Origin of the sequence: Hyphomonas oceanitis SCH89, from assembly GCF_000685295.1 — a bacterium.
GTDB lineage: Bacteria > Pseudomonadota > Alphaproteobacteria > Caulobacterales > Hyphomonadaceae > Hyphomonas > Hyphomonas oceanitis.
In genome coordinates this window covers 1-57,514 of record NZ_ARYL01000021.1, presented here as the reverse complement: position 1 = coordinate 57,514, position 57,514 = coordinate 1, and the positions used below count along the sequence as shown (strand labels likewise).

Here is a 57,514-nt window from a genome sequence, read left to right as displayed (position 1 = left end):
GATGCGCATGTTATCATCGACCTCGCCGACCGCAGCCTCAAACGCAGCTGACTCGTACTGCGTCGCCATGGCCGAAACCGCCGCTGGCGTCAGGGTGATCTTACCATCCACGGGCTTCATCGCATTTGCGAAGGCGGTGTACTTCGGATTATTCAGCCTGGTAAGGAATGTACTGTCAGGATCAGATACTTCGCTCAGCACCTTATCGATGAAACCGCGCTTCCATTCTTCGCCGCCAAGATCAAAGGCTGTGAGCGAGACACGCAGGAGCCGCGTGTCCTTGAGAAAATCCTCAACAGCGACGGGCTCTGAGAACTTTTCGATCAGATAGTCACGATCCATCTTCACTTGAGGCGAGTCGGTATAGGACTTCAGCTGGCGGTCATAGGTCGCTTCCAGAAACTTCCATCCGCTGTTTCCACTGAGGGGAATGACGGGCTGGAACATAGGTTAAGCGACCTTCGTGTCCGAGGAGGCGGATGAACCGGCGCGCGCCAGCAATTGGCCTTCCAGAATCAGCATCTGGCGCATGTGGCAGAGCGCAGAATAGTAATTTCCACGACTGATCATTGAGCGGAGCATCGGCACCATCTCAGGATCGATCACGCGGAAGACATCGAGCAGTTTTGAGCAGGCATCATCAATTGCGGGCAGCGTATCTGCCTCTTTCAGGTCACCGGTGATCAGCAGCTGTACGGCATAGTAGACCTGCTTGACCGGCGTGTTGACGTCTTCCGGCAACAGGGCGTCGCGGCAGCGCAAAACACGCGCATCGCCATCGGCAATGCGGATGCGCGCCGGCTTGTCGCCATTCTCGAGCACAGCACCGTTAACGATGAAGCGCTCTCCCGGGGCAATTTTCAGGACAAGACCGGACATCAGGCAGCCTCCTCTGTCACTGTCGAGACAGGAATGCCCGAAAGGCCGGCGATGATGCTTTTGTTGATATCGATAAGATCAGCAATTCCGTCGTTTCCGGCCAGCACGCGATTGCTGCATTGGCGAACGAACTGGGAAAGCGAGACAAGGTTGCGCTTGGTTTCTTCGGGAAGTGTGTTGTCCGGATTGACCAGATCTGTTGCGACAATGGTCCAGAGCTGCTGATTGCGATAGAGCGCGTCGGCCCATGCTTCCAGCGGGGGCGTCTCGACTGCCGCAACAGCCTCGAGCGCTTCGGTAATCTGGCGGAAGAGAGATAACTCGATCTCTTTGGGACCGGCGGTACGCTGTTGGACTTCGCCGTAAGCCCTGAATGCCAAATGTTGCAAAGCGCCCTCCTGAACACCTTAGTAATGGGGTGACCCGGGCGCGTCCCACGCCCGGGTCGGATAGTCGTATTAGCGGAACAGCGACAGAAGCTGCTGCGGTGCCGAGTTGGCGATCGAAAGCGCCTGAACACCGAGTTGCTGCTGAACCTGAAGCGCCTGGAGGCGAGCCGAAGCTGCTTCCATGTCGGCATCGGTCAAACCACCGATACCTGTCGTCATTGCGTCGACCAGGTTGTTCACGAACTCGCCCTGGTTCTCGATGCGTTTCTGCGACGAACCGAGAGCCGATGCAGCGTCGATCGACGTTTGCAGAAGGCCTTCGATGGCTGTCAGAGCGGCCGTTGCGCCTGCATCCGTCGTGACATCGATCGTGGCCAGGTTGCCAAGGCCACCCGTCGACGTACCGGCGGTACCGCCCGTTGTCGCTGTCGCTGTGACGGCAAGTGCCGCACCAGAAGCGTTGGCGATCGTGATCGTGCCGTCCGTACGCGAGACAGAGTAGTTCGTCTCACCTGTTGCCGAGAGGTATGTGGAAATCTGGTTGGCCAGATTTGCAGCAACCGAGTCAGCACTGTCCGAAGAACCCGCAACGTATTCAAACGTACGCTGACCAAGTGAGTTATTGGTAGCGGAGTCGTTCAGAAGGATGCGATAGCTGTAGCCATCAGCAACCGACGCGATGTCGATGTCGAGCGTGCCACCAGCAGCAGCCGTTGTTGCCGTGCCAGAGTTGACACCGGAAGCAATGATCGTCTGATCAGCGTTTGCCGTCGTACCGAAAGTAGCGGCAGTGGCAGAGTTGCTCAGCGACAGGTCCTGACGACCGACGCTGATATAGGATGCCGAAACCGTACCGCTCGAAGAGCGATCAAGCGAAGCAAGGAAGTCAACATCAGCCGATGAGCTGCCATCAAGCAGGTTCAGGCCGTTAAACTGGGCACCGGAAACGCTGGTCTGGATGCCTTTGGTCAGTTCATCGATATCAGCCTGGATCTTGTCGCGGTCAACGTTGCTCTGTTGAGCCGAAACGATCAGGTTCTTGATGGACTGAAGGTTTTCGGTGACAGCTTCGGCGGCCGAACGGGCAACGCCAACCGTCGATGAACCGAGGTTCAGCGAGTCGGAAATTGTCTTGAAGCTTTCGACATCGGTCGACATCACGGTCGAGATGGCCCAGATGGCCGCGTTATCCTTGGCGGACGACACTTTCTTGCCGGTCGAGATTTCGTTTTGTACGGACGCAAGATTTTTGTTGATGTTGCGCAGCGTATCGAGCGCAACCATGGCGCTATTATTTGTCAGAATACTGGACACAGTATGTTACCTCAGTTTTTTTCCACGAGCATCTCGTGAATTGATCAAACACGCGTCGTCCTGACAGTGAAAATCACCTAACCATTCTTTGGTCAGTCCAACCACTGATAGGGTCCTTGTGTGTAAATTGGGTTAACCAGTCAGGCCTTTCTGTGGAAGCGTCCGGTAACTTCCGCAAAAGGAACTTTTCCACCATCCCGGCCATAAGAACCCACATAGGCACTTGCGTGGAGGGACTGAAGTCGGTCGATCGCATGCCGGAGCCCGTTACGAACCGCAACGAAGTGCGCAGCATTCTCTTTTGCAGAGATTGCAATAGATTGCAGGATGCTCTGGTGATCATCGATCATGGCGCGCATCTCAGGGTTTGCCAGAGCGGTTTCCAGCGACGTGATGGCATCGAGCTTCTCATCCATAAGGGAAATGGCATCACGGGCGCGGCCAGAGAGGAGCATGTCCTTCTCGATTGCGAGTATGTTCTGCAGGCGCGTTGCCCTATCGCGGATGGAATCTGCCGGCACGTCTATTCACTCCGTTTTGTGGTGGTCAGCTCGGTCTCGACCGATGCCGCAAGCCCCATGGGATGGCTTGCCGCGAGGTCCTTGGCCACAGACTCAACCATGTAGCGCGAAAATGCGGAGGCCGCTTCACCTCCCCCCTGGGAGAAAGCTTTTTCCAGGCCCGCATGCGACAGCATCTCCGCCCAGAGCATTTGCTCGAACTTCTGCCCGATACTCTCCGCTTCAGACATACCCTTCTGGACGGGCGTCCGGTTGATCGGCGTTTGAGACGCGATGCCTCCCAGCTGGATACCTATCGGGTCCGTCATTTAAAATTCCGCATTCAGATTACTGATCAAACTGTGAATAAAATCATTTGAATTATTAACCTACTTTTTACGCGGCTTGGTTTTAATTTGGTTAATGCTAGCCAGAGCGGACCCGCGATGACATTCCTTCTCGAAACGGACTTCACCGTACGTCGGCAAACCGGTCCGGGTGAAACCAATTCGCGCAACCGCGATACAGCCAAGGAGGCTGGCTCCGGCGCAGAATTCGCACGGTCGCTCGCAAGCGCCGAGACTGAAGCGCCTGAGAGTGATGCGCCGAAACAGCTTATAATAGTTTCGCCTGACCGGTCTGGAGCCGCCTCCATTCTCATGGATCAACAGGCCCCCGCAGAAGTGCCGGAGCCGGATGAGACTGCAGGTTTGGAAACGCCTCTCGACGTCAAAAGCGACATTCGCGTTGACGGCATTGCCGCAGAGGGAGACGCGGAGCTGATTTTGGCTGATGGCGACGATGCGGATAAAGCATCGATGGCCACTGATCCACAGCAGGCCGCCGCGATGAGCTCGGCGCCAACGCCCAATCTTGCCCCCTCCCCTGCACCGGTCACGGCTTCACCTCAGGCCGACGGTGAGCTCTCCAAGTCATCCGACAAGGTTGCCACAAATGCCAGTATGGCAGCCTCGCCGCAGGCGACACTGCCTGGCAATCAGCCTCAGCAAGCTGAGGCCTCAGGGCAAACCCCGGAGCCCCTTCAGCCAGTCGCAGCAGACACCGTCCCCGATACGCCGCCCGCCGCGAATATGACCACAGTCGGCGTCGCGCAGGTGGCGGCGACCAAGGTGGCAGACACGCCCGTACCCCGATCAGAGAAAGCTGGAGCAGCACCAGCCGCCGCCCACACGCCCCGAACTGCCGAGGCGACGCCTGACACAAAAGTGAGACACGGCGATAAGCAGCGCGCCGAGGCGCCAGAGATGGAGGTTGATGGTCCCGACGCGGCTGCGCTGTCTGCACTTTCCGCCGAACAGAACAGCGCCACCAAAGCTGTCGCAACTCAAGACAAGGCCGCATCCGTTGACACGGCAGCCATGACGATGACGGCGGCCGCACCTCCACCGGTCGCAACGCAATCGGCTGCGCCGACCGCTCCTCCTGTTATGGCACCAACGAACGCTCTCGTGTCCGCGACCCCTGCAGAAGTTGTCGATATTCTCTCAGACTCGCTGGCGTCGCCCGACGAAAAGAAGAACCACGTACATATTCAGCTCGATCCACCCGAACTCGGACGCGTGTCTCTCGACTTCAAGTTCGACGCCCATGGCCTGCAACACGTAACAATTGTTGGCGAGACGCCAGAAGCCATGCGGCAATTGCGGCTGATGCATTTTGAACTCGTGAATGCGCTCGAGCGTCAGGGCCTGTCGAGCGAGAACATGTCATATCAACAACAACAGACCCCGCAGGACCCAGGCCAGCAAGCTGGCCGCGATCCGAGCCGATCCCAACCGAACACATCCGGTTCGACATCGCCTGCGCTTCCGGAACTGGTTGCACAAAACACCATTCAGTCACGGCCGACATCCATCGCCGGGCTCAATATCAAACTCTGAGGAACAGCCCATGACCACAGTGAACGGGACAACGCCCTACGCATCGAATGTGCCAACGGCACCGACAGCGCAGCCCGAAACGGGCGCGGAGTTCAACAGCTTTCTTCAGCTGCTGACAGCGCAGCTACGCAACCAGGATCCGCTCGCGCCCCTCGATTCCACACAGTTTGTGGAACAGCTTGCCACGTTCTCATCACTTGAGCAGGATGTTAAATCCAACACGAGCCTCGAAACGATCGCCGCGCGCATGGATGAGCTCTATGCCATCGCCGCGAGCCAGTGGATCGGCCAAACCGTTTCGGTTGAGTCCACATGGGAGCCGTTCTCGGGCAACCCCCTGCCCTTCGCCGTCGACATACCTGAGAATGCAGACACAGCAATCCTCTCGGTGAAGGATGAGACCGGCAAGACAGTTTGGACCAAGGAACTGGAAGCGGGAACGGAAACGTTTACCTGGAACGGAGAGAACCAGACAAGTGAAGAGCCGTCCGCTGCAGGCAACTATAAATTCGGCGTCGATATCTATATCAGCGATGAATATGCCGGAACTGTCGCGCCGCGCGTAACGGCAGGCTAGAGCTTAAGCCGCGACGGACTTCCTGAGCGGCTAGAGTTCCTGCTTCGCCATATCAACTATGAGGACATTTTCGATGCCTGTCGGGATGATCTTCTGCAGGTTCATCAAAACCGTCGCGCGGATCGACTCATAGTTATCGATATTGGAAATGGCTTCCAGCGTCTCCCCGTCATTGCTGAGCCCGATCAGCGTCGTCATGATGTTATCGCGTATCTTGGGCTCCATCGAAAAGAGCTTTGATGTGATACTGGAATCGACTTCAAGGTTGATGTTCAGGATGACCAGGCTGTCGACGCGCGCGTCGCGCATGACAGGCACAACAAACTCTCGCGTGAATTTGAAATAATCCACGCCCGATGAGGCTCCGCCGCCATGGGAGTCCTTCTCTTGAGAATCCTTGGCATGCGAATCCTTCTTCTTCTCAGGTGCGCCATGCCCACTTTTGGCTTCTTCGCCATGCGAGGATTTCGCTTCCTTGGCGCCATGATTTGGCGCGTCAGCCGAGGCTCCTCCGCCTGACGTCTTCAGGAAATTGCCACCTATGCCGCCTGCGACGATGCATAGGATGACGATAATGGCGGGAATGATATTCTTCATCATGACACCTAGAACGGCAGAACCTTATCAATCATCCTGGGAACGACTCCGCGTCCCCCCATCCCGGTCGTGTCGCCTCCATTGACATATGAAAGCTGGGCATCCGCAATCTTCTCATAGGACACTGTATTCGTGCGCGTTATATCCTGTGCGCGGATAACACCCGCGACGCTCAGATAACGGACCTCGTTACCGACACGAGTCTGCTGGTAGCCCTGGATCACGAGGTTGCCATTAGGCTCAAGCCCGACGACACGCGCAGCAAGCGTGAAGGCAATCTTTTCCGCGCGATTCACCGCGCCCGCACCGTTGAGATTTGAATTCCGCGTATAGTCTACTGCCGGCGACAGACTGGCCGCACCGGGCAAGGCCCGGTTGACGACTTCAGGCAATCCGAACAGAGCGTCGACGCCGAAGTTTTCGCTGGAGTCCCGACTCCGCGTCAGGGAGCTCTTCAGGCTTGCCTGATCATCCATCTCGACGACGACCGTGAGAAGGTCACCTACCTCCTTGGCGCGGCGCATGCTGAGCAGAGCGTTTGGCGATGTGGCCCAAAGCGACGGATTTGTGCCGTCCGCACTTTGGTCGACAGGGATGTTCCATTGGGTGGCGTATGACATGTCTGGAACCGCAGTGGGGGGCGGCGCACTTGCGCATGCCGTTATCGCAGTTGCCAGAACTGTGGAAGAAATAAGCGTTCTCATTGTGCCAGCACCCATCCACTCTCTTGGACCACGCCCTGGACGAGTTGCCGGGATTCCTGATTCAGAACCGTGACTGTTTCGTTTGCGGCCGCATCTCCCATCGCACGACCTGTCGTCGTGATCTCAAGCGCACCGCTGATATATTTGACGGATACGGTCTGGTTACGCTTCACGACCATCGGCGCGCGCGTATTGTTCGCGGTGATCGGTTGGCCCACATAGACTGTCCTCCGGACTTCACGTCCCATAAGTGGATCGGCACTTTCGACGACATCTCCCTCTTCGGTAACGGCGTTCGCCTGGGAGACCCGGTCACCAGCGCGAATGACTTCGGCGGCAACAAGCGATGAAGAATCGAACACAGTGGCGAGCAAGCCCAGTCCGAGTGCAGCGAGCATGGTCATGACGCTACCTCAACCGTGTTGTGGCCGCGAGCATCTCGTCTGATGCCGTGATGACTTTGGAATTCAGTTCGTATCCGCGCTGGGCTTCGATGAGTTCGGAAATCTCTTTCACCACGTCGACACCTGAATCCTCGATAAAGCCCTGACGGATATAACCAGCACCTTCGGTGCCAGCGACGACCTGGGTGGGGGGGCCCGATGCCTCGGTTTCGCGGAACATGTTGTCGCCGACCGCCTCAAGTCCCTTCTCGTTGACAAAGCGCGTCAAAGAGATCGTGCCAATCGCCTGGCCTGCAGCAGCGTTTGCAAAGTAGGCGACGACTTCACCATCACGGCTGATCGAGAGGCGGGTTGCATCATTGGGTATTGTGATGCCATCGGCGAGTGGATAGCCATCCATGGTCACCAGCTCACCCTCGGCACTGCGGTTCAGCTTGCCATCACGCGTATAAGCGGAGTCGCCGGAGGGAAGTGTGACCTCCAGGAATCCTACACCGTCGATCGCAACATCGAGCTCCCCGCCTGTCTCCTTGAGTGTGCCCTGCGTGATCTCCATGGAGACGGTTGAGGGCCGTACGCCGGTACCGATCTGGATGCCGGCCGGAACGACCGTTCCCACCTGCGAGGTAATCGTGCCAGGCGTGAGATATTGCTGGTACATGAGGTCCGAAAATTCAGCGACACGCGGCCGATAGGCCGAGGTACTCATGTTGGCGATGTTGTTTGAGATAACGTCGACACGCATTTGCTGCGCCGCCATTCCCGTTGCTGCAATCTGTAGGGACTTCATGTCCGTCTCCTCTCGTTAGCCATCATGGCCTAGCGTTCGCGCACTGCTGAAATAAGCTGACCTATGCGCTGGTCTTCGGTTTCTAAAAGGGCCTGCCCGGCCTCATAGGCACGCTGCACTTCGATCATGCGCGAGACCTCAAGGACTGGCGAAACGTTGGATTGCTCGAGCGCACCTTGCACGATGCCAAAATCCTTGGCAGCGGCAAAACCGTCCTTGGCCGAGAAATAGGTATTCGAATCCCGCATAAGCTCGCCGTCCGGAACGACTATCCCGACCTGATCAATCTGCAAGCCATTGGCCGAAATTGTACCGTCTACGGAGATAACCAGATTGGTCGCCTCGGGGGGTATCGTGATCGGGCCACCCCCCGCATTGAGGACGTTACTGCCGTTCATGTCGATTAAATTGCCATTGGCCGCCAGCTGGAACTGACCAGCCCGCGTAAGGCGCGTACCCTGCGGCGTGTCGACCGTGAAGTATCCATCACCTTGCACCGCGAGGTCGAACTGACCACCTGTGACCTTGAGCCCGCCCTGCTCCATTTCGAAGGAGTGGCCTGCAAGGCTACCCATGGACAGGGACGATGTGTCCGATCCGGTGCTCACCATGAATTCGGCGAATATGGCGCGGTCTGTCTTGTAGCCCGTTGTACTCGAGTTCGCGAGGTTGTTGGACACGACCTGCATTTCCTGCATCAGGCCATGCTGGCGTGCGAGCGTGGCATAAATCGCATTGGACATCAGTTACCTCCTCCTACCGGCACCGCAGATCCGCTGGCGCGGTTGAATATGGCTGGCGCCTGAGCGACAGAGACTTTGGTCTGTGTTACAGCGCCTTTGCGTGCGGCTCGTCGCAGTTCTGCAACCAGCGCGACACGACGCTTGTGATCGTCACCAGTCAGCATGCGCGCTGCCGTGTAGACCCATTCCGAAACGATCCAGTCGCCCGTGGTCGCATCATCTTCGATAAGCGCCAGAATGACGTCAGGGGCGATCTCGAGGCGATCTTCATAAACCCTCAAACGCTCCGGCGCATGCGCACGAATTGCGCTGCGCGCAGCGAGCAGGTTGAGCGATGGGTCGCCGATATATTTCGTCGCGAGTGCGAAGACCGTTTCATATTCGCGGCGGCGAAACGCCAGCTCCGCGGTCTCGGCCGCAACGCCTTCTGTCATAGACACGCCGTTAGACAGCTTGCTTGCGAGATCGGCAAAGCCCAGCTGGACAGCTCGTCCCGAGGCAAGGCTGTAAAGCGCATTCCGGTCTGGCTCGTTTGCAAGAAAATCAGGCTCTTCGATCATCGCATCGATTGCCGCCAGATTGCGCACGCTTTCGCTGCTTTCGAGGTCCCGATGAAGGCTTGCCACCAATTGCCGTCTGACCTCTGTCTGGGCTTCCGGGTTCTGTAGGGCAGGCTGGGCCGCAAGCTTCATGAGGGGTTTGTAGCTGGATCGGGCGCTCAATTCTCTCAGCGCATATTGCAAACTGGCGACCAGTTCCTTGTCGCTGCTGATATAGCCAAACTTCTGCATAAGGTCGCCAAGCAACACTTCCTCATAGGCGGGCTCCACCGGTATTCCATGACGCTGCATGGCGGCGAGCGCCGCTTCCTGGAACCGTGGTTTGCGCAGGAAGCCGGACACGGTTTTCTGCGCTTCCGTATTCCCACCATCCATCTGGATCAACGCACGCGCAAACTGCAACTGCGGTGAATCCTGAAAGTCGTTTTCATCGAAGTCAGCGATCAGCTTCTGCGCCAGGCCGCTTTTGCCGCGCTCTTCAAGCTTTGGAATGCTCAGCAATGTAACATCCGAGCGAAGACGTAATGGAAGTTTCCGGAATTCGGACAATGCGCCCTGCAATCGTTCAGCACCCGCCTCACGACCCGAGACAAGTTCCGCAGCCGCCAGCCATATGGCAGTATCCGACTTGCAGGAAACCATTTGGGCGAAGAAACCGACATCCGGTGCGCCGCGGTTTTCCATGAGATCCGCCAGCTTACCGAGAGCCGTGGCTTCAGCGCCAGGTGTCAGCTTGAGCACCATCTGCGCTTCGGAATACAGGCCAAGAACCATATATGTTTTCGCCAACTCATAGCCTGACGAAGCGGGCGTGGCGTTTTCCACATGACGGCCGGCTGTTTCGCGTGCGGTGTAGACCTGCTGGTATTCGGTTACGTCCTTGTAGTCCGTGAAATCGAAGGCATCTCCCGCATCACATGCATCATACACGCGGTCTGGCACCGAGGCACCCGGTGGGCGCTTCTTCACAAGCTGGGCGGGTTGATGATCCGAGCCTTCATCTTCGCCATGCGACTCTACGGAAGCAGGCCCCTTTGGCGTCAGTATACCCTCTCGGATCGCACCTTGAACAAATAGTTCCAGATTGGATGAAAGATCAGATTCCCGGGATGTACGGTCCGGCGTCCCTGTATCCGGCTCAAGCGCAAGGCTCTGGGGAACCAGGCAGAGGCTGAGCATCAGGATGCAGGGAAGGCGCGTCATGCAGCGCGCTTCATGTTTCGAATGGCCTGGTCAACCTCGTCATACGTCGGGCGGACGCGGGATGGCGCATGTCTGCGTGCAACTTCTACGCAGATATTGACCGGGTTGAGATGGAGGTTGGAGACAAGGATCTCACCGATCATAGCGTAGAAGGCATGCTCTTCAACACGGATATCCTTCACTTTTTTCGCGAAGGGACCAACCACGCCATAGGCGAGGAACACGCCGAGGAATGTACCGACAAGTGCGCCGCCGATCATGCCGCCAAGAATTTCAGGGGGCTTGTCGATAGAGGCCATTGTCTTGATCACGCCAAGCACAGCCGCAACAATTCCGAGCGCAGGCAAGGCATCGGCCATGTTCTGCAGCGCATGTGATCCGTGAAGCTTGTCCTCAGCCAACTGATCGAGTTGCTTCTGCATGAGCTCTTCGACCTGATGGACATTGTCAAAGTTCATGATCATCGAGCGAATGGTGTCGCAAACGAGTTCGATGGCCGAATGGTCCTTCAGAATTTTCGGGTACTTCGTGAAGATGCTGGATTCGCCCGGCGCCTCGATGTGGGATTCAACCTCAACCGGGTTCTGCTTCATCAGGTTCAGCAATTCGTGCATCAGACAGAGCAAGTCCTGATAGTCTGTCTTCTTCCACTTTGCGCCGGTAAAAACCGCCGTGACATCACCCATGGTATGTTTGACGGTATTCATATCGTTACCGGCAAAGAATGCACCCAGTGCAGCACCGCCGATCATCATGCCTTCGAATGGCAGCGCATGGGTAATGATGCCCATCTTGCCGCCAGCAAGCAGGTAACCACCGAAGACCATAACGACGGTTATGATCAATCCAAATATCGTATTCACCCCAGAACTCCCTATCCCCGCGCGAACGGCGCGGGTCGCTGTCACAAATCCACTAACTCACGAGCGAAGTTTTCTGATATTGGCGTATGAAGCTTCACGGCTCTTTGCCGCTTCCACACACCCAGCTCTCCCAAGCCGATATCGACACTTCCATTTATTGTTTCTGCACAGAGCGACAGACGGTTCGCGTCAGCATTGGCAAGCGGCAGAACATTGCCAACTTCCAGCCGCGAACACTCGGCGATCGTGAGCGTCATGCGCTCCAGAACCACGTCCAGCGATATTCCCGATGCCCGGATAGATGCGCTGAGAGATTTCGGGGTTTGCTGGCATGCCTCCTGCTTCCTGACTTCCTCGTGCCGCAGTTCGGTTTGCGCATGTTGCTGCATGAAATCAAAGGCGTACATAATCTTGAGAACGGAAACGCCGCCCCCAAACTCAAGCTCGAGATCCACCCGCAAATACCGACTGGCATTATCGAACCCGCCGACAGCCGATTCACTATCGCAAAGCGGAGATTGCTTCGCAGAAACTTCATGTCCTTCGAGAGGCGCACCCATCTTCTGCCAGAGGGCGACGGAAGTTTGCTCGCAAAGAAGCTTGAGAAAGAGTGAGGAAGCGTCTGCCAGACTTTCGACATCCTGATGCAGGCGTGCGGCTGCACATTGTATCGCAATGCGATTATCCAGCGTAACCGAGGCAATGCCAGACGACAGGTTGGCGGCCATAAAGAAGGTAAACGGATCCTCAAGGATATCGTCTGCAGCACTGGCACCAATCACGCGGCGACCGATGATCTTGACCATCGTCTCCGCACCCAAATTCGCATGGGCCCACGCCTCTGCGCTGGACTGCACCTGCTCCCAGAACGGACGCAGATTTGCGATGGATGGCGGAACACCAGCTCCCGCTTCAATCTTTTTCCGTAGAATGGCGGACACGAATCACCTGCAACTAGAGGGATAATAACCCTTCCAATTGGTGACTGACCCGTTGAAAAAGAATTAACGGAAGACCTAAAGTTAAGCATTGAACAAGCAATGATCCTTCACTGATCTTTGGTAAACGAGTCCCATCATTCGACTGGCGGGACCTATGGAAATTCAAAACGCAGCTATCGTGCAACCCACGATCATCAAGCGCCGGCGCGTGGTTAAGGCCGCCGAGCACCACGGTGGTGCGTGGAAGGTTGCATACGCCGACTTCGTTACCGCAATGATGGCGTTCTTCCTTCTGATGTGGCTGCTTAACGCCACGACGGAAGAGCAGCGTAAAGGTATCGCCGACTATTTCAGCCCTACCATCCCGATCTCCCGCATATCAGGCGGCGGCTCTGATGGATTGAACGGCTCCTCGATCATGACTGAGGAAACCTATGCCCGTATGGGAACAGGCGCGTCTCGCAAGGAAACGATCGCCAACCATAGCGATGGCAAGCAATCAGAAGCCAACGAGCGTAAGATCGCCGCCGAACTTGAAACACTCAAGCAGTCGATGAGCGCTGAAGGCCACCAGCTTTCCGAGCACATGATGATCAAGATGTCGCCTGAGGGACTTGTCCTCGAGATAACCGATTCCGAGGACGCACCGCTCTTCCCGATCGGCCAGAGCGATCCGTCTCCCCTGCTCACGGGTATGCTGGGCCAGGTAGCGAAGTCCTTCGGGACGTTCCAGAACGATATCAAGATCGTTGGCCATACCGACAGCCTCAGCTACCGCGACGGCGCTGTGTATGATAACTGGAACCTGTCATCGGACCGGGCCAATGCAGCGCGCAAGCTATTGCTTGCCGCGAATATGGACCCCAATCGTATTCTCGAAGTTTCCGGCAAGGCCGACACGGATCCGCTGATCCAGGGTAATCCGTCCGCACCCCAGAACCGCCGGATCTCGATCACCATCCTGACTCGTTAACAGAACGGCCCGATCGGTTAGCCGCTCATTAACTATCAAGGGTTAATTTTGGTTGCTATACCTTGCAGGAGCAACCGTACATGAGCATCTCTTCGTCCCTGAACGCAGGCGTGATGGGGTTGAACGTCAACTCCGCGCGTCTCTCGACAATTTCAGACAACATCGCGAACTCATCCACTGCTGGCTACAAGCGCAGCCAGGTGGATTTTTCAAGCATGGTGATCCAGCAGAGATCATCCGCCTACGCCGCTGGCGGCGTGCGTGTGGATACTTTCAAGGACGTTTCAGCCAGGGGATCGCTCATCTCGACTGGCAGCGCAACGGATATCGCAGTCTCTGGACGCGGACTCCTCCCGGTGACCGACACAAGCGGTTTGACATCAACAGCGTCGAATAGAAACATGATGCTTGTGCCGACCGGCTCCTTCTATGCCGACGAAAACGGCAACCTACGCACACAGAGCGGACTGTTCCTCCTTGGTTGGCCCGCCAATTCGTCTGGCGAAGTCGGCAATGTCAGCCGCAATAGCGGTGTGAACCTGGCACCCGTGAACATTTCGACCTCGCAGTTCACTGCGACACCGACAACCGAAATGGACATCGGCATCAACCTGCCAGCCGACGCGACCAATGCTGGCTCCACGACAGGCGACTTCAACCTGCCGGTCGAGTATTTTGACAATCTCGGCCGCGCCAACACGCTGACGTTCCAGTTCTCCCCGGTGGTTCCGGCAACGGGCGCCAGCAACCAGTGGAAAGTCGATATCTTTGACAGCGCTGGCGACCCAGCCGTCTCGATTGGTACCCTGGACATGGAATTCAGCGACGCACCTGTCTCCGGCGGACGCATCCTGAGCGCAACGGCAAGCGGCGGAGCGACCTATGACGCGGCGTCCGGCGCTATCTCGCTCACGCTTCCTCACGGCCCCGTATCGGTAAACATCGGCCGCCCTGATGATAGCCAGGGCATCACACAGCTGGCAGCCCCTTTCTCGCCAACCAATGTTTCCAAGAATGGCGCACCGATTGGCGATCTTAAGTCAGTCGAGATCGACGAGAAAGGCTACTTGCAGGCCGTATATGACACGGGCCTGCGCCGCACGCTCTACCAGATTCCGGTTGGCGACGTACCGAACATGAACGGTCTTCAGGCTCTTGATGGCCAAGCTTATAAAGTCTCAGGTTCGAGCGGCAGCATGTACCTGTGGGATGCTGGCGCCGGTCCAGTTGGCGCGGTCGCCGGGTATTCCCTAATGGAATCCACGACAGACATCGCCGCTGAGCTTACAGACCTGATTGAAACGCAACGCGCCTATTCGTCGAATGCAAAGATCGTCCAGACAGTCGACGAGATGCTGCAGGAAACGACCAATCTGAAACGCTGATAAGCAGCGCTGAAAGGCGGCCGCACACGTGACTCTGTCCAGTGCTATCAATTCTGCAAAGAGCGGCCTTCAGATCACAAGTCTGAGGGCCGATATTGCTGCAACCAACGTCGCCAATGCCTCAACGCCCGGCTATGTAAGCCGGGCGCTTGTCGTATCGGAAAGACGCGTTGGCGGCACCGCAGGTGGCGTGGAGGCCATCGGCATATCCCGCTCGCAGAATTACGCACTGACAGCAGAGCGGCGCAACCTGACGAGCGATTACGCGCAAGCGGACATGTTGACTTCGACATGGAAAACCCTGTCCGCCCAGATCGGCAATTCTTCGGAAGGCACAGGACTCTTCAAGGCATTCTCCGGCCTTGAATCGACCCTGTCAGATCTCGCCCTGTCGCCGGAATCCAGCTCGAATGCGGCAGCCGTGCTCAGCTCGGCCAAGTCCGTTGTTCAGGAACTCCATAACCTGTCGCAAATGGTCGACAGCCTCAGATCCGAAGCAGACCACGAAATCTCCAACGGGGTTGATATCGTAAATTCGGCTCTGAAGACGATCCAGAACATAAACGGTCGCTTGTCGAGTATGGACCGGACGTCCAGCCAGGCAGCCGGATTGATCGACGAGCGCAATCGCGCGCTCGACACGATTTCGGAATACATGCCGGTTCAAACCGTTGATCGCCAATATGGCGCCATTGATGTCGTGACGCCCGAGGGCGTCTTCTTGCTAGCGGGTACTGCGCGCAAAATCGAATTCAGCCCGACCTCCGCCTTTGGCCAGGGTGATACGCTAGCCAACGGGACCCTGTCCGGAATGAGTGTGGACGGCATCTCGATCACACCCGGCTCCTCCTCCTATGGCGCCGTATCAAGCGGCGTATTCGGCGCGCTCTTCACGCTGAGGGATCAGGACCTGCCGGCGGTCGGCGCCCAACTGGACGCGCTGGCAGGCGACTTGATAACACGCTTCTCCGATGACGCCCTCGACCCGACCAAGACACCGGGCGAGCAAGGCATTTTTGTCGATTCAACGGGTGCAGGCGGCGTCGGCCTTGCCAGCAGGATATCCATCAACGCCGCCATAGACCCGGACAAGGGCGGCGGCACATGGCGGCTGCGTGACGGCATCGGCGCGACCGCGCCAGGTCCGACCGGCAATGCAACAATTCTGAACGGCCTGCTGGGCGCATTCAAATCCGCGAACCCCATCAATGATTCAGGCATCCAGGGGTCGTTCTCTTCCGTCGAGATGGTCGCGCAATTTGCCTCTCTTGCCGGACAAAGCCGCGTTCAGAATGAGACTGTTCTGTCGTCCACGTCTTCTCAGCACGCGATGCTTCTCCAGGCTGAACAGGCGCAGAATGGCGTCGACGTCGACACCCAGATGCAGGACCTTCTGCTGATTGAGCAAGCCTACGCAGCCAATGCGAGGGTAATCGAGATCGCGAGCCAAATGATCCAGCGGCTGATGGATATCTGATATGCTTCGTTTCCTGCCACCCTCCTCTCTCACCTCATCGCAGGGCCTCAGTCCTGAGATAAAGGCCATTCGCGATCGTCTGGAGACGACGTCAAAGGAGACGGTGACCGGTCGCTACGAAGACATGACGCGCCACCTCTCGGGCCGGATCAGCCAGGCCATGCTTGGCCAGAAGGCGATCGACGACATTGAGCAACAGGGTGTGCGTCTTCAGATCCGCGAAGGGCGGCTGGAACTGACCCAGCGCAGTCTGGAAGTTGTTCAGAGCAGCATCAGTGGCCTTCCCGCACGCATGCAGGCCGCCCTGGCGTCTGATGACGTTGCGTCGAAAACGGCGACCGCTCGAGATTCCAGGTCGGCGTTGAGCGAGACCTTTTCGGCACTCAATGTCCGCTATGGCGAGAGATATCTATTTGCAGGCGACGCAGCGACAACGCCGCCCTTTGCCTCGGTCGACGACTTGTTGTCGGATATTCGGCAGATCGCGACCACGGCAACAGATGACGCTGACTTTGCCGCACAATTGGACACCTATTTCAACTCACCGACGGGCGGGTGGCGAGCAAATATCTATGCCGGAACGGAAACGGCGTCTGATCCTGAGTCCGTTCCCGGCACAAATGACAGCCTGTTAAAGATTATCTCCGGATTAGCCGTCATGGCGCTTTCCGGGCCGGACGAGGCCCTTCCCATTCTGAATGGTGCAAGCTCTGCTGTCGCTGTTGCCGCGCAGAGCCTGACTGACGGGCAGACTTCATTGATCAATGTGCGTGCAGTGGTTGGCCTTTCCCAGGCTCGCGTGCAGACAGAAAAAGAATCACTTGGGGTCGAGAAAACCGTTCTGACAGCAGCCTTCAATGAGCTGACAGCCCGCGACCAGTATGAAGCCGCCTCCGAACTCAAAGAGCTCGAAAGCAGCCTTGAGGCCGCCTATACGCTGACGTCGCGCCTCGCCAATCTGACCCTGCTCAATTTCTTGAGGTAATGCCATGACCCGCGCCCCCCGACTCAAGGCCCTGATCGCGGCAATCCTCTTTGCATTGCCCATGTCGGCCGCCGCTGAGCCACGCATTCGCGACATCGTGGATGTTGAAGGCGTGCGCGAGAACGATCTCGTTGGGTATGGCATAGTCGTTGGCCTCAACGGCACAGGCGATTCCGTCAAAAATTCCCCCTTCACCGAGGATTCCCTGTCTTACATGCTGGAGCGCCTTGGCGTGAACGTTCAGGGGGAAGACATCAAACCAAAGAACGTCGCGGCTGTACTTGTTACGGCGACCTTCCCGTCCTTTGCACGTAACGGCTCCACGATAGATGTGACCGTTGCCTCGATCGGCGACGCGAAAAGCCTTGAGGGTGGCACACTTATCCTGACGCCTCTCAAGGGCGCCGACAATGAGGTCTATGCTGTCGCGCAGGGCAGCATCATTGTCAGCGGCATCAATGTGCAAGCTGCCGGCGCCAGCGAGTCGCGCGGCTCGCCGACCACAGGCGGCGTGCCGAATGGCGCCCGTGTTGAGCGTGAAATCAACTATGCCTTCAATGACCGTAACATCGTCACGCTGGCCCTGCGCAATCCCGATTTCACGACCGCAGCCCGGATTGAAGACACGATCAACAAATCCGTTGGTTTCCAGATGGCTTCGATGCGCGACTCCGGCACGATCGACCTGGACCTGCTGCAAGTGACTGACTCCCCTTCCCGCGTGCTCGCCAGCATCGAGAACCTTTCGGTCGCCGTGTCGACACCTGCACGCATCGTGATCGACGAGAAATCGGGCACGATTGTTCTGGGTGAAGATGTGACGATCTCGAAAGTGGCGATCGCCCAAGGCAATATATCGATCAAGATCGTGGAATCGCCGATCGTGTCCCAGCCAAATCCGTTCTCGCAAGGCGAAACCACGACCGTACCACGTTCGCAGATCACGATCGGGAATACCGGCAATGGCAATATCGCGATGCTTGATGAAAACGTTTCCCTGTCCCAGTTGATCACCGGGCTTAATGCGCTGGGCGTGTCACCTCAGGAAATGGCCGATATCATCCGGGCGATGAAGGCCGCCGGCGCGATCCACGCCGAGCTGATCGTACGCTAGAGGGCGTTACTTGAAGCTCAGGCTTCAGCTGACGCTGGGGTCGTCACGAGCGTGATCTGACCACTGCGCTTCATGGTCATGAGCATGCTCAGGAACTCGCGCTGCACCTGTTCGCCTTCGACCGGCGAGGGCGCTTTGGCCTCCCCCAGTTCCTCACGCAGCTTGTCTGCCAGACGCGAGGAAATGTTGCCCAGCAGAAATTCCGCCACGGCAGGGTAAGGCCCTTGCAGACTGCTGAGCAATTTGAGCGAGGTGGCCTCGTCCAGTTCGCGGAAAACGACAGGCACGCCATTCTTCGGCAGCATGTCCGGCAAGCCATCAATCGTGAAGAGTGACTTCTGGATACCCTGCAACTTGTCCTCATGCGAGGTCTCGAGGAACTTGACCAGCGTGTCGCGTTTCTCCGCCGGAATAAGGCTCAGCAATTCACCAATCGCCGACAGGTGATCATCATTCTCTTCAGATCCTTCGTCTTCATTGTTGAGAAATTCCATCTCGATCATGCGGGCCAGAACCTGGTCGATTCCCGGATCCACCCTCTGGGCCTGCACCATGAAGCCCATGGCAGGCGTCAGTTTGGAATCGTCCAAGAGGGCCAGGACTTCCGATGCGACTCCAAGCTCCATCTTGCGGAGGATAAGAGCGATGATGTTGGGAGAGAGCTTGCCTAGATAGGCAGCGATCTGTTTGGGCTCACGGCGGGCAAAGCGCACCCATGGGTCGGCTGATACTTCAGCCGTTCCAGGCACAGCCTGCTTGCTGGCTTTTTCATCGCCCATGATCATCGCAAGCTTTTCGGCGTCGAGCACGCCCGCCAGCACTTCGCGGGCCTTATCCCGTCCGCCGCGCAGGGCACCATCGGAGCCGCGCAAATGGGTCAGGAAGTCGATGACGATCGCGACAATCTCGTCGCGTGCCACGAAAGAGATATTCTGCAATGCTACCGCCACCTTTGCCAGCGCCGCATCATCCAGTTTCTCGACAATCGGCTTGGCAGCCGCCTCGCCCAGCATTGCGATGATAACAGCGGCGCGTTGCGACGGCGAAATCGTCGACACTGGCACAAGCCGTGGCACAACCGGCTCAGGCGTTGTTGAAAGTCTCGTGGCCAGTTCCGTACGGGGCTGGGTGCTCATCCGGTATATCCTCTCAACACCGCTTCGGTGATCTTTAGCCAACCATCAGCCAGAATGAAGAATCCAAGCTTAAACGGAAGGGAAACAACTGTTGGCGGAACCATCATCATGCCTACCGCCATCAGGACAGACGCGACGACCAAGTCGATCACCATGAAGGGCAGGAAGATCACAAAGCCGATCTGGAAGGCATGCTTGATTTCCGACAGCATGAAGGCGGTTGCCAGAAGGGAAAAAGACGGTGCCTCACCTTCCACAACCGGACGGTTCACAGCCTCACCGAGCACCACAATCGTTTCCGGCTCAATACGGCGCGACATGAATTCGCGAAACGGCCCGGTCGTGTCCACCCAGGCCTGCTCCTCTGTCGACACGCCATCCATATAAGGCGAGATGCCTGTCTCCCAGGCATCCTTGAAGACCGGTTCCATGACGAAGAAGGTCAGGAACATGGCAAGCGCCATGATCATCATGTTCGGCGGCGCCTGCGGCACGCCAATGGCCTGGCGCATGAAGGAAAACACGATCACCATGAAGGGAAGGCATGTGACCATCATCGCGATCGCCGGCACGAGGCTCAGCACCGAGATCAGCAGGAATAGCTGGATTGTCGAGCGGCTGAGCCCTCCCCCCGCCCCGTTCAGGACGTCATCGAGGCCTGTCATGGGCGTCGGCGGCGCGGCTTGCGCATGGGCAGCCATTGCGACGCACCCAAGCGCCGCAATCAGGATTGCCAGAAAGCGATAGACGCCGACGCTCCTAAGCGATGGCATCGCCTGCCTGCTCTGATATTTCGGTGATCTTGACGCCCAGCGATCCGTCTTCTGTTTCGACCAGTTCGCCCCGCGCGATCAGTTTGTTTTCGATCGTTATATTGACAGGATCATCAATGCGCGATGTCAAAGGGACAACTGATTCAGGGCGCAGTTCGAGAATTTCCGAGACACTCAATCGCGCCTGCCCGATGGACACCGTAACGGTGACCGGTACGTTGAAAATAGAGCGCCGGTACTTGTTTGCCGTCGTCGTTTCGCGCCGGTCGGTATCAGGTTGTTGAATTTCTTCGGGGTTTGCCATGATTTTACTCTTTGATCGGTGCTTGAGGGGAATCCAGCTGGGCAAGGCAGGCCGTTAGAAGCCCATCGAAATCGAAGGTGACACCGCCGGTTTCCCACGACACCTCTACGCGGGAACTCTCGTCTGATCCGGCTGCGACGACGGCACATCGCTCACTCAGCGCTGGCGAGGCAGCAACCAGCTCACGCAACTTTTCGGCGAGGAGCGATTGCGCGCGAATCTCAACGGCGGGAGCCGTCGTCGGCACCATGGAACTCAGGTGTTGTGCAATCTCTTGTGCCAGAAACGCGCGAGAGAGCTCCGGAAAAAGGCGCGCAGCGAGGGCCTGTGTTGTCTTGAGCGTTTGTTGACGCGACTCTCTTTCCAGCCGTTCTATCGTGTCCGAGAGCGCCGCCACGACAATCTCGACATCAGCAAAATCCGGGTGAACGGGCGCCATTATTTCAGGCTCGGGATCGGGCGCCGCTACTTCCGGAACAGGCTGTTCCGGCTCAGGCTCAGCAACCGTCTGTCTCAGAAGAATGCGGCGCGCATTGGACACAGGCGCCGGAGCGTCCGTATCAAACCGCGGCCGAGTAGCAAGGAAGCCTTCACTCATTGACAGCCGCCTTCCGGTCTTCATTCAACCATTCCTGAAGGATGGCTGCTGCATCATCCTGGCGCGTAGAAGTATAGTCTTTGAGTGACAGGAATGGGTCTGCGGCAGCGCCATCGACGCCAAGAGCAAAAGGATCGCCCGCGCCGCCAGCCATGCCTTCCAGCTGCGGCTTCTGGCTGAGCAGGGGACGGATCACGCCGAACGCCAGCACAATGACCACGAGACCGAGAACCACAATCTTGATGCCAGACCACATATAGCGCTCCATCAGCTGCTGCACGAGGCTGGGTGCCTGAACCATTTCAGGTTCTGGCAGCGCCTGGAAAGGCATGAATTCAACCGTCAGGTCGTCGCCGCGGCTTGTGTCGAGGCCAGCGCCTGAAATGATCAACTGCTTGAAATCGGCAGCCATCTGTTCGGTAAGGGTTGCCGCATCGGGGGCCGCAGGATCGATGCCAAGAACCTGATCGTTGAGGAGTACCGCCATTGAAATACGCTCAATCGCGCCCGGCATGCGCTCCGTTTCGGTGCGCGTCTCGTTGATCTCATAGGAGACCGTCTCATTCGAATTACGGGCTGTGCTATTGGACGAACCGCCAGGCGCATCATTCGCCTGCGGCAGGTTGCTCGCCGCCGTGACGGCGCCGGATGTTCCGCCGCTCGACTCGCTGACATCACCGGTCGACCGGTTTCGTACAACACGGGAGTCCGGATCGAACGTGACGGCGGATGTGCGCAGGCTCTCATGGCTGACGTCCACCGAAACAGAAACGCGCGCATTGTTTGGCCCAACGCGCGCCTCCAGCAGCCGCATGACTTTCTGCTCGAGCATGCCTTCCTGCGTCTCCGCCTGCACGCCCGGCTGCTTGGCAGTGTCGTTGCCCGGTCCGGCGAGGATGCCCTTCTTGGAATCGATGACCGCCACTTCGTCCGGGCTCATGCCGGAAATGGCGAGCGCGACCAGATACTGGATCGCCTGCGCCTGCCCGCTGGAAAGATCATACTTGGTCGCCAGCGTCACGGAGGCGGTCTCTTTCGGGGCAGTGCGCGAAAAGCCGCTTCGCAGGCTCGCGCCAATATGCACGCGCGCCGACTCGATCCCGGGTATCGCAAGGATGGTTCGCGTCAGTTCACCTTCCTTGGCACGCCAGTAAGCCGCATTGTACATCTCGGACGTGACGGAAAAGCCGTTCACGCTGTCGAGCAATTCATAGCCCTGCACGGACTGCTGAGGCAGGCCAGCCTTGGCGAGGGAAAAGCGAACGGCGTCGCGGTCCTTTGCGCCAACGAAAATCGCGTCGCCGCGAATTTCATAGGGCGTGCCACGCTTTTCGAGTTCTTCAATGATCTCGCCTGTCGGCGCTGGCTCAAGGCCGGAGTATAGCAGTGACATAGGCTGTTGCGTCGCGCCCCGCACGAGAAACGCCATTGCCAGTGCAACGCCAAGGACAGCCACCCCAAGCATGATTTGCCGAGACAACGGCAACCCTCTCAAGGTTGAGATAAAACTCATAACCCACCAACTCCGAACTGAACCCTGCTCCCGGTATTGGTTAATTTATTACGAGTAATTGTTAACGGTTCCTTTACCCCAACATTTGTTTAACAGACATCTGGGATGGTAAATTAGGTGACTGCCTATGGCGGGGAAGAAGGCTTCGAAGGCCGCGAGTACAGATGGCGTTGACGCTGCACCGGCTGGTGCGAAATCCGGCGGTGTCGTCGGCTTGGCGCTGCTCGCTGTGGGCGCGCTCGCAACCTCGTTTGCCACAGTCTTTTTTCTTACACCTTCGGCCCCTGCCGATGCGACACCGGTGTGCGCCCCCGGAGAATCACCTACAGTTGCCGAATCATCCATCAAGCCCAACCAGTCTTATGTCGAGCTTCGGGATATTCTCGTCACGATCGGAAGCGAACCAGCGACGCGGTACATCAAGTTGAAGATTGCGATCATATGCGACTCGGGCAGCACGTCCGCCGTCACCGATGCGGAGCCAGTGCTGATCGACGCCTTCACAAATTACCTGCGGTCTGTGGAGCTGACAGATTTCGAGAATCCCGGCTTTTATTCCCATATGCGGGACCAACTCGGGCGGCGCTCACAACTGGTGCTCGGTGGCGGCGTTTCTGATGGCGTCCTGATTACAGAATTCCTGTTGAGGTAAGGCGATGAGTTTCGAACCCACAGACATTGCGATCATCCTGGTGTCGAGTGCGGCCTGCGTCTACTGCTTCGTGCTCAGTCGGCGCCTGAAGGCGCTGCAGAACACAAAGGATGGTCTTGGGGCCACCATTCTGGCCATGTCCAAGTCGATTTCGGCCATGTCGAGTTCAACGCAAGAAACCCGGTCACATGTCGGCGAGATGGCCGGCCGCCTTGCCGGCCTCCTCGAAGAAGCCAATGCCACCTGCGCCCGCCTGGAGACGGTTCAGTCCTCACTGGAAACCACCCAGCAGAGCGCTGTCGATCAGGTGACCAACACGCAAACGGAACTCGGCATCATGATGCGGATCATCCTCGACCAGTCGAAGAGCCGAATCGTTGAGATGACGAACATGATGCAAGAGTTCCGTAAACTGACAGAAAAAGATGCGGAACGCGGGCGCGCCTCTGCGCCTGCGCGCAGGCCCGCCATCCCGTATCCGGCGGAATAACGCGATGAAATCATTGAATAACCGCGGCTCGTATGTCCTCCTGACGCTCGGCTTTCTCTTTGCCGTCGGTGCCGCCGTGCGTTTCCTGCCAAGCAATCTTGCAACTGCCGCAGAAGCACTGGCCGCAGGTACGCATGCCAGCGAGGAAGACGCGCATGAAGTGGTGGAAGCCGCCGCCGCACCCGAAGCAAGACCGATTGACGAAGTCTGCTTCACCGCCGAGACGGCAGCAGCAATCACCGCAGAGCAGGAGTTGATCGCCGCGCAGGAAGACCAGCTGCAGGAAGATACCCTTGCATTGAAGGCTCGCTCACTCGAGCTCGATAGCCGAACGGCTGAGCTGAACGCCCTTCAGGAAACACTCGAAGCGCGCTGGAAGGAAATGCAGACCACCTCGGACGAGGACATCATGCATCTGGCCCGCATGTACGGCTCAATGAAGCCAGACCAGGCGGCGGCCATTTTCAATCAGATGGAGCCTGATTTTGCCGGCAATTTCCTGCGCCTCATGCGCAGCGAACAGGCCGGCCTTATTATGGCCAGCATGGAAACCCGCAAGGCCTACGCTGTCAGCCTGAAACTGGCAGAGCTGAATGCCGATATACGGGATTCAGCCGCCTCCAACTGATGCATTGACCGAACTAGCGGTCCAGGCCCAGATCATCTGAGCGAATATCCGGCGTCTGGCCGGAGATCAGGTCTGCAACCACCCGCGCCGACCCGCACGACATTGTCCAGCCCAACGTGCCATGCCCTGTGTTGAGATAGAGATTGTCAAAGCCAGTTTTACCGATCAGCGGCGTACCATCCGGTGTCATGGGGCGGAAACCGGACCAAAAAGACCGCTCCGTGGACTCAGTCGCTTGCGGGAACAGGCTCAAAAGCGAATGCTCAAGCGTTCTCTGTCGTCGAGGGTTGAGGCTCCGGTCAAAGCCGGCAAGCTCTGCCATTCCCCCCACCCGGATGCGATCACCAAGCCGGGTAATGGCCACTTTATATGTCTCGTCCAGCAAGGTGGATTGCGGCGCGCTTTGGTCGTCGCCGACAGGAACTGTAATGGAATAACCCTTCACCGGGTAAACCGGCAAGCGCAGCCCGATAGGACGCGCCAGAACAGGCGACCAGCTTCCGCAAGCAAGGACAAATGCATCAGCGTTGATGCTATTGCCGGCAACGCGCACCGAGACACGGTTGCCCTGACGCTCCAGTTTTTCGATCGGCGCATTCCACATGAAATGTACGCCGCGTTGTTCCGCAATTGCCGCCAGCGCCTGCGTAAACTTGAAACAATCGCCAGTCTCGTCACCGGGCAGCCGTAGACCACCTACGATCGGCGTCTCTGCCTTGCGCAGGCCGGGCTCGATCTGACGGCACCCTTCCGCATCCAGAAGTTCGAAATTTACACCCTCACCCTTCAGCACGCCCATATCCATTTCAGCTGAATCAAGCTGGGCATGCGTACGGAAAAGCTGAAGCGTGCCCAGTGTGCGGTGATCATATTCAATGGCCTCCGTTTCTCTCAACGCCTGCAGCATCGCACGGCTATAGGTCGAGAGGCGCACCATTCGCGCCTTATTGATGGCATAGCGCTGCGGCGTACAATTGCGCAGCATACGGAGGCCCCAGCTAATCATGGCAGGGTCAGGCCGCGGCTGAACCACTAGCGGCGCATGCTCCATAAGCAGCCATTTGAGCGCCTTGAGTGGTATTCCCGGCGCCGCCCATGGCGCCGCATAGCCTGGTGATATCTCGCCTGCATTGGAGAAACTCGTCTCAAGGGCTGGGCCCGACTGGCGATCAATCACGGTGACATCATGCCCCGCAACAGAAGCATAATAGGCTGTCGTCACGCCGACGACGCCTGCACCCAGAACAACAACTTTCATTTTATACCTCTAAGCCCTATTGAGCCTGACCCGTGAAGCGCCGCTCAAATCGCTTACCTAGGCCGGTGAGAACCGCATGCGGCGCCGTGTCGAGTAGTGTCGCCAGATCGGATACGCTTTGATGCTGGCCGATCAGCTCAACCATGTCGCCAGGCTCTATGCTTTCCGCCGAGATTTCTGTGACGTCCGCCGTGCACGTATCCATCGAGACACGCCCCACGAGCGGGAGCGAAACGCCGTTTAGCCATACCGCGCCTTTGCCACCAAGTGCGCGCGGCCAACCATCCGCATATCCCACCGATAGTGTTGCAAGCCGCCGGGGTGAGGGCGTCACATAGTCATGGTCATAGCCAACCCCCACACCGGCTGGCACAGTCCGGATCTGGATCACCCGTGCAGAAAGTGCGATCGCAGGACGAAGACCTTTCGTCGGGCCGGGCAAGGGATCAATGCCATAGAGCACCAGTCCGGAACGAACCAGATCGCCAGCATGATCAGACATTCCCATGGCGGCTGCAGAATTGGCCAGCGATCTCTGCGCTCCCGGCACGCGTATCGCCATCTCCGCAAAACGCTTGGCCTGGTCTGCATTGGCAGGCGCATCAGGCATATCAGCGCAGGCCAGATGGCTCATCACAACGCGCAGGTCGACCCAGTCAAGGAAACCGGGCTGCCGCAGGAGCGTTTCCAGATCATTCACCCCGAGTCCCAGACGGGACATGCCCGTATCCAGCTGGAGGACAGCCGGCAATTTTTGGCCGATCTCGGCCGCCTGTCTCTGCCAGTGTCGCGCTTGTTCCAGCGTATTGAGTACCGGAAATATACCGGCCTGCGCACACAGACCTTCCATGCCAGGCGCAAGACCGTTGAGCACATAGAGGCGCGCAGATTCGGGAAGGCCTGAAACCAGTTCCAGCGCCTCTGCGAGATGCGCCACAAAGAAGTCCCGGCAGCCTGCACCTGCGAGCGCAGGCGCTATGGTACGCGCGCCCAACCCATAAGCATCCGCCTTGACGACTGCGCCAATGCGCGCCGCAGGCGCTTTCATCTGAACGAAGCGATAGTTTGCAATGACCGCTGAGAGGTCAATCGACAGAACGCCCGCCTCAACCTGAACGGATGATCCGATCCGGTCAGCCATTTCATTCAGCCGCACAGCTGGTTCAGTCAGCATTTGTGAGTTTGCTTAGTACAGCGAGCTTTTCGACTGGCGGTATCGCGCCTGCATCGCGAACAATCTTGAAGGCCTCGTCACTGGCCTGGAGCGTGTCGTCGATGTCTTTTTCTGTCATCGCCGCGCAGATGAACATGTTGTGCCATGGGTGGAAATAAACGCCACGTTTCATCAGTGCATCGTTCCAGAGATATCCCTTCCCGAGCCCCGGATCGTCGTCGAACATGATAAGAGGCATGACAGCCGGGCCAGTTTGCCGAAGTGAAAATCCGTGGCGTATTGCCGCTTCGTCCAATCCGGACCTTAGACGTTCACCCAAAATCTGGGTGCGCTCAAGATAGTCTGTCTCGCGCACCATTTTCAGCGTTGCAAGCGAGGCAGCCATGGGGGCAGCAGAAAACCAGTAAGAGCCGGTGACATAGATTGTGGCCGCTGCGGCGCGCGCCTTCTCGGCGCCGAGAAGCGCGGAGATCGGATGGCCGTTTGCAATCGATTTGCCCCAGCTTGACAGATCCGGCTGGACTCCGACGCGTGACCAGCTGCAGTCACGCGCGAGGCGCAGACCAGCCCGCACATCGTCGACTATCAGCAGCGCGCCGGTTTCGTCACATAGTTCACGTGCGCGGCCTGCATAGGCCGGGTCGAGATCTTGCTGATCCACAAATGTGTCGTGCTTGATCGGCGAGGCAAAGACAGCCGCCAGATCATCACCCGCCTCACGGACGGCAGCCTCCAGGCTTTCAACATCATTGTAGTCGTAGAAAATCTGGTGGGCCCGGTCACTCGGCACAACACCGTTTCGCAATGGTGTGCACCATGGCGCCGCGCCGTGATACGCACCTTTGGCGAGTACGATGGTCTTGCGGCGCGTATGGTTGCGGGCGATCATCATCGCCATCGTTGTTGCATCTGTGCCATTCTTGCAGAACATTGCCCAGTCGGCATGCGTAACCAGCGCCGTAATCTGTTCGGCAAGCTCGACCATGAGCCCGGCAGGACCCGTCATCGTGTCGCCCTGCTTCATACGGTCAATATAGGCGGCATCAATATCCAGTTGCCCATAGCCGAAAAGGTTGGGACCGTAGCCACACATATAGTCGATATAACGATTGCCATCGACATCCCACAAATAGGCGCCCGAGGCCCGATCAAAGAATTGAGGGTAATCATCCGGCAAGAGACGAACGGACTGGTGACCGTACATGCCACCCGGTATAACCGCCTCAGCCCGCTCACGCAGATTCTTGTCAACAGAATTAGAACACATGGCGCCCTCGCAAAGATTATGAATGATAGTTTTGACTATCTTACTATTTATGTCTAGGTTCGCAAGGCGAATTATGGAGGATAGTTCAGTGAAGCGGGATCTTATTTGTGTCGGGCTCATCACGCTGGACGTGGTCGGCCGTCCGATTACCGAAATTCCAGCCAATGAGGGCGGTCGGCTGATCGAACAGATCGCCTGTGCGCCGGCAGGAACGGCTGGCGGCACGGCCTGTATCGCGGCACGCCTTGGGGTGAGCACGGCGCTGGCAGGCGCGGTCGGGGATGACCTGACCGGACGTCTTGTGCGCTTTGCGCTGGAGGAGGGCGGGGTTGATACACAGCTTGTTCAGACACTTGCAGGCACCCCGACCTCGACCACCATCCTGCCCATCGATAATGAGGGACGCAGGCCGACGCTCCACGCCCCCGGCGCCGGATCGATTCCTCCGCTGACCGATGCGCTAAAAGAAGCGGCACAGAATACGAAATGCCTCCACTACGGCGCTATTGGCGCCCCCACATTTGATGGCGGCGCGGGCGCTGAGCTTCTGAAACTCGCGCGTGAGAATGGCGCTTTGGTTGTGTGCGACCTGATCGCGCCTGGCCCGGGTGCGCGGGACGAACTGGCGCTCATACTGCCGCACGTCGACTGGTTTATCCCAAGTGCCGATGAAGCGCGCCGCATAACCGGCGAAGACGATCTTGCCATGGCCGCCAAGGCTTTCCTTGCCATGGGGGCACGCAATTGCGTCATCAAGAACGGACGCGCCGGCGCTGTGATGGCCGCAGGCGAGCTGACGGGCCGACTGCCCGCGTTCTCGGTAAAGGTGGCCGACACGACAACTTGCGGCGACTCATTTTGTGCCGGCTTTATCGCCGCCCACCTGAAGGGCTGGGCAGACCTCGATGCCCTTCGTTTCGCCGCCGCGACAGCAGCGCATGTGGCACAAGGACTTGCAACTTACGGAAAGCTTGAAAGCTTCGCAGCGACAGAAGCGGCGATGCATGTATTACCCATTCTCGAGGACGCATGATGGACAAGGCACTTGAAAGCAAGCTGCGCGAGCAGATTACCGAGGTCATGCAAGCCATGGATGCCCGCGGTTTGAACCGAGGCACATCGGGAAATGTGTCAGCGCGGCTTGGAAGCTCGCTTCTGGTTACACCGACAGGCATTCCGCCGAGCGCGTTGCAACCGGAACACATCGTCCTGGTCGACGCGGAGGGTCACTTTGATCAGGACGGAATGCGTCCATCGAGCGAATGGCGCATGCACCAGCAGCTTTTGGCACTACGGCCTGACGTCAATGCAGTCGTCCATTGCCACTCCAGGCACGCAACCATGCTATCTTGCGCCCATCGCGAAATCCCCCCCATGCATTATATGGTCGCGGTCAGCGGTGGTGCGAGCATTCCCGTGGCCCCATACGCCACATTCGGTTCGGCTGAACTGGCAGAATCCGTGATCGCGACGCTCGACGGGCGCTATGCCGCCCTCATGGCCAATCACGGGCAGGTCGTCGTCGCGCCGAGCCTCAAGCATGCCCTCCTCATTACCGAAGAAGTCGAAGAGCAGGCTGCGATTTATTGGGGCACTTTGGCCATCGGCGGACCTAGCCTGCTTTCGGATGATGAAATGGCGCGCATCCTGGATCGCTTCAAGACCTATGGGCAGAAGAAGCAAGGCTGAATGCCGCAGCGCGCCTCGCTGCCCTTGCACATAAGATATCTATAGCTACCATCACTAAAGCACCCAATTAGGAGCTTCGCATGCTTGCCTGTTATACTGATCGCCTCAGCGTCCGCCCGGGCGAATCCTTTGCTTTGCATGCCACCGTTGCGAATGGGCCATGCCGCCTGGAGATCGCCCGCGTCGGCGCCGCACGTGAAATCGTTCTGACCATGGATGGCGTCGAGGCAGGCGAATATCCCGTCCCGCCGCATGTCGACCGGGATGGCTGCAACTGGCCCGTAGCACTGGAAGTGAAAGTTGGCGAGGACTGGAAGTCCGGATATTATGACATCTGCCTGACGGACATCGCCGGGCAAAAGACTCACCATTTTGTCTGTGTGCGCCCTACCGTCGGAACGACTGGCTCGAAAGCCGTCATGGTACTCTCTACCAACACGTACCATTCCTATAATTGGTGGGGAGGCGCGAATGCCTACTCGAACGTGACAGGCTTAATGAACGGCACCGTCCCGTTTGCGCAGGCCATGGACGAGGCTATCGGTGTTCTCTCCACGCAGCGCCCCTTCGTTCAGATGATCATCGCGCCACCGGAAAATCCGCCGCGCCTCGTCAACATGCGCAAACGTGAGTTCAAGGAAAAGCCGTGGGCCGCGGATCCGAAATTCATGCGTGAGCACAGTGTGTCACCCTATGATGGCTCGGCCGGATTCCTGCACAAATGGGAACATGCGTTTGTGGCTTGGGCAGAGACCGAAGGCTACGCACTGGACTTCGTGACCGACTATGATCTCGACGTCGATCAGTCTATCCTCGAAAGTTATGAATCCGCCTATTTTGTCGGCCACAGTGAATACTGGTCCGGCAACGAGCGCGCGCAGGTCGAGCGCTTTGTCGACGCCGGCGGCAATGTGGCCATTCTCTCGGGCAATACCTGCTTCTGGAAAGTGCGCTGGGAAGATGATGGCCGCACCTATGTCTGCCACAAATGGAAAGGATTCGAGGCTGAAGACGTGCCAGCAGACCAGGCAACGCACCTCTGGTCCCATTCCGCCTTTGGCGCACCGGAAGCAGAACTCACGGGCCTCAGTTTCAATTTCGGCGGCTATCACCGCCTCGGCATGTGCGTGTCGCGCGGCCAGGGCGGCTTTACCGTTTACAATGACCGCCACTGGGCGCTTGAAGGCTCTGACCTCTTCTACGGTGATGTGCTGGGGGGCGACATTCCGCTCATAGGCTACGAAAGCGACGGCTGCCTGTTCGAATTCGGAAAAGACGGCCTACCGCGCGCAATTCCGACGCTGGGCGTGCCAGCGAACCTCGAGATCATTGCGCTGGCCCCGGTTGCCTTTGGTGAAGACGCCGAAACCGGATACGCCGCCATGATCCCACCTGAGAAACTCGATGTCATTGCCGAAGTGACCTATGGCGACAGCTCACCAGCATCGCAGCAACGCGTCCTGCGCGGCCACACGATGATCACGAGCTTCAAGCGGGGCAAAGGCGAGGTCTTCAACTCCGGCACGACGGAATGGGCGCACGGCCTGGCTGCGAAGGACCCCTTCGTCGCCGCGATCACCCGCAATGTCCTGCACAAGTTTGGCGTGACACGCCGGGCGGAGGGCTAAACCCTTCGCCAAGGCACCTTGCGCCGATGCGTCAGGCGGGATCGATTTCCCGCCCGCCGCCTTTCACCAGAAAGAGCAGGAAGAACCCGGCGGCAAACAGCACCGTCACGGGGATGAACCCGGCCTGCTGCGATTTGAACACGCTGGTAAATATGCCGACGAAGAGCGGGCCAAGCCAGCTTGTGCTGTTGCCAGCCAGCGCAGCAAGGCCGAAGAAGGCGCCCATCTGAGACTTCGGGGCGATGCGCGTCAGCAGTGTGCGGCTGGAAGACCAGGCCGCAATCTGGAACACGAAGCCGAAAAAGCCGCAGAGCAGGAATGCCATTTCCGGCGCTGTCGTGAACATGGGTCCGTTCCACAAGGCAACCGGATCGGCGATATGAATGAACAGGATCTGGTCAGGCGCAGCGCCAATAATACCGATCAGGCCCAGAACCGATCCGGCGATCTCGATCTGGAAAGCCACTTTCGGCCCGAACATCTCGTCCAGCAAGCCAGCCGCAAAGCCGCCAATAAAGCCCGCTACACACCCAAGCAGGCCGTAAACCAGCATCTCAGTTGCGCCCCACCCCATCACGCCGGCCGCATAGACGCCACATAGGACAAGAAGAACGCCACCAGCATCTTGCGCCAAGGTCCGGGCCAGCAGGTATATCATTGCGTCAGAATTATCCTTTGCATTCCTGACTAGCCCGATCAGGGATTTAACCCCGCCGAGAATGGATTTCAGCGATGCCTTTTTGGCCACGGATGGCGCGTCACGGCTGAACAGGAACATGGGGATGGCGCACAGGGCGAATGTCGCCGCCACGAGGATTGGTACGATCCTGTCCGGCTCATGCGTTTCCTTTGACAGCCCAAGCAAGGGCGTTTCCGGCAGCATGAAAGCGAAAAGAATGAAGAGCAGGAGCCCAATGGACGTTACGTTCCCAAGCGACAGCGCGAGTCCAGATGCCATCGGCTGCATGCGCGGCTTGGCGGCATAGGTGAGCATAGAGGAGAACAGAACTTCACCGCAGGACAGCAACACTGCGATCGCGGCCAGAATGCCGGCAACGACCCAAGGCGACAGAAGCGTTCCGCCCGGAAGCGCGAACCACAGACTTAGCATCAGCGGGATGACCAGCAGCGTGCAAAGCCCGAGCCATGGCTTGCGCGGCCCAAGCAAGTCGACCGTTGCCCCCAGCACAGGGCCGGCGAAGGCTACGGTCAATCCTGAAATGATGCCGACCTGGGCGATCATCGCCTGGCCCTTCACGGCATCGCCGACAACTTCCGTCGCAAAGTAGGGCGCGAAGAGAAAGCCGCTGACAAGGCCGATATAGGGATCACGGCCGCCCTGGTAGAGCGCCCATGACCACGCACTCCGGTCGAGTTTCCGGCCAGAGACCGGAAACTCGGGTGAGGCTTCCATCTCACCCGAGGGCCCTGCCGACATCAGGGCCATCTTAGTAGTTGTAGCGCAGGAAGATGCCCACGCTGCGAGGGCGCGAATAAGTCAGCAGATCAACACCGAGACTGTCGATCGGGTTAGCCGAAGTTAGGTAGGCCTCATCTGTGAGGTTACGTCCCCAGAAGCCACCTTCGATATGGCCGCTCGCGGAAGTCATAGCAAGCTCGGCTCCGACGAGCCACAGCTCCGGATCGGAAAGGCGCTCACGCTCCGTGCTGTCGAAAAACACTTTGGAGCGATAGGAGATGTCAACGCTTGGCGTGATCGTGGCGCCGCTTGGCATTTCAAATGTGTACTGGGCGCGTGACGTCAGGCTGTACTTGGGCGCCTGCGGCATCTGATTGCCGGAATAGTCATCGCCCAGAGACTTGTAGTCTCCATATTCAGCATGCAGCCAAGCCATCCCAAGAGACAGGTCCAGGTTGCGCACTGGCATGTAGGTCAGTTCCGCTTCGGCACCGTACATGTCTGCGGAGGCCGCATTGTCCAGTACCTGCACAGTGACCCCGTCACGCAGCACAGTCGAGTAAGCCTGTATGTCCTGATAGTCATAGTAGAAGCCGGACAGGTTCAGGCGAAGACGCTGGCCCATCAGATCGCTCTTGGAGCCGACCTCATAGGCATTCACCGTCTCGTTGGCATAGGGCTGAATCTGCGAGGCGTCATCGGCATTGCCGCCGAAGAAACCACCGCTCTTGTAGCCCCGGCTATAGCTTGCGTAGACATTCGACAGGTCGCTGAGATTGTATTTCAGGCCTACCTTGCCGGACCAGTCGCTGAATGTCTTGCTGTCCTTGACCGAGAACTGGACGATCGATTCTTCGATGGTGCGAGCATAATCCATCGTCTTGTCGTCCGAAGACCAGCGCAGACCCGTTGTCAGGATGAGGTCCGGTGTCAGCTCATAGTCGGCCTGGCCGAAAATGGCATACGTGTCAGTTGTCTGCTCGTAGGGATAACCGAAGACGCCGATCGAATTCTCAGGGCTTGCGCCATTTGGATTCTCGGGCGTCACAAAGAATGGACGGTAGGCACGCAGAAGGTCGTAAGCGCTTTTGCTGTCAGTTGTATCGCGCATGTAATACGCACCGACGACCCATTGCAGCGCACCAACATCCGAAGCGAGACGCAGCTCCTGAGAGAACTCTGTCTGCTGGTTGATGTAAGATGATTCAATCATCTGCAGCGGGCTGGAATCAGTATTTTCCTGCGCGTTACGCTTAACGTCCTGCCAAGCCGTGATTGATGTCAGCGTCAGGTCGCCAACGCTACGGTCAACCGACAGCATGAGCGAGGTCAGATCAACCTTATCGAGACCTTCGAGATTTGAGTCGACCTTGTATGGATCGGGATTGGTATCGGCATATCCGAGCAGATCGGTGCAGAGTCCGCTGCGATAGGCATTCGGCGCGCAAACGCCGTCTGGGCCAGCCGCTTCCGGCGCCGATGGAAAGAGCGCGCGTGATTTTGGCTGTACAGCGCCACCACGGTTCATGAAACGATTGACCGTGAACATGACATCCGTGTCGCTGTCAGGTGTGAAGAGAAGCGAGCCGCGCACAGCATACTGTTCCGTGAAGTTCACGTCATGTCCGGTTGCCGCATTGGTGCTGAAGCCATCGTCTTCGGCATATTTGGCCGCAATCCGGAAGGCGAGCTTGTCTTCCACGATCGGCCCGCCGAAGGCTGCCGTGGCATCAACAGCGTTGAAGGTGCCATACTCAAGCGCGGCATAGCCCTCGGGCGAAAAGGTCGGGCGCTTGCTGATGACGTTTATGGCGCCGCCGGTTGTGTTGCGACCATAGAGCGTACCCTGTGGCCCGCGCAGCACCTCGACACGATCGAGATCGAAGAATGTCGCGAACTGCGCGAGCGGTGAGCCGATATAGACGCCGTCTGCATAGAGACCGACACCACTTGAAGACGTGGGGTTGAAGTCATTGAGGCCCGAGCCGCGGATGAAAATCTTCGGGTTTGCAGCCGCATCAGCTGCGGCAATACGCAGGCCGGGAACGAGATTGTCGAGTGAGACGACATTGGTCACGCGCTGCTTTTCCAGTGTCGACGACGACAGGGCCGTAATGGCGATCGGCACTTCCTGAACATTTTCAGAGCGTTTCTGAGCGGTCACAACAATCTGCTCAAGCACAGCAACGGCGTCTTCAGTCTCCGCCTGCGCTGGCGCACCCGCATCAGCTTCCTGTGCCTGCGCATATGCACTCGCGGCCATCAAAAGCGCCGCAGCGCTGGTACCAAGAAGACGCAATCTCATTACACTATCCCTTTCAATCTGCCTCTGAGGCTTTGGGATAGGGTAGCGATCGCTATATCTTTTACAATAGCTTTTATTACCATTTGATGATGTTACGTTTTCATGTGAGATAAATGTGCAACTTCACTCCGGGGACCGCCAAAGAAATGAGCAGCATGCCCAAGGCCGCCAGCGGAAAGCCTCTGAAAAAGTCCGCGTCACAAGTTGACACGACGACGAAGCAATTGCCGCAGCAAGCCCGCGCGCAGGACACGTTTGAACTTATCCTGGAAACGACCGGACACCTTCTGGATGAGGTCGGCCTTGAAAAGCTGTCCACAAATCTGGTCTGCAAAAGGGCCGGCCTGTCACCGCCCGCGCTCTATCGCTACTTTCCGAACAAGTATGCCATCCTGCGAGAGCTGGGCGAGCGTCTTATGGACCTTCAGGATCAGGCGGTTTTGGTCTGGATCGACAATGGCGGCCTGAATACGTCAACATTTGAGGAAGCCGTCGAAAGCCACCAGCTGTTGCAGGAAGGCGTGAACGAAATCACACGCAACTTCCCGGGCAATATTTTTGTGCTTCGAGCCCTTCGCGCCATTCCCCTGCTCAGGGAAGTTCGCATCGCGTCGCGCGACATGGTGGCTGAACGCCTGTCAGATGCGATGTCCAAACGCGACCCCAGCATATCCCGCGAGCGCTATGCCGCAGCTGCCCGACTAACGACAGAACTTGCCTATGCGGCCATGGAAATGGTGCTTGAAGAGCCTGAGCGTGATGCCGAGCATATCAGCACGGAAGTCGCGCGCATGATTGTCCGATACTATGCCGTGCTGAAGGATGACTAGCGAGGCGTGAATGGGCCAAACAAGGCCCCATCGGACCGAGATCAGTCAACAATGCGCGCCGTGGCACTTGCATCCCGCAATGCCTTGAATTCCGAAGTCTCCTTGAGATCCGGCCAAATCTGCGAATTGGCAAGGTCCCGCGTCATGTCGAGAAAGAGCTCTACATCCTGCGCCGCACCGCGCAGGTCCCACTCGGGATCCCATGCATCATACTGGTTGTGATAGCGATTATCCGTATAGCCTTTGACCCACGCATTGCCTGCTTCCCGGCCGCCATCGACCAGGTCAGGCCCACCGGCGATGCCCATGATCAGCAGCACCGGCACACCGCGGCGCGCGAGCGAGAAATGGTCAGCCCGATAGAAAAGCCCGTTCTCCGGCAGCCCCTCTGGCGAAACGGTCCGTCCCTGCCCTGCGGCCGTCTCCGCCATGAGCTCTTCCAGATCACTCTGCCCTTCGCCGACCTGAATCACATCACGCGCAGGTCCCGCTGTCTGGAGGATATCCAGCGTCAGATTGGCAACCGTCGTCTCCAGTGGATAGATCGGATCCTGCGCATAGGCCTCTGATCCCAGAAGGCCGCTTTCCTCGCCCGTCCAGGCGGCGAACACCACGGTTCGGTCAAGGAGCGGTCCGGCTTTCAGGTTACGCGCGATCTCCATGATCCCCGCAAGGCCTAGCGCATCATCATTGGCACCCGGCCGCACGACCCGCCCCTGCGCATCCGGCGCGCCGATGCCGTAAGCATCCCAGTGGCCTGACAGCATGACCGTCTCGTTGGGCCGCGCCTTGCCGGTGATCTTGCCTAACACATTCTGGCTTTCGGCCGTTTCAACCGATAGGGCGAGGTCTGCATTGAAGCGGAGATCACCCAGTTGAATGGCCTTAAAGTCACGCTGGCGCGCGGCCGTGCGCAGGACGTCCAGATCATAGCCGGCCTGGGCCAGCGATTGCTTCGCCATATCCTCGTGCAGCCAGCCCTGCAGGTCGACCGACGCCGCCTTGGCGCCCTTCCCCGCCACAGCATAATTCTCCCCCGGGGAGGATGACGCGACATTCCAGCCATAACCGGCCGCCTTGGTCTCGTGAATGACAAGCGCCGCCACGGCGCCGCGACGGGCCGCCTCTTCGAACTTGTAGGCCCAGCGGCCATAATAGGTCATGCGCCGTCCGCCGAACACACCGCTGACAGGGTCGTCTTCGGCCACACCGAAATCAGGATCATTGACCAGGAAAAGGGCTACCTTCCCCGTCAGGTCCATATCGCCGAAATCATCCCACTCCCTCTCAGGGGCGGTAACGCCAAAGCCGACGAAAACGACCGGTGCGTTCTTCACGGCAATGGTAGGGCGGGGATTGGCAGAGCTGATTTCAATATCGCGGCCTTGTTCAATGGGTATCGTGAGGTCGCCGTACCGCACATTAAGCGTCCGCACATCCGTGACGACGGAATGCTTGAGGGTCACGGGATCCGTCCACTTGCCATCGCGCCCACCAGGCTCCAGGCCAAGCGCGGCAAAGCGCTTGATCAGGTAATCAACCGTTTTCGTTTCGCCTTCGGTGCCGGGCGCGCGCCCCATGAACTCGTCGGATGCCAGGACTTTGACAGTTTCGGACATGTTCGCCGTATTGATCGGGGAAACATCACCCCCGAGAGGCAGTGTGTGTGCACAGGCCGCCAGCACGAGACCAGCACTTACCGAAACCAATAATGTCCTGAGCATCTGCACGTCACCTGTCCTGCCTGCGGCTTTCAAAACTGGTCTCGCTTGTAACTCGATTTGCCACATCGCCAAGGCCCCGGCGCAGGCCACCGACGGGGAAGGCCTCGGGCTATGCGCTGCTACACATTTGATTTTGATGAGTTTTGCAAAACAAAACCGCTTCGGAAAGCGGTTTGGTGCAGAAGAGGACTCGAACCTCCACTCCCTTACGAGAACTACGACCTGAACGTAGCGCGTCTACCAATTCCGCCATCTGGGCACGGGGTAGGAAGGCGGTCAAATACGTGCTGATGTGACGGGCGTCAACGGGGAAACTGTAGGAGTTGCACGCGAAAGGCTTGGTGGCCCCGGCGCGATTCGAACGCGCGACCTACAGATTAGGAATTTATACCAGGGGTTGAATTGCATTGTTGCGATTTGAGAATATCCAATAAAAACAGCTCTTGTTTTGCCTCACTTTGATATACATTGTTGGGTCAAGTTTGAAAAAGTTACCAAAGTTACCACGGAGCCCGAATTTTCCCGAAAATACAGTGCTCATGTCTGTAGGTCGGGTTACCGCGGGTTACCAGATGAGCGCCCTTGGCGTTTAAGCGGCCTTGCGACTTTTCACAATGCTGTTTCTAGTCCCCGCCAAACGCCTCTGAATACACGCTCTCTACCTTCTCGACCTCCGGCGCAGTCAGCAACGCGAACTCTCCTTCACGGGCCCGTTTGGATAGCCGCCCATCGTTCTGACTGAGGAAATGGTAGAGGAGATCAATCGTCTTGTCGGGCATTTCGACAAGCGCTTCCACACCGGCCTTGAAGCGATCATAGCTTCTCAGGAATGCGACCTCCCTTGGGAGGTCCGTTTCGATTGTCTGGCGCACGCATGACATCAGGAATTCCGCGTGGGGCGTCGCATCGAAATATCGATAGAGATCCGACGTGTCGTTCTGCACGTCGACATTGCCAGCGGGCGTCGCACGCCAGTCCACGAAGGGCAGTATCCGGCGAGAGTGGGATTCCAGCACGCGGCGGTATGCCTCGATGCGTTCCAGGATAGCGCTCGAAATCGGGAATACCAATCCCGGCGGGTTGAACCCGGCACGCGCGAGGACGTGGTGGATCAGGTATCTGTGCAACCGGCCGTTTCCATCCTCGAATGGGTGGATGTAGACAAATCCGAATGCCAGGACGGAAGCGGCGACGATGGCGTCCATCGAGGACGCATACTGATCGTCAAAGGCCAGCAGCCCGTCCATCAAGGCGGGCAGATCCTCGGGCCGGGCACTGACATGATCCGGAATTGGCGCACGCGTCACGCGGTCGTGCGTACCCACGAACCCGCCTTCATTGCGATAGCCCTTGTGCACAAATCGCGTGTCACCGAGGACGAGTTCCTGCAAGCGCAGGAGTTCTGCATGGCTGAGCGAGCGCCCGCCCGCTTGCCCGATCGCTGCGCCCCATCGCTGGATCCGGTCCTGCGGCGGGCTTTCGCCCTCGATCGCATAGCTGGCTCTTGAATCATTGAGCAGCAGGAAAGCGGCGGCACGCGTAATCATGTCCCCTGGCACAGATCCGATTGCGGCGGCTGCCTCGGTCTTCAAATCCAGTTTCAGCAAGGCCTCAATGTCCGCCGTCCGGAAAACGAGCGGACAGAATGCCGGTGTGCCGGGGAGATTGTCACGCACACGATGACGACGGGAATTCCTGGAGCGGCCGGCAAGTTGCTGCGTCTCGTCGATAGCATCCACATAGTTGCCCGTCAGGGCATCGGGCAGGTCCACTGCTTCGCCGAGAAGCCATTCATAGAGAAACCAGGCACGGCGTGCATACTGGCTGGTCGGCGCTGCTGTCACGAATTCTTCGATCGCACCGGGGCCAACGGCCCGGAACAGGGATTTCAGGACGAGCAGGTCCACGCCTTCATACTTCAAGGCAAATGTCAGGTGGCCTGCAAGGCTCGGCTCTGGCGCGTGGCGCTTCGTGTAGACAGTCCAGTCTGGCACTTCCACCACTCGGTAGTCCGCGCGAAAAGCTGAAAGCAAATGGGGAGGCGGGATGAAGAGGTCATATGCCGCTATCAGCGCAGCGTAGCCGACGGGCTGCGTGTCCTCCGGGACCATACGATCCCGAATAATTCTTACATCTCGTCCGAAATCGATATTTTTGTCATTCATTTCGAAAAATCATTATATTCGCGGCAATTCACGTTTTTCTATATAGTCGAAAAACGATTACAAATCTCGTACAGTTTTTATTATTTGTGATTTATTCGAAAAATTATTATTCGAAGCTGTGCTGGCACATTTGAAGCAGGGCCTGATAAATCGTTTGAATTCAAGAGAGGGAGCCGCGCGCGATGCGTTACACTACAATAGAAATTCCCGTGGTGTAACTGCCCTGCCCCTCCTTCGCCTTGGCGGATAAATCACACATTTTCTACCTTCAGTAATATATCTTTCTATTTAATGGAGCTTTTGGCACGCCTCCTGCTTGGGCCCAGTCGATAGACAGGAGTCAGGTATGACCCAATTCATTTCGCCGCTGGACGATACGCTCATCCGTTTCGATGCCGCAGCCGCGCTTCTGGCGAACCGAGAGCCCAACGCGACCCCGGATGCCATGCTGGAAATGCTTGTACAGGCAGCCTGGCGCGGCGATTACAATCCGCCCTGCCAGTATGAAGATAATGACTATGATCACTCACAACGCGATGATCCGGACAACTGGCTGCGAATCCCGATCGAAGCACCGTCTGCAAGTCTCACCGAAGGGCAACTCAGTCTCAAACCGCGACCCTTCAAATACTACGAAGGCGGCTGCGAGACCCTGCTGAGCGTCATGTATTGTATGAGGCTCCTGCCAGGTGATCAGTCCGCCTGGGACGATCTGCTCAATAATGGAAATGGCAGAATGTATCTGCATGGCGCGCAAGATGCCCTGACAGCACTGGTCGGCCTGCCCCTCAACACGTATTCAGAAGCAGGTCGCGCCTATTTCGCCGGGCTCTATATTCCGCGCCGCATGCTGCAGGCCTGGCTCGACCAGCGGTCGTCCCGGTTCCTCCGTCTCTTCAACCACGATCAAGCGTCGGACCATCACCCAATCACTGAGCCTGCCAATGATCGACACAGTCACCCGGCCCAGACCAGGCGCGGCCGTCCGGCCCTCGGCGCATGGCCCTCGATCGCCGCCTGGGCATTGGAGCTCAACGAGAGCGATCCGGATATGCCACGCAAGGAACTCGCTGGCCGGCTATACGAACGCGCACTTCAGGAATTCGAGGCTGCCGATGTCCCGAATGAAACCACGATCCTCAGGCGGCTTGCCGGCATGCTCGACGATCGCGAACCGCCTATGCGGGGCGATGCCTGAGTTTGTGCCAACAATGAAAGGATTGCGTTTCATGGCTGTCCCTTGCGGCAGATCCGGCCGCATGGATGCGCAAGCACAAATGAGGATGCAATAAGACGAAATCATTCCTCTTTTTCGCCTGCGCGCCGCGTGCTGGGCTTGAGCTCACTCATCACGAGAGGAGCAGAATCCCATGTCCAGACCCGATCACAATCTTCCGGAAATCGAGGATATCCTTCAGGACAATCCCGGTTGGCTAGATGAAGCCATCGACACCCCTTCCGTTTCCAGACTGACGGGCGTTCCAGCCTGCACCCTGGCCACGTGGCGCTGCCGTGGCGGTGGACCACCGTTCATGAAGCTCGGTTCAGCTGTGCGCTACCGGCGCCGGACTGTTCTCAAATGGCTGGCCGAATGCGAAAAGTCCGACGCCGACACCTCGCCCAAGCGCCATGTCTGAACCGACGCGGCCTCTGTCCATCCGCCTTGCCGCGTCCGACATTGATCAGTTGACGGCACGCGCCCGGCGCATCTCCGGCACGCCGACAGGTGTTGCGCGCGAATTGATCCGGTCCGGCCTGACCCATGGCGATCCGTTCACGCAAGCTGAGCGGCTCCTCAAGATCGAACGACGTCTCGCGGTCCTGTCCCAGGACCTGCAGGCTGTTGCCAATGCAGCCACCCAGAACGGCGGATCACTCGGACGCGTGGAGTCAATGTTCGACGAATTGCTCCATGCCCTCAGCGGTCAGCCGACACGTCAGGAAGCATAGATGGGCTCTCTAAAGAATACCTTTCTCGTCATCGGCTTCGTCTCCGCGCTTGCCGCCTATGGCGCCTACAAGGTCGGCTTCGATTGGATGCGTCCGGGCGCAATCGCCGAAGACGGCCTGTTCGCGCGTCATGATGCGGCCTTCATGGATCTCTGTGGCAAGGCACGGATCACATCCATTATCCATGATCCCGCCGGATCATACCACTGGCCGCGCTGCCGGGCTGTCATGCAGCACTACGGCACGTACGAAGCGTTCAATCTTCGTCACAATGGCGTTGCAGGCCTCGGCGCCCTGTCAGCCCTCAGTCTGCTCGGCTTTGCGCATCTTGCCATGGCGGAAAAGTCTGCCCCCAAAGTCGTACGCGGTCCCGTGCGCCTGACCGGAAGAAAAGCATACGCCGCGATAAGAAAGACAAGCCGAAAGGAGATCCGGCAGACCGGTGAGGGGATCGACTTCCCGCCCGGCCTCCCCATGAGCCGAGACCGGGAATCGCGTCACTGCCTGATATCCGGGTCGGTGGGCTCCGGCAAAACCCAGACCATCCAGCACATGATCCTGGAAGCCATGCGCTGGGGCGACAAGATGCTCATCCTCGACACCAAGGGGGACATGACCGAACGCTTGCCGGGCGAGATCACGCTGATTGCACCGCAGGACAAGCGATCAGCGGTCTGGGATATCTCAGCCGACTGTGTCACCAAGCAGGACGCGCGGGAGCTGGCTGCCCGGTTCATCCCGAAAAGCAGCGACCCGATGTGGGCAGAGGCCGCCCGCGAGCTGCTCGTTGCCTGTATCGTCAGCCTCCAGCATGAAATGCCCGCCACCTGGTCATGGGGCGATCTCCATGCCCGCGCTCTGCTGGGTGCCGACGAATTGAAAGACATGGCGCTCGTCCATCATCCGGCCGCCGCGCAGATGATCGGCGATCCGGCCAGCAAGACGGCCATGTCCATCCTAACCACGTTCAAGGCACATATTCATGTGCTGGAAGCAATGGCAGAAGCCTGGAGCGCAGAGGATCAGGAAAAGTTCAGCGCTGCGAGCTGGCTGACAGACCCCCACGCCACCCAACCTGTCATCCTGCAACGCGACGGGCGCTACCCCCAGCTGACCAATGCCTGGATCGGAGGTCTGGTCAGTCTGTTGTCATCGCATGTCTGCAGTCCGGCGTTCAGCGAAAGCAGCCAGCGCCGCATCTGGCTCTTTCTTGACGAATTTCCGCAACTTGAAGCGATGGATGACCTGGCTTCCCTGCTGGACCTTGGACGATCAAAGGGCGTGTGCGTGGTGCTGGCTGCTCAGGACACATCCCAGATCCGCATCAGGTATGGCCGCGACCGGACCAATGCCTGGCTGTCGATGATCGGCACCCATATTATCGGTCGCATGAACCCCGGTGAAGGGGCCGAGGATATCAGCCGGGCCATCGGCATGCAGGAGATCGAAAGAGAATCACGTAGCAAAAGCCATTCCGGCGGAAACAGTTCGGTCAGCATATCGACCGAACGCTCGCTGCGTGCGGTGATGACGCCGAGCGAGCTTTCGTCGCGCCTTGGACGAAAAGGGCGCAAGGTCCGAATGCTCGTGCTGGGCTTCGGAGAAAACGTTCACGAAATCGACCTGCCGATCACGATCCTTCCGCCTCAGCGTCCCGCGAATGTCCCGGCTGCCTGGACCCGGCCAGAGCAGAAAACGGCAGCCCCCGAACCGTCGCCTGTACGCCCTGCCTCACCGAGCCAGCGGCCGCAAAAGGCAGGCCTGCTTTCAGCCGACGACATTGCACGCATTCGCAAGCCAAAGCCCGGAAGCGTGGACTGATGGTCGCCTCCATCTCCGCCCGCAAATCGGTTGGCGCCGCTGTCAGCTATTTCAAGCACATGGCCCATGACGAATACTATACCGGCAAGGGTGAGGCCGAAGCGGAAGCAGACGGCGAATGGGACGGACGTGGCGCAGAACGCCTCGCCCTGGAAGGACCGGTCTCGAAGGCCGACTTCGAGGCAGCCCTCAACGGCATCGACCCGAAGACCGGCGAGCGCCTCACCCAAATCGGCAAGTCGCACGCACCTGGCTGGGACATGACCTTCTCGGCCCCGAAATCGGTCTCGGTCATGTGGGCGCTTTCGCCACCAGACGACCGCAAGACAATCGAAACCGCGCACCGCCAGGCCGTTCACGCTGCGACCACCCATCTCGAAGACCATCACGCGTTCACCCGGCGCGGCAAGGGCGGCGCTATCCGCGAACCGGTCGCCGGACTGACCATCGCCCGGTTTCATCATCACACCAGCCGCGATCTTGATCCTCAGCTGCACACGCACGCGTTCATTTTCAACACCGCCCCGCGCCGCGACGGCACCTGGGGCAGTCTCGTCAGCCGCGACCTCTACAAGGCCCAGAAGGAAGCCGGCGCAGTCTATCGCCAGCACCTCGCCAACACGCTCGAACGCGAGGGCCATTCCGTCGAACGCTTCGGTACAAGCTTTCGCCTGAAGGTGATCCCCCGCGACGTCGAGCGCGCCTTCTCCAAACGCAGGCAGGCTATCGAACAGGCGGCCGACAGATACGGCTACCATACGCCGAAGGGCATGGAACTCGCAGCGCTGCGCACACGCCAGGCCAAGCGGCCAAGAGAGCGTGCCGCACTGTTCCAGGCATGGCAGGCAGAGGCCAGAACGCTCGGCTTCGATCTCGCTAGGGCGCGCCAGCAGCAGGCTCATACCGGCGCCCAGACCCAGCACGTACCGACGCGAACTCACCAGGCTCCCACAAGATCGCCAGCCCGTATCTTGCCCTCAGCCCAGCAGTTGATCCGCGCCATCGCGTTGGCCTCGCGAGCCTCATCCAGTATGCAAGGCGTGCAGGTAAATTTGCGTCGTAAACACGGCGACCGGGAATTCGACCGGGAAAGCTGATACGCGTAGCCGATCAACTGGATAAAGTGCGACGGGTCTCGAAGAGAATCATTTGCCTTTTACCGGCAATATCGTAACTTGCCGGTAAATGTCCTTTTCTCAACTCCCTCTCGTGATCCAGACCAGCTATGCCGAACTGCTGGACCAGCTGCGCATCGCAGCCATTTCAGAGTTCCCGACAGGTTCAACATTCCGGAAGCGCAAAATTTCCGGGCGCGATTACTGGTATGTTCAAGAGCCAACGGGCCCGACCGGGCGTCCGCCGGAGCGTTACATCGGTGCCGATACGCCCGAACGCCGCAGCCTCATTGAAACGGCCCAGCGGGCGAAAGTGGACGCCGATGCGCGAAGGGCGATTCGACGCTCTCTCACAGGGGCCGGACTACCGGAACCGGATTCACTCACCGGATCGATCATTGAAGCGCTGGAAGAGGCGGGCACTTTCCGTCTACGCGGCGTGATTGTGGGCACGATAGCATTCCAGACCTATTCGGGCCTGCTCGGCGTGCGCCTGCCGGGGGCGGCGATCCGCACGGGCGATCTCGATCTTGCGCAGGACTATGGCGTCTCGGTCAGTCTTGATGACGCATTGGACACCTCGCTTCTCGACATCCTGCAATCGGTTGATCCGGGCTTTCGACCTGTCCCGGGAATCACCAATCCAAATATCGCAGCGACCTATGCCCGGCCCGGCGGCTACCGGGTCGATGTTGTCACGACCAATCGCGGAGCGGACCGTGACGATCCCGTCCGACTGCCGAGTCTCAAATCAGACGCTGTCCCGTTACGCTACCTGGACTTCCTCCTGAAGGACACGGTCGAGGCCGCTGTGCTCACGCGGTTCGGAGCATTGGTCAATGTGCCCTCACCGGAGCGATATGCGGCACACAAACTGATCGTCAGCGTCTTGCGCCGCGCGGCCGGCCCGAGTGCAATCAAGTCAGACAAGGACATCGTCCAGGCGAGTCTCCTTATGGAAGCATTGATCATGCAGCGCCGCGAGGACGAGCTCGCCGCCGCGCTAAGCGAAGCAGCTGATCGCGGAGCAAGCTGGCGTCAGCATCTCATCTCCGCGTCCGCGAACTTGTCCGATCATCTGCGCGAATTTGTACTTTCGATCGTGCACGAAAACGATGGGTCGGCGGCGCACTGAGCGTATACAAAAAAATCGCGATCACCACAGCAGGACACAGCTCAGTTCGTGCGGCGATGTATTCGTCGTGCGCAGCGACCGTGTACGGGTTTATTCTTCCAAATTCCCTTTGACTGTGGGTGTTCCAGACAGGATCGCTCGCGATCTGTCAGCATCGAAGGTGCATGGGGTGTGAAACGAAACATCCCCCTTTGTTCTTCGCAGCAGCGGAGGCATCGGGGCAAGTTGGAACAGGTCGAGCGTTTGATGCGGATTGGTTTTTATATGTCTATTCAGGGGTTTAGCCTCGGGACAAGATAGAAGCCAATCCACCCTGACAAGCTTCAGGGACGGCATCGAACAGGCATGCGGGCTTTCGGATTTTCTCTTCCCCGTGTGTCCTGAAGCTTCCCCAGGATGTGCAAACATTTTGTCCTGATGGGGAAGCATCGGGAGAGACCCTATGCCTACCAAACTCAAACCAGCCGCGAGAAATCCGAAAACCAGTTCAGCCGACCGTTTTGAATGGGACAGTGAAGTTCCGGGCCTTGCCCTTCGCCACCGCCAAGACCGAAGGCCTGCTTGGTATGTTCAGATATGGACCGACGGACGAAACGTGCGCCGCGCTCTGGGATCAGAAACTTCACTAACCTTGGAGCAAGCCAGAGATACGGCCCGCGCGCTGATCGCTGAATTGACCGGTGAAACGAAGCCTCTGCCGCTTGTTCCTGAAACCCCCAAAGCCACTGTTTCAGAGTTTGCAGTCCGTTTCCTTGACCATGGGACGCCAAGTTGGAAGCCTGCCACCCTGAAGGCCCACCGGAGTCTCCTCGCATGCGCCATACTTCCTCAGTTCGGCGTCCGCGATATCGCCTCGATAACAGCTCAGGAGGTCGCATCGTGGTTTGCGCGCGCACGAGGATCGCAGGGGACACGAAACCGCGCGCTGGCGGTCCTTTCGGGCATGATGCGGCACGCCGAGATTCTCGGTCTCCGTCCACCCGGCTCAAATCCATGCCAAGGGCTTCGGCGACGAAAGAACCGGTTTGAAGTCCATCGGCTGAGCGAGCAGGATTATGGACGGCTTGGCAAGGCCCTGAGACGGATTGAGGACACAGAGCCAGCCATCGCCGCTCTGATCCGGTTCCTGGCCCTGACGGGATGCCGAAAATCCGAAGCGCGTCTCCTGCGATGGGACATGTTGGATGCAAACCGCGCAGCCCTGCCCGACAGCAAGACGGGGCCGCGCGCAATCTGGCTGGGCAGAGCAGCGCTCTCTCTCGTCGCTGAACAGCCTCTGACTTGTGCTTTCGTGTTTTCAATCAAGGACAAGCCGGTTTCTCCTGCACGGATCGCCAAGGTTTGGGCCAAGGTTCGCATCGAGATCGGACTTCCGGTGCTCCGCCTGCACGACCTGCGCCACGGCTTCGCGTCGGTGGCGATCTCGTCGGGCGAAGCGTTGCGCACCGTCTCGGGTCTGCTCGGACATTCGGAACTTCAAACGACCGCAGGCTATGCCCAGTTCTCCGAAGCCCCTGTCAGGCAGGCCGCCGAACGCGTGGCCGAACATCTGGAGCGGACCCTTTCGCAGCGCGTCCCTCGCGTAATGCCGGAACCACCCCCAATGGTGGCGGCATTTTTCGCACAGAGCATGTCCGTTCGTGACTTCGCTGCGCAGCAAGGTGTCAGCCTTTCGACCCTTCGCCAGAAGGTCGGGGCGTATAACCGCGCGCGCCGCGAAGCGCTGTCAAAGGTGGAGGCAAGCTGATGCGAAAGGAACCGATTTACCTGAGCGACCTCTCGGCCCGTGCCGCCCGGCCCAACGCCAAGGAATATGCGCTCCCGGACAACCGGCTGAGCGGGTTTGGGCTGAGGGTCCAATCGACTGGCACGAAGTCCTGGGTCCTGCGCCTTAAGGTCGATGGCGCGGCGAAGCGAGTCACGCTCGGCAACACCCAAACGATGAGTGCAGAGGAGGCGCGGGCGCGAGCTCACCAATTGCTCGCAGCGCACGCGCCTCCGGATATCGCGTTACTCGCTGCTGACGACAAACCGGCCATCAAACTGAATGTGCTCGCACAAAGGTTCCTGAAAGCTAGACGGGAAATCTGGAAGCCGACCACGCTCAAGTCTGTCAAAATCTATCTCAACAGCTCGATCCTGCCCGCACTGGGAGAACACGCAATCAATCGCCTCACAACCTCAGACATCGCCGAATGGTTCCACACGTACAGCACAACAAGTCCCGGCGGTGCCAATCAGGCTCTCTCGCATCTGCGGAGCATGCTGAAGTTTGCGCGCGAATCGGGCATCCTGCCACCTGACGTGCATGATCCTTCGAAACCGATCCGGCGCAACACTCGGCGTGCGAGGGGGCGGCTTCTCAATGCAGGACAGTTGGCGCAACTCGGGACTTGGCTGGAAGCGCCGCCAATCCGGTGGCTCCATGTTGCCGATGCGATCCGGCTCATCTTGCTCACTGGCTGCCGGTCGGGCGAAATCGCGCGGCTGACTTGGGCCGAAGTAGGTTCCGACAAGCTGAGCCTCCGCGACACCAAAACCGGCAAGCGCAATGTCATTCTGTCCCGTCCTGCAATTGAAATACTGGACCGGTGCAGGCACGGTGCAAGGTCCGCCTTCGTATTTCCCCACCCGGCAGGCTCAACAAGGCCGATCGCCTCAATTGACACGGCGTGGCGCGCGATCCGAGCGCAGGTCGGGCTACCCGACGAAATTCGCCTGCATGATCTTCGCCACACGTATGCCAGCCACGCGATCATGATCGGCGAATCCTTGAACATGGCGGGAAAGCTCCTTGGTCACAGGAGGCCGAAGACGACGGAGATTTATTCCCACATAGATGCCGATATCTTAGGATCTGCAGCTGATCGCATTGGTACCTCAATCTCCGTTTGGCTTGACTGCCGGTAAGCCCGGAATGTGCCTGTAAGCAGCACCAGAATAGCCAAAAGAAGCACAAGGTGTTTGCCTTAAGGCAAATGACTCTTTAGAGCGGGTATAATACCCACTCTAAAGAGTCTTTCCATGCTGCAGTCTGCTGACGTCGTCCGAATCACTGGCCTATCGCGAAGCCAATTGCGAGAGTGGACGGCCAGGGACAGAAGAGACATACTTCCACCAGACGTCTTGCCAGGTGGAACCGGTAAAAATGCCCTGTTCGAGTGGAGAACCGTTCTGGTTCTCATGATTTTGAAGGAGTTGAGGGACAAGTTTCATATTGAATTAGGGGCTTGGCGACAAAGTGTTCGAGACCTTCGAAATCAACTTATTGGCGTGCCGTTTCACGCACTTTGGGATTGTTACTGTCAATTCGAGTCGGTAAGCTCGCAACCAAGAATGTATCGGTTTTCTGAACGCTTTGACCGTTCTGGGTTAACTATTTCTTTAGAGCATCACTTGATCCTCTTGAGCGAGAGTACGAAGCACGAAGCGCCATCTCAGTTCAGTCTTTTTCCAGCTGTGGCGGTTCCTAAATGACGTCAAATATTATTGCTTCCGACTGGGCATCTGAGTTTGGCTTGGCGTTGACGCCGCTATTTGGGCCAGCCGACACAATGGCCGAAGGCGAGCATTTTGTGCTCCTTGATGGCGGCAACGGAAGTTTCGCGTTGTCGATTACGTCGGATCGGATGTGGAAGCATTCCAAACCAACCAACTGGTCGTGGTCATCGGACCTTTCGCATCATGTAACTCTCACCGAGAATGAGGTCGGTGTTGTCAGGTGGGACAAGCCAAATCCAGAAGTCTTTACAAGGAGCAGCATCGACGGAAAACGAAATGAGTTTTATCAATTTCTAACGGCCGATCGAGTTCAGTCAAATCGCCGAGTGGTTTCTCATTTCCTGGAAGCTTATCGAAGGATGCGTTCACTAACTGCAGATGCGGGAATTCCTGACGCGCACTCAACCGATGCCTTCTTAGAGTTGCTTTCGTTTGCCATCGAACGCTCGCTATCAGCTGACGTAAGTTCGGATGAAAGTCCTTCGATTGCTGCGTCACAACAAACACATCTACTCGAAGCTTTATCAGAAGGTTCCAAATCGGCTCTTCTGGAGTTTCTCCTGGAAACCGACGATCTCAAACAAAACCTTACTCTATTGCCGACCCTCGCAATTAGGCATGCCGGAAGCGAGATATTTCAAGAGGCACACTACGAGCTGCTTAGAGCGTCAGCGCCAGACCTTTTCGGTCACGTGGGACCAGCTGAGGCAGGTAATGTTTCGCGAGGAGGGGCGCATTTTACGCCACCAGCTCTCGCAAGAAGCCTGACCGAGGAGGTCCTAAAACAAATACCGAATTTGGCATCACGCGATAGCCTGGTAATAATGGACCCCGCTTGTGGTTCTGGTGCATTTCTTCATGAGGCGATGAGGGCGATCGAGCGAACCGGGTTCGGTGGTCGTCTTACATTGATTGGCCGAGATATATCAGCATCGGCTATCTCGATGGCACAATTCGTAATGAGAATGGCAAAGGCTGATTGGTCACCGGCGGCTGGCGTTGAAATTGACTTACTAACATCAGATTCGTTGCAAGAACGGCTCCCTGATGCGGATGTCGTCCTTATGAATCCTCCGTTCGTCTCATGGTCAACAATGGGTCATCAGCACCGAGATCAAATGAGAACAATCTTGGGTGAAAATATCAGCGGTCGAGGCGATTTGAGTATGGCCTTCGTAGCAAGAGCGTTGTCCGCCCTCAAGCCGGGCGGGACTATCGGCGCGCTGATGCCTAACAGTGTCTTGACCCTCCAGTCCGCTCAGAAATGGCGCGAATGGCTTGTTGATGAAGCGGATATTCGTTTCCTCGGTTCGCTTGGGGACTACGGACTATTTTCGTATGCGATGGTGCAAGTCGCTGCCGTGGTGATGACCAAACCTATGAACGGCGCTCCGAGATCGGAAATGACCAAAGTTCTGGTAGCAGCGAATGAAGCAGATTCGACATCATTTGCTTTAAGGCAACTTCGAAAACACTCCGGAATCGATGCCGCGCCGGTGTACGATCCGGAGTTTCGAATTTTTTCCATTCGCCGCGATAACTTTTCGAACAGCACCACTTGGAACATGACGTCGCCCCGCACCGCAAAACAGCTTGACCGCCTTTCGCAACGGCTTGGAATCTTGAGCGTCGGCGAACTTTTTCACGTTCGCCAAGGTGTGCGGACTGGTTTCAATGCAGCTTTCTTGCTGAAAACCGATGAAGTAAATCAATTGCCTAAGAAAGAACGCCAGTGGTTCAAGCCAGCTGCAACAAATGACTCTATCATAGACGGTGAATTGCTCGATCTATTTAGCGTTTTTTATCCGTACAGCAATGATGGTTTATCGCTCAACACCGAAGCGGACTTGGCTCAGGCGGTGCCCACTTATTCGACGCACTACCTTATTCCCAATAAGGAGCGTCTCTCGAATAGAGCGGGGCATCTCAGGGCAAATCGAAGTGATTGGTGGGGGCTGTCTGAACGAAGGGCGACTTGGTCGCTAGATCGAACTCCCAGGATTATCTCCAAGTACTTCGGAGGGCCAGGAGGGTTCGCCCTCGATTTGAATGCAAACTGGATCGTAGTGCAAGGCTTTGCTTGGTTCCCCATGTGGGACACTGATATTACCGACCAAACGATGGAAACAGTGTTGTCCACAGAACACATCTTGAGTGCGTATTCGGCAATATTTAACTCACGCTCTTTTCATAAACTAATGAGCCACTTCTCCCCACATGTTGCGGGTGGGCAATTCGATCTCAGTCCACGATACGTCAATGCCATTCCACTGCCTGATCTCCAGTCATTGGCCACTGGAATGCAATCGGGTCGACTAATTTCCCTACTAGCAGAATTGGGAAGTAAGCCAAATCCCGGATCAACAAGCTGGATGCTCAAGACCGATAGACTCGTCTGCGACCTCTATGGCCTCGACCTGAACGACTTGGATTGAGGCATGGTTGCAGAACTCATATTACCTCGGAGCAAACTGGAAAGGCATTTCCAGCAGATCGAAGGAATAATTTCCAATCACTCGGGCGCGACGCCCGTTTTAGATATTTCCTGGCACCTGAACCCTGTGGTGGCAGGATTGGTTGGGTCTGGCTGCGAGAAAATTGACCGTAATCGTGGCGCGCGCTCCTTCGTCGCTCCAGCTTGGAAATTGGACAATGACCTACTCGCATGGATCGGTTATCGCGAGGAATGGACTTCCGAAGCGCCAGCTGGAGCTACCCAAAGGTTCTCGTTCAGAGCTATCAGCATCACTGTGCATTTTGGATATTTGGGTGACTTACGGAAACCCCAAATGTTCCGGGCAGAGTGGTCCGGGTTCGCGAAATGGGCGGGAGAGGCCTACTCGTTTCAAGCCGCTAATGCGGGTCACCCTCACTGGCAGTTTGACGCCATCGACAGCTTGTCTTTGGAAAGCGAACTAGGACCTGCAGATCAATACCTTGAATCCATCAGGGCGAATGACGAGGATCCGGCGGCGAAAGAGTTCGCCAGTTCGGGGCCTACCAAGCTGCTCAACGGCGAACTAAAGTCAGCCCAAAAGTTAAGCCGAGTCCATTTTGCGAGTGCCGCTACATGGTGCCAAGCAAACAAACCAATGACTCACACTCACGCACCCGCGACGCCTAACGACCTCGCAAACTGGGTGGACCGTTCCTTAGCATATATCGGAGAAGAGCTAGAGCGCTTTGTCTAAGTCGCAGTGTCCCCTAAAATATCCCAATATTCTCGAGACAATAACACGGTAAGGGACGCGCAGCGGACTGAACGGAAATCTTAAACTTGATCCCTGCCGTATATCGCCGTAACATTTCCTAAGGGTCTGAAGGCCCGAAGGCACGCGCAACACGATTTTGTTTCAAGCTGTTCGCTAGAACAATGTTTTGATACAGGATATCTTTCTGTCCTTGGCGACTTATTTCGTCCTTGTACGCATCGTTTAGATGCATGGGGTGTGACACCCACTTCTAGCTAAAGTATCTGACAACCTACAGATTAGTAATCGAGACTATGGCGTATCCGAAGACGTAGGGCAGATACCAACCCGGTTAGTGGATTATCGCTTCCAATGCGTCAGACTGTTCTTTGTGCTTTTGCGGATTCTCAGCAATGAGCTTTTCTAAGTTTTGCATCTTCCAGCGGACTGCAGGCAAGTTGGCGGCTTCCGGCAGATCAATAAGTGTGAAGTCAGGTGCGCCGGCCTGAAGTGACCGGAGAAACCCGGCGCTAGATCCAGTCAGACGGCTTTGGATGTCTTCGAAGAACCGTGTGCGTACGTCCTCCAACTCCTTGACGGTCACTGACTCGACGGTCATGCCGGAGAACTCCTTCTCGAACACTCCTTCAAGCGCCTGTGGGTTTGGGTTGAGCAATTCATGAGGAGGGCGCCCTGAACAGGCGACATAGACAAGGAAGACCTGAAAGAGATCGTCAGTTATGCCTTCATTCTCGTAGAGCAGCTTCACATCATAAAGATCTCGCGGATGTTGGCGATCAAGGGCTGCGTGAAACTTGCCGCCATAGAGGTCTTCGAAAGCGACTACCTGCGTTTCCGCAAATCCGAACTGCTCTTCAACGGCAGGAGAAACACGCTTGGCCGCCGGCACCAGAACGGTGCCTCGGGCAACTGGAGAGGTCTCGATTTTGACCACAGAATTGCCGGCCTCGGCCTGAACACGCGTGTCACCGTGCCCACCGCCTGCGATCCGCCTCCCCCTCACATTGGGAAGCTTGTTTATCGCATTCAGGATTCGGTCCATGGCGGCATCGATATCAGCGAGGGACTCAGCTCTGTCTTTGACCGGCACATAGGTAAGATCTATATCCACCGACAGGCGGGGAAGATCCCGGTAGAACAGGTTGATCGCGGTCCCGCCCTTCAAGGCGAAGTCTCTCTCGTCTGCGACAATTGGCAGGAGTCTGACGAGCAACTGGACCTGGTCTGCATATCGTTCACGCGCCATCATCACGCTCCTGTCTCGGCAAATACTCCGCCGGTACGGAGATCCTGTAGTCCGGGTGGAACTTGCCACCCTCGACCAGTGCCCGGGGGCCAGAGCCCAGATCGATCCTGTCCATTTCCAAATATTTGCGCCAGGCGTGATTGTGTCTGTCGGCGAACACAAAGAAGAGTCGTTTGACCTTGATGCTTTTACAGGCCTCAAGCATGGCCTGCATCTTTGCGGGCCGCACTCCGCTCAGGCTTTCAAACGCCATATCGGCTATATGAAAACTCTCATGATCGGGCAGCTCGTCCAGAAGCTCCAATACAGCGCGTTCGAGCGAAGAGACGGTCAGCGACCATCTCCCGTGACTGACAGCGAGATCCTCGTCTGCGGTCTCGCTTGATATGGCCACATTGTCCACGCCGATCATCTTGCCGCCGAACAGGCTGCGGGTCCGGGTCATATAGCGATCTGCGTCCGGCAGGCGTTTCAGCCAGGCTGGAGGCTTGCCATAGAGATAGACCAGCTCGTCCCCTCGAAACGACAAATAATGGACAAGGCCATGCGTTGCGAGTGCCGTCTTGCCACCGACGTGAACGTCATAGCCCATCAGCCGCTGCATCGACAGGACCGCGATCTTCCACCCCTGTCTTGCGTTATCGGTTTCAGACGATCCAAAGGGGCGCCTGTAGAGACCGCGCGTTACTTTTTCGAGCCAGCCACGCCGCTCGTAGTTCAGGATCGACTTGCGATCTATTTTTCGGCCCACAAGCCATGCTGCATCAACAAGGAAGCCCGGAGGCACCTCGTCGAGAAGGGGTTTTAATTTTTCACGTCTTTGTTGGCTCATGACCACTAAAATACGAATAATTTGAATTATTCGCAATCCTGAATATTATAATGGGGCGATTACATAGGCTAAAAGCCAATAAATAGCGAATAATTCAATATTTATTGTCGAAACACTGCCTGTCAGATGTGAGGAGAAATGCCAATCGGTAAAGGCTGCTGGATTTGCGCTCGGGTCATACTGTCCTGATAAGTGCCGGAAATATGTTCATTCATTTCCGCCTGAATTACCCGATCAGGCCGAATCCCGCAGAAGCCTTTTTTGCACATCAGGATGCATAGGCGTCCTAAGGACGCCTATGCATCCTGATGTCGGAAGTCAAGTTAGGTGCCTCGGCATCGGCTAAGGGCCAAGAGAATCACAGAGCAACCTGTTTCCCAATCCGCAGACGGGTAATCGGACCCCTGATACTTCGCAGTTGGAAGCACAGTATTTGACATTGACGCCCACTCAATCAGCAAGTATCTCCGCGCCTTCCTACCCCGTGCCCAGATGGCGGAATTGGTAGACGCGCTACGTTCAGGTCGTAGTTCTCGCAAGGGAGTGGAGGTTCGAGTCCTCTTCTGGGCACCAGTAGGTTGTTTTAATTGAATAAAATCATTTTCCGGTACCATCGGCGGTTGCTGCGTCGAGGTAGCGTTTGGTAAGGTCCGGCACCCTCCAAACCGACCCGATCCACTTGCCCATGCCGCTCACCATTTCCGATATTGAAGGCTTCGAGCCGCGACAACAGTCCTACAAGCGCTCGGACGGCCACGCCCTCTACATCTTCATCAGACCCAACGGGTCAAAGCTCTGGCGCATGAACTATCGCTTCGAGGGCAAGCAGAAGACGCTCTCGTTCGGCGCCTGGCCGATCGTGACGCTCGAAGAGGCGCGGGCCCTCAGGAACAATGCAAAGCGCCTCCTCCGGCAGGACATTGACCCGGGCGCCGTTCAACAGTCCCGAAAGGCACGCCGGCGCGGTCGTGCCCCGACCACGTTTGATGTGATCGCCGACGAGTTCCTGGAGAAGCGCAGGCTTGAGGGTCTTGCCGAAACCACGCTCTCGAAAAAGGCCTGGCTGCTGGATTTCGCCAGGGAAGAAATGGGCGTCATGCCCATCGCCGAAATCAAGCCGCGCGATGTCCTGGCTGTGCTGAGAGCGATCGAAGCGAAGGGTAATTACGAGAGCGCCAAGCGCCTGCGCACCGCGATCGGTGAAGTCTTCCGCTATGCTGTCGCCACACTACGCGCAGAGACAGATCCAACCCCTGTCCTGCGCGGCGCATTGATCTCCCCGAAAGTACGGCACATGCCGGCCATCGTGGACGCCCCGCGATTTGCGCGCCTGGTCAGGGCCATCTGGAACTATGAAGGTCGCAGGCATACAGCCAGCGCCTTGAAACTCATGGCGCTCCTCTTCCCCCGCCCCGGCGAGCTCAGAAAGGCGACCTGGTCGGAAATAGACTTCAACACCTCGACCTGGACCATTCCGGCGGAGCGTATGAAGATGAGACGCGAGCACAAGAAGCCGCTGCCGCCTGCGGCTCTGTATATTCTTCTGGACCTGAGGGGAGCGTGCGCCCCGACAGACTTCGTGTTTCCCGCAACGACCAGCCCGGACCGCCCCATGAGCGAGAACACGATGAACCTCGCTCTACAGCGTCTCGGGTTTGCCGGAGACGAGATGACGCCGCACGGCTTTCGCGCCAGCGCCTCGACCTTTCTCAATGAATGCGGCCTCTGGAATCCCGACGCCATCGAGGCTGAGCTCGCGCATGTGGACACCAAGAGCGCCAGGTCCATCTACAACCGCGCGAAGTACTGGAGCGAGCGCGTCGAGATGATGACCTGGTGGAGCGAGCACGTCGTCCGAAACACGAATGCGAGGTGACGGCTCCTTTCGGAGCCGTCACCAGCGCGATCAGTCCCTGGGGTTCCAGAGGAGCACGTAGCGACCCTTCTTGCCCTTCACGGGCGCCAGGTTCGCATAGATCTTGCGCGGTCCGATATTCGGATCGGCAAGCGTCAGCGATACATAGTCCTTGCCGCTGGACTTTGCCTTGACGATCCACCCGCCGCCGATCTCGGTCTGGATCTCGCCTGCGAAGATGCGATAGTCGGGCTGGGTATCGACTGTCTTGTCCGCGTTCTTCTCGATCCGGATGGGCGCGGTGAGGTTCATCATCGCGAGGGCGCCTTCGAAGCCGGTTTTGGTTTCGCTGACGTAGCCGAGTGCGTTTGCCATGGGATGTTTTCCTTTTCGTTTGCGTGGCTGCCGAGCGGGACCCGATTGTCCCTGTCGACGCCGGACCAAGAGGACGGTGCGGCCCGGCCCTGAACCCGAAAGGGGCAGAGCGAAGCGGCGCACCGGCAAGACACAAGCGAATTTGCATCGCGATGAATGCGCGGAACGCGAAGAGGACATTCGTGGGGACGGCCGGTTTCAGGGCCGGGCTGCGCCGTCCAGGTCAAAAGGCAAGAGACAGGGACAGGATGGGCCAAAAGGCTGCCCGGCGAAAGGGAATACCAGGCAGCCCATGGCAATCACCGTCACCGGTTCCAGAACACGTGCACTTCATCGAAGCCAAGCGTGATGGTGAACACATCGCCATTCAGTTCCATATCGCGGCCCATGGCTTCCCAGTCGATATAGTATTGCAGCGATTCCGGAATCTCCGGACCGGTCTCACGCGTGATCTCTTCGGCAAAGTCTGCAAGAGAGCGGTATTCGCCCGCATGATTGTCGACCGCGTCGCGGGCCTCGTCCAGGCTGTTCCCGAAATGGCCATAGAGCCTGGCGCCAAGGCGTCCATGCTGCTCTATGAAATCGGCAAGCGCGCACACCGTGTCGAAACTCGCCCATT

The 57,514-nt window shown here is 57.7% G+C and carries 55 protein-coding genes and 2 tRNA genes (1 of these 57 cut by a window edge); 26 read left to right on the top strand and 31 right to left on the bottom strand.

Annotated elements, in window-relative coordinates; all coding sequences use genetic code 11:
• The 6 genes from HOC_RS13655 to HOC_RS13630 form a co-directional block, all read right to left on the bottom strand.
• Positions 1-447: the 5' portion of a DUF1217 domain-containing protein gene (locus HOC_RS13655; RefSeq protein WP_035539519.1), read on the bottom strand. It extends 381 nt beyond the left edge of the window; 447 of the gene's 828 nt are visible here — the first part of the coding sequence; the start codon lies at positions 445-447; the stop codon falls past the left edge of the window.
• 3 nt (positions 448-450) lie between these two features.
• On the bottom strand, positions 451-879 hold the full coding sequence (locus HOC_RS13650; RefSeq protein WP_035539517.1) for a flagellar biosynthesis repressor FlbT: 429 nt from the start codon (positions 877-879) through the stop codon (positions 451-453).
• On the bottom strand, positions 879-1,268 hold the full coding sequence (flaF, locus tag HOC_RS21345; protein ID WP_084146330.1) for a flagellar biosynthesis regulator FlaF: 390 nt from the start codon (positions 1,266-1,268) through the stop codon (positions 879-881). The genes HOC_RS13650 and flaF overlap by 1 nt, the downstream gene beginning before the upstream one ends.
• A gap of 69 nt (positions 1,269-1,337) precedes the next feature.
• Positions 1,338-2,582 carry a flagellin gene (locus HOC_RS13640; RefSeq protein WP_035539516.1) on the bottom strand — a complete coding sequence of 415 codons (1,245 nt, stop codon included), beginning with the start codon at positions 2,580-2,582 and terminating at the stop codon, positions 1,338-1,340.
• Between the two features lie 140 nt (positions 2,583-2,722).
• On the bottom strand, positions 2,723-3,103 hold the full coding sequence (locus tag HOC_RS13635) for a hypothetical protein (protein ID WP_035539515.1): 381 nt from the start codon (positions 3,101-3,103) through the stop codon (positions 2,723-2,725).
• 2 nt (positions 3,104-3,105) lie between these two features.
• Entirely contained in the window at positions 3,106-3,411 is a 306-nt protein-coding gene (locus HOC_RS13630) for a hypothetical protein (RefSeq protein ID WP_035539514.1), read from the bottom strand.
• Between the two features lie 117 nt (positions 3,412-3,528).
• Here HOC_RS13630 and fliK point away from each other — a divergent pair, with 117 nt between their 5' ends.
• Both fliK and HOC_RS13620 read left to right on the top strand, forming a co-directional pair.
• Positions 3,529-4,983, top strand: coding sequence for a flagellar hook-length control protein FliK (fliK, locus tag HOC_RS13625; RefSeq protein ID WP_035539512.1), 1,455 nt, complete (start codon positions 3,529-3,531; stop codon positions 4,981-4,983).
• A 10-nt stretch (positions 4,984-4,993) separates the two neighbouring features.
• A complete protein-coding gene (locus HOC_RS13620; protein ID WP_051624883.1) occupies positions 4,994-5,560 on the top strand; it encodes a flagellar hook assembly protein FlgD in 567 nt (188 codons plus the stop codon).
• 30 nt (positions 5,561-5,590) lie between these two features.
• Here HOC_RS13620 and HOC_RS13615 read toward each other — a convergent pair whose 3' ends face one another.
• The 8 genes from HOC_RS13615 to HOC_RS13580 form a co-directional block, all read right to left on the bottom strand.
• On the bottom strand, positions 5,591-6,160 hold the full coding sequence (locus HOC_RS13615; RefSeq protein WP_035539511.1) for a flagellar basal body-associated FliL family protein: 570 nt from the start codon (positions 6,158-6,160) through the stop codon (positions 5,591-5,593).
• Positions 6,161-6,165: 5 nt separating this feature from the next.
• Positions 6,166-6,777: a flagellar basal body L-ring protein FlgH gene (locus HOC_RS13610; RefSeq protein ID WP_241767026.1), complete on the bottom strand. Its 612-nt coding sequence runs from the start codon at positions 6,775-6,777 to the stop codon at positions 6,166-6,168.
• Positions 6,778-6,857: 80 nt separating this feature from the next.
• Positions 6,858-7,265 carry a flagellar basal body P-ring formation chaperone FlgA gene (gene flgA / locus HOC_RS13605; protein ID WP_035539509.1) on the bottom strand — a complete coding sequence of 136 codons (408 nt, stop codon included), beginning with the start codon at positions 7,263-7,265 and terminating at the stop codon, positions 6,858-6,860.
• A gap of 4 nt (positions 7,266-7,269) precedes the next feature.
• Entirely contained in the window at positions 7,270-8,055 is a 786-nt protein-coding gene (flgG, locus tag HOC_RS13600; RefSeq protein ID WP_035539508.1) for a flagellar basal-body rod protein FlgG, read from the bottom strand.
• 29 nt (positions 8,056-8,084) lie between these two features.
• Positions 8,085-8,798, bottom strand: a complete 714-nt coding sequence (locus HOC_RS13595) for a flagellar hook-basal body complex protein (protein ID WP_035539507.1) — start codon at positions 8,796-8,798, stop codon at positions 8,085-8,087.
• On the bottom strand, positions 8,798-10,561 hold the full coding sequence (locus tag HOC_RS13590) for a hypothetical protein (RefSeq protein WP_035539506.1): 1,764 nt from the start codon (positions 10,559-10,561) through the stop codon (positions 8,798-8,800). The genes HOC_RS13595 and HOC_RS13590 overlap by 1 nt, the downstream gene beginning before the upstream one ends.
• Positions 10,558-11,424: a flagellar motor stator protein MotA gene (motA, locus tag HOC_RS13585; protein WP_035539504.1), complete on the bottom strand. Its 867-nt coding sequence runs from the start codon at positions 11,422-11,424 to the stop codon at positions 10,558-10,560. The genes HOC_RS13590 and motA overlap by 4 nt, the downstream gene beginning before the upstream one ends.
• Before the next feature lie 41 nt (positions 11,425-11,465).
• Positions 11,466-12,365 (bottom strand): FliM/FliN family flagellar motor C-terminal domain-containing protein, encoded by a 900-nt coding sequence (locus HOC_RS13580; protein ID WP_035539503.1) that lies wholly within the window; start codon positions 12,363-12,365, stop codon positions 11,466-11,468.
• A gap of 154 nt (positions 12,366-12,519) precedes the next feature.
• Here HOC_RS13580 and HOC_RS13575 point away from each other — a divergent pair, with 154 nt between their 5' ends.
• From HOC_RS13575 to HOC_RS13555, 5 genes are all read left to right on the top strand, one after another.
• Positions 12,520-13,338 carry a flagellar motor protein MotB gene (locus HOC_RS13575; protein ID WP_035539501.1) on the top strand — a complete coding sequence of 273 codons (819 nt, stop codon included), beginning with the start codon at positions 12,520-12,522 and terminating at the stop codon, positions 13,336-13,338.
• 80 nt (positions 13,339-13,418) lie between these two features.
• Complete coding sequence (locus HOC_RS13570) at positions 13,419-14,723, top strand: flagellar hook protein FlgE (protein WP_035539500.1); 1,305 nt, start codon at positions 13,419-13,421, stop codon at positions 14,721-14,723.
• Positions 14,724-14,751: 28 nt separating this feature from the next.
• Complete coding sequence (gene flgK / locus HOC_RS13565; protein ID WP_035539499.1) at positions 14,752-16,200, top strand: flagellar hook-associated protein FlgK; 1,449 nt, start codon at positions 14,752-14,754, stop codon at positions 16,198-16,200.
• A 1-nt stretch (position 16,201) separates the two neighbouring features.
• Positions 16,202-17,185: a flagellin gene (locus HOC_RS13560; protein ID WP_035539497.1), complete on the top strand. Its 984-nt coding sequence runs from the start codon at positions 16,202-16,204 to the stop codon at positions 17,183-17,185.
• A 4-nt stretch (positions 17,186-17,189) separates the two neighbouring features.
• Positions 17,190-18,299, top strand: a complete 1,110-nt coding sequence (locus HOC_RS13555; protein WP_035539496.1) for a flagellar basal body P-ring protein FlgI — start codon at positions 17,190-17,192, stop codon at positions 18,297-18,299.
• Between the two features lie 17 nt (positions 18,300-18,316).
• Here HOC_RS13555 and HOC_RS13550 read toward each other — a convergent pair whose 3' ends face one another.
• The 5 genes from HOC_RS13550 to fliF are packed head-to-tail and all read right to left on the bottom strand — an operon-like array spanning position 18,317 to position 22,575.
• Positions 18,317-19,435: a FliG C-terminal domain-containing protein gene (locus HOC_RS13550; protein ID WP_035539495.1), complete on the bottom strand. Its 1,119-nt coding sequence runs from the start codon at positions 19,433-19,435 to the stop codon at positions 18,317-18,319.
• Positions 19,432-20,208 carry a flagellar type III secretion system pore protein FliP gene (locus HOC_RS13545; RefSeq protein WP_035539494.1) on the bottom strand — a complete coding sequence of 259 codons (777 nt, stop codon included), beginning with the start codon at positions 20,206-20,208 and terminating at the stop codon, positions 19,432-19,434. Before HOC_RS13545 ends, HOC_RS13550 begins: the two co-directional genes overlap by 4 nt.
• Entirely contained in the window at positions 20,195-20,512 is a 318-nt protein-coding gene (locus HOC_RS13540; RefSeq protein WP_051624881.1) for a FliM/FliN family flagellar motor switch protein, read from the bottom strand. The genes HOC_RS13545 and HOC_RS13540 overlap by 14 nt, the downstream gene beginning before the upstream one ends.
• A gap of 4 nt (positions 20,513-20,516) precedes the next feature.
• Positions 20,517-21,110 carry a hypothetical protein gene (locus HOC_RS13535; RefSeq protein WP_035539493.1) on the bottom strand — a complete coding sequence of 198 codons (594 nt, stop codon included), beginning with the start codon at positions 21,108-21,110 and terminating at the stop codon, positions 20,517-20,519.
• Positions 21,103-22,575 (bottom strand): flagellar basal-body MS-ring/collar protein FliF, encoded by a 1,473-nt coding sequence (gene fliF, locus HOC_RS13530; RefSeq protein ID WP_241767030.1) that lies wholly within the window; start codon positions 22,573-22,575, stop codon positions 21,103-21,105. Before fliF ends, HOC_RS13535 begins: the two co-directional genes overlap by 8 nt.
• 175 nt (positions 22,576-22,750) lie before the next feature.
• Between fliF and HOC_RS13525 the strand changes: the two genes are divergently transcribed.
• The 3 genes from HOC_RS13525 to HOC_RS21340 are packed head-to-tail and all read left to right on the top strand — an operon-like array spanning position 22,751 to position 24,393.
• Positions 22,751-23,275, top strand: a complete 525-nt coding sequence (locus HOC_RS13525) for a flagellar basal body-associated FliL family protein (RefSeq protein WP_035539491.1) — start codon at positions 22,751-22,753, stop codon at positions 23,273-23,275.
• A gap of 4 nt (positions 23,276-23,279) precedes the next feature.
• Positions 23,280-23,765, top strand: a complete 486-nt coding sequence (locus HOC_RS13520) for a hypothetical protein (RefSeq protein ID WP_035539490.1) — start codon at positions 23,280-23,282, stop codon at positions 23,763-23,765.
• 4 nt (positions 23,766-23,769) lie between these two features.
• Positions 23,770-24,393 (top strand): MotE family protein, encoded by a 624-nt coding sequence (locus tag HOC_RS21340; RefSeq protein WP_051624880.1) that lies wholly within the window; start codon positions 23,770-23,772, stop codon positions 24,391-24,393.
• Positions 24,394-24,406: 13 nt separating this feature from the next.
• On the opposite strand, the gene HOC_RS13510 is transcribed toward HOC_RS21340, so the two are convergent.
• The 3 genes from HOC_RS13510 to HOC_RS13500 are packed head-to-tail and all read right to left on the bottom strand — an operon-like array spanning position 24,407 to position 28,092.
• Positions 24,407-25,651 carry a D-amino acid dehydrogenase gene (locus HOC_RS13510; protein WP_035539489.1) on the bottom strand — a complete coding sequence of 415 codons (1,245 nt, stop codon included), beginning with the start codon at positions 25,649-25,651 and terminating at the stop codon, positions 24,407-24,409.
• 16 nt (positions 25,652-25,667) lie between these two features.
• Positions 25,668-26,825 carry an alanine racemase gene (alr, locus tag HOC_RS13505; RefSeq protein ID WP_084146328.1) on the bottom strand — a complete coding sequence of 386 codons (1,158 nt, stop codon included), beginning with the start codon at positions 26,823-26,825 and terminating at the stop codon, positions 25,668-25,670.
• Complete coding sequence (locus HOC_RS13500; protein WP_035539488.1) at positions 26,815-28,092, bottom strand: aminotransferase class III-fold pyridoxal phosphate-dependent enzyme; 1,278 nt, start codon at positions 28,090-28,092, stop codon at positions 26,815-26,817. Before HOC_RS13500 ends, alr begins: the two co-directional genes overlap by 11 nt.
• 88 nt (positions 28,093-28,180) lie before the next feature.
• On the opposite strand from HOC_RS13500, the gene HOC_RS13495 reads away from it, so the two are divergent.
• From HOC_RS13495 to HOC_RS13485, 3 genes are all read left to right on the top strand, one after another.
• Positions 28,181-29,125 carry a carbohydrate kinase family protein gene (locus tag HOC_RS13495; RefSeq protein ID WP_035539535.1) on the top strand — a complete coding sequence of 315 codons (945 nt, stop codon included), beginning with the start codon at positions 28,181-28,183 and terminating at the stop codon, positions 29,123-29,125.
• Complete coding sequence (locus HOC_RS13490; protein ID WP_035539487.1) at positions 29,125-29,781, top strand: class II aldolase/adducin family protein; 657 nt, start codon at positions 29,125-29,127, stop codon at positions 29,779-29,781. Before HOC_RS13495 ends, HOC_RS13490 begins: the two co-directional genes overlap by 1 nt.
• A gap of 80 nt (positions 29,782-29,861) precedes the next feature.
• Positions 29,862-31,409 (top strand): N,N-dimethylformamidase beta subunit family domain-containing protein, encoded by a 1,548-nt coding sequence (locus HOC_RS13485; RefSeq protein WP_035539486.1) that lies wholly within the window; start codon positions 29,862-29,864, stop codon positions 31,407-31,409.
• A 31-nt stretch (positions 31,410-31,440) separates the two neighbouring features.
• On the opposite strand, the gene HOC_RS13480 is transcribed toward HOC_RS13485, so the two are convergent.
• Both HOC_RS13480 and HOC_RS13475 read right to left on the bottom strand, forming a co-directional pair.
• On the bottom strand, positions 31,441-32,847 hold the full coding sequence (locus HOC_RS13480) for an MFS transporter (protein WP_162174856.1): 1,407 nt from the start codon (positions 32,845-32,847) through the stop codon (positions 31,441-31,443).
• Positions 32,848-32,857: 10 nt separating this feature from the next.
• Complete coding sequence (locus HOC_RS13475) at positions 32,858-35,134, bottom strand: TonB-dependent receptor (protein ID WP_035539484.1); 2,277 nt, start codon at positions 35,132-35,134, stop codon at positions 32,858-32,860.
• 146 nt (positions 35,135-35,280) lie between these two features.
• Here HOC_RS13475 and HOC_RS13470 point away from each other — a divergent pair, with 146 nt between their 5' ends.
• On the top strand, positions 35,281-35,964 hold the full coding sequence (locus tag HOC_RS13470) for a TetR/AcrR family transcriptional regulator (RefSeq protein WP_206741576.1): 684 nt from the start codon (positions 35,281-35,283) through the stop codon (positions 35,962-35,964).
• 41 nt (positions 35,965-36,005) lie between these two features.
• Here HOC_RS13470 and HOC_RS13465 read toward each other — a convergent pair whose 3' ends face one another.
• The 3 genes from HOC_RS13465 to HOC_RS13455 all read right to left on the bottom strand — a co-directional run bounded on the left by HOC_RS13465 (position 36,006) and on the right by HOC_RS13455 (position 39,853).
• Positions 36,006-37,688 carry a M20/M25/M40 family metallo-hydrolase gene (locus HOC_RS13465; RefSeq protein ID WP_035539482.1) on the bottom strand — a complete coding sequence of 561 codons (1,683 nt, stop codon included), beginning with the start codon at positions 37,686-37,688 and terminating at the stop codon, positions 36,006-36,008.
• 174 nt (positions 37,689-37,862) lie between these two features.
• Positions 37,863-37,947, bottom strand: a tRNA-Leu gene (locus HOC_RS13460).
• 364 nt (positions 37,948-38,311) lie between these two features.
• Positions 38,312-39,853 (bottom strand): Fic family protein, encoded by a 1,542-nt coding sequence (locus HOC_RS13455; RefSeq protein WP_035539480.1) that lies wholly within the window; start codon positions 39,851-39,853, stop codon positions 38,312-38,314.
• A gap of 346 nt (positions 39,854-40,199) precedes the next feature.
• On the opposite strand from HOC_RS13455, the gene HOC_RS13450 reads away from it, so the two are divergent.
• From HOC_RS13450 to HOC_RS13400, 10 genes are all read left to right on the top strand, one after another.
• On the top strand, positions 40,200-41,051 hold the full coding sequence (locus tag HOC_RS13450) for a hypothetical protein (protein WP_035539479.1): 852 nt from the start codon (positions 40,200-40,202) through the stop codon (positions 41,049-41,051).
• Positions 41,052-41,223: 172 nt separating this feature from the next.
• Positions 41,224-41,490, top strand: a complete 267-nt coding sequence (locus HOC_RS13445) for a helix-turn-helix transcriptional regulator (RefSeq protein WP_206741575.1) — start codon at positions 41,224-41,226, stop codon at positions 41,488-41,490.
• Positions 41,483-41,803, top strand: a complete 321-nt coding sequence (locus tag HOC_RS13440) for a hypothetical protein (RefSeq protein ID WP_035539477.1) — start codon at positions 41,483-41,485, stop codon at positions 41,801-41,803. The genes HOC_RS13445 and HOC_RS13440 overlap by 8 nt, the downstream gene beginning before the upstream one ends.
• Positions 41,804-43,624 carry a type IV secretion system DNA-binding domain-containing protein gene (locus HOC_RS13435; protein WP_051624878.1) on the top strand — a complete coding sequence of 607 codons (1,821 nt, stop codon included), beginning with the start codon at positions 41,804-41,806 and terminating at the stop codon, positions 43,622-43,624.
• Positions 43,624-44,721, top strand: a complete 1,098-nt coding sequence (mobF, locus tag HOC_RS13430; RefSeq protein ID WP_035539475.1) for a MobF family relaxase — start codon at positions 43,624-43,626, stop codon at positions 44,719-44,721. The genes HOC_RS13435 and mobF overlap by 1 nt, the downstream gene beginning before the upstream one ends.
• A gap of 88 nt (positions 44,722-44,809) precedes the next feature.
• Positions 44,810-45,874: a nucleotidyltransferase family protein gene (locus HOC_RS13425; protein ID WP_035539473.1), complete on the top strand. Its 1,065-nt coding sequence runs from the start codon at positions 44,810-44,812 to the stop codon at positions 45,872-45,874.
• Between the two features lie 442 nt (positions 45,875-46,316).
• Positions 46,317-47,621, top strand: a complete 1,305-nt coding sequence (locus tag HOC_RS22960; RefSeq protein ID WP_084146327.1) for a tyrosine-type recombinase/integrase — start codon at positions 46,317-46,319, stop codon at positions 47,619-47,621.
• The gene (locus HOC_RS13415) at positions 47,621-48,784 is read left to right on the top strand and encodes a site-specific integrase (RefSeq protein WP_035539472.1); all 1,164 of its coding nucleotides are present in this window, start codon (positions 47,621-47,623) and stop codon (positions 48,782-48,784) included. Before HOC_RS22960 ends, HOC_RS13415 begins: the two co-directional genes overlap by 1 nt.
• A 563-nt stretch (positions 48,785-49,347) precedes the next feature.
• Complete coding sequence (locus tag HOC_RS21850; protein WP_084146326.1) at positions 49,348-51,810, top strand: N-6 DNA methylase; 2,463 nt, start codon at positions 49,348-49,350, stop codon at positions 51,808-51,810.
• A 3-nt stretch (positions 51,811-51,813) separates the two neighbouring features.
• Positions 51,814-52,566 (top strand): hypothetical protein, encoded by a 753-nt coding sequence (locus HOC_RS13400; RefSeq protein WP_035539467.1) that lies wholly within the window; start codon positions 51,814-51,816, stop codon positions 52,564-52,566.
• 352 nt (positions 52,567-52,918) lie between these two features.
• Here the strand turns inward: HOC_RS13400 and HOC_RS13395 are convergent, their stop codons facing one another.
• Positions 52,919-53,833, bottom strand: coding sequence for a nucleotidyl transferase AbiEii/AbiGii toxin family protein (locus tag HOC_RS13395; RefSeq protein WP_035539466.1), 915 nt, complete (start codon positions 53,831-53,833; stop codon positions 52,919-52,921).
• Complete coding sequence (locus tag HOC_RS13390) at positions 53,823-54,665, bottom strand: type IV toxin-antitoxin system AbiEi family antitoxin domain-containing protein (protein WP_035539465.1); 843 nt, start codon at positions 54,663-54,665, stop codon at positions 53,823-53,825. Before HOC_RS13390 ends, HOC_RS13395 begins: the two co-directional genes overlap by 11 nt.
• A 486-nt stretch (positions 54,666-55,151) precedes the next feature.
• Between HOC_RS13390 and HOC_RS13385 the strand changes: the two genes are divergently transcribed.
• Positions 55,152-55,238, top strand: a tRNA-Leu gene (locus HOC_RS13385).
• A gap of 67 nt (positions 55,239-55,305) precedes the next feature.
• Positions 55,306-56,541: a tyrosine-type recombinase/integrase gene (locus HOC_RS13380; RefSeq protein WP_241767024.1), complete on the top strand. Its 1,236-nt coding sequence runs from the start codon at positions 55,306-55,308 to the stop codon at positions 56,539-56,541.
• 30 nt (positions 56,542-56,571) lie between these two features.
• On the opposite strand, the gene HOC_RS13375 is transcribed toward HOC_RS13380, so the two are convergent.
• A complete protein-coding gene (locus tag HOC_RS13375; protein WP_035539463.1) occupies positions 56,572-56,895 on the bottom strand; it encodes a DUF736 domain-containing protein in 324 nt (107 codons plus the stop codon).
• A gap of 305 nt (positions 56,896-57,200) precedes the next feature.
• A partial coding sequence (locus HOC_RS13370) for an antirestriction protein ArdA (protein WP_035539462.1) occupies positions 57,201-57,514 on the bottom strand: 314 nt, incomplete at its 5' end.

Coding starts and splice junctions, on each gene's coding strand:
- HOC_RS13650 (WP_035539517.1), bottom strand. CDS start 879: ATGTCCGGTCTTGTCCTGAAAATTGCCCCGGGAGAGCGCTTCATCGTT.
- HOC_RS13630 (WP_035539514.1), bottom strand. CDS start 3,411: ATGACGGACCCGATAGGTATCCAGCTGGGAGGCATCGCGTCTCAAACG.
- fliK (WP_035539512.1), top strand. CDS start 3,529: ATGACATTCCTTCTCGAAACGGACTTCACCGTACGTCGGCAAACCGGT.
- HOC_RS13620 (WP_051624883.1), top strand. CDS start 4,994: ATGACCACAGTGAACGGGACAACGCCCTACGCATCGAATGTGCCAACG.
- HOC_RS13615 (WP_035539511.1), bottom strand. CDS start 6,160: ATGATGAAGAATATCATTCCCGCCATTATCGTCATCCTATGCATCGTC.
- HOC_RS13610 (WP_241767026.1), bottom strand. CDS start 6,777: ATGTCATACGCCACCCAATGGAACATCCCTGTCGACCAAAGTGCGGAC.
- flgA (WP_035539509.1), bottom strand. CDS start 7,265: ATGACCATGCTCGCTGCACTCGGACTGGGCTTGCTCGCCACTGTGTTC.
- flgG (WP_035539508.1), bottom strand. CDS start 8,055: ATGAAGTCCCTACAGATTGCAGCAACGGGAATGGCGGCGCAGCAAATG.
- HOC_RS13595 (WP_035539507.1), bottom strand. CDS start 8,798: ATGTCCAATGCGATTTATGCCACGCTCGCACGCCAGCATGGCCTGATG.
- HOC_RS13590 (WP_035539506.1), bottom strand. CDS start 10,561: ATGACGCGCCTTCCCTGCATCCTGATGCTCAGCCTCTGCCTGGTTCCC.
- HOC_RS13575 (WP_035539501.1), top strand. CDS start 12,520: ATGGAAATTCAAAACGCAGCTATCGTGCAACCCACGATCATCAAGCGC.
- HOC_RS13570 (WP_035539500.1), top strand. CDS start 13,419: ATGAGCATCTCTTCGTCCCTGAACGCAGGCGTGATGGGGTTGAACGTC.
- HOC_RS13560 (WP_035539497.1), top strand. CDS start 16,202: ATGCTTCGTTTCCTGCCACCCTCCTCTCTCACCTCATCGCAGGGCCTC.
- HOC_RS13555 (WP_035539496.1), top strand. CDS start 17,190: ATGACCCGCGCCCCCCGACTCAAGGCCCTGATCGCGGCAATCCTCTTT.
- HOC_RS13550 (WP_035539495.1), bottom strand. CDS start 19,435: ATGAGCACCCAGCCCCGTACGGAACTGGCCACGAGACTTTCAACAACG.
- HOC_RS13545 (WP_035539494.1), bottom strand. CDS start 20,208: ATGCCATCGCTTAGGAGCGTCGGCGTCTATCGCTTTCTGGCAATCCTG.
- HOC_RS13540 (WP_051624881.1), bottom strand. CDS start 20,512: ATGGCAAACCCCGAAGAAATTCAACAACCTGATACCGACCGGCGCGAA.
- HOC_RS13535 (WP_035539493.1), bottom strand. CDS start 21,110: ATGAGTGAAGGCTTCCTTGCTACTCGGCCGCGGTTTGATACGGACGCT.
- fliF (WP_241767030.1), bottom strand. CDS start 22,575: ATGCTTGGGGTGGCTGTCCTTGGCGTTGCACTGGCAATGGCGTTTCTC.
- HOC_RS13525 (WP_035539491.1), top strand. CDS start 22,751: ATGGCGGGGAAGAAGGCTTCGAAGGCCGCGAGTACAGATGGCGTTGAC.
- HOC_RS13520 (WP_035539490.1), top strand. CDS start 23,280: ATGAGTTTCGAACCCACAGACATTGCGATCATCCTGGTGTCGAGTGCG.
- HOC_RS21340 (WP_051624880.1), top strand. CDS start 23,770: ATGAAATCATTGAATAACCGCGGCTCGTATGTCCTCCTGACGCTCGGC.
- HOC_RS13510 (WP_035539489.1), bottom strand. CDS start 25,651: ATGAAAGTTGTTGTTCTGGGTGCAGGCGTCGTCGGCGTGACGACAGCC.
- alr (WP_084146328.1), bottom strand. CDS start 26,825: ATGCTGACTGAACCAGCTGTGCGGCTGAATGAAATGGCTGACCGGATC.
- HOC_RS13500 (WP_035539488.1), bottom strand. CDS start 28,092: ATGTGTTCTAATTCTGTTGACAAGAATCTGCGTGAGCGGGCTGAGGCG.
- HOC_RS13490 (WP_035539487.1), top strand. CDS start 29,125: ATGGACAAGGCACTTGAAAGCAAGCTGCGCGAGCAGATTACCGAGGTC.
- HOC_RS13485 (WP_035539486.1), top strand. CDS start 29,862: ATGCTTGCCTGTTATACTGATCGCCTCAGCGTCCGCCCGGGCGAATCC.
- HOC_RS13480 (WP_162174856.1), bottom strand. CDS start 32,847: ATGTCGGCAGGGCCCTCGGGTGAGATGGAAGCCTCACCCGAGTTTCCG.
- HOC_RS13475 (WP_035539484.1), bottom strand. CDS start 35,134: ATGAGATTGCGTCTTCTTGGTACCAGCGCTGCGGCGCTTTTGATGGCC.
- HOC_RS13470 (WP_206741576.1), top strand. CDS start 35,281: ATGAGCAGCATGCCCAAGGCCGCCAGCGGAAAGCCTCTGAAAAAGTCC.
- HOC_RS13465 (WP_035539482.1), bottom strand. CDS start 37,688: ATGCTCAGGACATTATTGGTTTCGGTAAGTGCTGGTCTCGTGCTGGCG.
- HOC_RS13455 (WP_035539480.1), bottom strand. CDS start 39,853: ATGAATGACAAAAATATCGATTTCGGACGAGATGTAAGAATTATTCGG.
- HOC_RS13450 (WP_035539479.1), top strand. CDS start 40,200: ATGACCCAATTCATTTCGCCGCTGGACGATACGCTCATCCGTTTCGAT.
- HOC_RS13445 (WP_206741575.1), top strand. CDS start 41,224: ATGTCCAGACCCGATCACAATCTTCCGGAAATCGAGGATATCCTTCAG.
- HOC_RS13440 (WP_035539477.1), top strand. CDS start 41,483: ATGTCTGAACCGACGCGGCCTCTGTCCATCCGCCTTGCCGCGTCCGAC.
- HOC_RS13435 (WP_051624878.1), top strand. CDS start 41,804: ATGGGCTCTCTAAAGAATACCTTTCTCGTCATCGGCTTCGTCTCCGCG.
- mobF (WP_035539475.1), top strand. CDS start 43,624: ATGGTCGCCTCCATCTCCGCCCGCAAATCGGTTGGCGCCGCTGTCAGC.
- HOC_RS13425 (WP_035539473.1), top strand. CDS start 44,810: ATGTCCTTTTCTCAACTCCCTCTCGTGATCCAGACCAGCTATGCCGAA.
- HOC_RS22960 (WP_084146327.1), top strand. CDS start 46,317: ATGCCTACCAAACTCAAACCAGCCGCGAGAAATCCGAAAACCAGTTCA.
- HOC_RS13415 (WP_035539472.1), top strand. CDS start 47,621: ATGCGAAAGGAACCGATTTACCTGAGCGACCTCTCGGCCCGTGCCGCC.
- HOC_RS21850 (WP_084146326.1), top strand. CDS start 49,348: ATGACGTCAAATATTATTGCTTCCGACTGGGCATCTGAGTTTGGCTTG.
- HOC_RS13400 (WP_035539467.1), top strand. CDS start 51,814: ATGGTTGCAGAACTCATATTACCTCGGAGCAAACTGGAAAGGCATTTC.
- HOC_RS13395 (WP_035539466.1), bottom strand. CDS start 53,833: ATGGCGCGTGAACGATATGCAGACCAGGTCCAGTTGCTCGTCAGACTC.
- HOC_RS13390 (WP_035539465.1), bottom strand. CDS start 54,665: ATGAGCCAACAAAGACGTGAAAAATTAAAACCCCTTCTCGACGAGGTG.
- HOC_RS13375 (WP_035539463.1), bottom strand. CDS start 56,895: ATGGCAAACGCACTCGGCTACGTCAGCGAAACCAAAACCGGCTTCGAA.